Genomic DNA, 57,671 nt, shown 5'->3' with positions numbered 1-57,671 from the left:
TGTCTTATGATATAAGCTAGCCATTTGCCATCACTGAGAACCTCTTCTACTTTTAAATCGATATTAAATCCAATTCCTTTTTGAATACACCATGGTTGAAGTGTTTTAATTTCATTAAAAATTAAAGGCTTTAAATCGACTTTCTCTATATATAAATCGTTTTTAATAAATAAAATCCGTTTCTGATGGAGCTGTTGATCGAGTAGAAAATGAATTCGTAGCCATTCACGTCTCAATTGTTTTTTTAGTAGTTCATCTTCTATGCGGTCTATGATTAAATGCATAGCGGTTAAAGGTGTTTTTACTTCATGTATCCAGGACAATAGTTCATCTTTCTCTCGTTCTAAAAATGTGAAATTCTGTGAAACTTCCCTTTTCAACTGTTTGGTTTGTTTAATGATGCGGTCTTCGATGATTTTTTCAAATGGACTGTTCGCATCTGAAATACTTGTTAGATCAAGGTCGGTGTCCCATTCTTCTATGCTTTTATAAAATTTTGTTTCTTTTTGATAGCGGGCAATTAAGAAAATCATAAAGGCAATGGTAGAAAGGAAAACAATATAAAGGATAGATTTAAGCGGGATCGCTGAATCCACATAAGAAATAAAGACGAATAACAATTGCAGGGAAATATAAAAGGAAATCCAGCTACCTCTTTCTTTTACAAATTTCCATACCATACTAATAGTCCTCTTCCACAGCCATATAACCCTGGCCCACTTTTGTCTCGATATACCGACCTAATCCAATCTCTTCTAGCTTTTTTCGTAAGCGATTTACATTGACAGTTAACGTATTATCACTTACAAAGCGCTCATCGTCCCATAAACTTTTGATTAGCTTTTCACGGCTGACGATTTTATCTTTCTGTTCAATGAGTTTTTTTAAGATAAATATTTCATTTTTCGTTAGTTCAATGACACCTAATTCATTGGAAACTGTATTATTCTCATAATCTACTGTAGCACCACACCATGTTTTCAGTGTAATTTGCTCTGTATTATAATTATAGACGCGACGAAGAATGGCTTGAATTTTTGCAATAAGCACATCAAAATGGAAAGGTTTTTGAACAAAATCATCTGCTCCCAGTTGCATCGACATCACCATATCGGTAGGGTGATCGCGCGATGATAAGAAAATGATGGGTACATTCGAATGAGATCGAATCATACGACACCAATGGAATCCATCAAACATAGGTAACTGAATATCAATAATGACTAAATCAGGTTTAATCTTCACAAACTGTTGAATCACTTTATCAAAATCTGAAATTCCATACACCTCATAAGACCATTGAAATAACCGATCCCTCATCTCCTGAAACAACGTCACATCATCTTCAATCAACAAAATCTTAAACAAAAGAATCACCCACACTTTTTCACTTTAAATGTATTGTATAGGAAATAGATGCCAGGTGCCAGGCACCATCCATAATTTGGTTGTTAATTTTGAATTTTAAAAAAACTATTGACCATGTTTTTTGTTTTTGCTAAGATACCATTATATTAAAAAATCAATGACGAGAAAAAGTAAGATAGTTTCCGTGTTCTAAAGAGAGTCGGCGTTTGGTGAAAGTCGATGTGCAGGTCTATCTGAAGATCATCTCTGAGATGCAAAGCTGAAGGGAGTAAGCTTTGACGGGTTGTCCGCCGTTACAATGGAACACGTATGATGGTACGTTGACTGAGAGCTGTATGTTTTTATTTCATACGGAATAAGGGTGGTAACGCGAGCACAAACTCGTCCCTATTTTTAGGGGCGGGTTTTTTTGTTTTTTTAGGAAACTATAAAATTTAGAACTGTGGACTACCTCGCTCTCGTTTCCTTTATCTCAGTCGAAAACTACGAAATCCGTACGCCGATGGGCAAGGCGCTTACGCATTTGTTCTTTTTTTAAAATAACAATAAAGGGAGAGATTACGTTGAGAAGATTAGACACCTTATTTATTGGATTTATGTTATTTTCTATGTTTTTCGGGGCTGGAAACTTGATCTTTCCACCTGTCCTTGGTGCAGGTTCTGGGACATCTTTTTGGCTAGCGATCCTTGGATTTGTCGTAACGGGAGTTGGTCTTCCGTTTGCGGTCTTGCTTGCTGTTTCACTTGCAAAAGGTGGAATGCAAAGTATTGGGAATCGTGTTCATCCTGTTTTCAGTACTGTTTTTATGGTGGCGGTTTATTTATGCATTGGTCCATTCTTGGCAATCCCAAGAAATGCAAATGTCGCATTTGAAATGGGAGTGACACCTTTTCTTCATCACTCAGTAAATAGTAAGTTGTTTTTGTTATTATTTACGATTTTATTTTTTATCCTCGTATATGTTGTAAGCTTAAACCCTACTAAGATGGAAAAGTATATGGGAAAATGGATTACTCCTACTCTATTAATTGCCATGGTTGTGTTATGTACAGTTGGCTTTGGAAAACTAGATGCACCATTTCAATCACCTTCTTCTACATATCAATCTGGAGCATTCTTTACCGGATTCCTAGAAGGGTATAACACAATGGATGCTCTTGCTTCAGTTGCATTTGGAATTGTAATCCTTACGGCTATTCAAAAAAGAGGAATTCGTGATGGAAAGCAATTAAGAAACTACACATTGAAAGCAAGTGTCATTGCGGGATTATTATTATCTGCCGTTTATGTTAGTTTAGCGTTAATTGGTGCGAAAATGGTAGGAAATGGATCATTTGAAAATGGAACCGATATCCTTTCAGCCGCTGCAACCCTTTTGCTTGGGAAAAACGGAACTGTCTTGCTTGGTTTAATCTTTACTCTTGCTTGCTTTACGACAGTAGTAGGATTAACAACAGCCTGTGGTCATTATTTTTCAAACTTAATTCCAAAGGTTGGGTATAAAACAGTCGTTTTAATGGTTACCATTGTTGGCTTTACGTTATCAAACCTTGGTCTTAATCATATCTTAAAGTTTTCAGTGCCATTTCTAGTCACAGCCTATCCACTAACGATTGTATTAATCACATTAACCTTTTTTAATCATTTGTTTACACAACCTAAAAAAGTATATGGAAGCGCGATTTTATTTACAGGGTTTTTCGCTTTAATCGGGGGACTCAATGCATTTGGTTTAGACTTAGGGCCACTTCAAACAATGAAAGACAAACTCCCCCTTTCCGACGTAGGCCTAGAATGGATCCTACCAGCCCTTGTCGGAACATGTATTGGATTATACCTAAGCAAATTCCATCATAAAGTCGTAGTGAAGGAAATGGAAATAAAAGCATAGTGCTAAAAGCATAGTGCCAGGCACCATCCAGAAAATGGGTGGTGTTTGTTTCACTTTGCAGTATTGTCACGTTATAATTGGGGTTAAGGTAAGTAGTTTTCGATTAAGTTGTTAAAGGAGTTGGAGTCAAAATGTCTAGTCAATGGCAATTGGCAACATTTGCGGGTGGTTGTTTCTGGTGTATGGTTTCGCCTTTTGATGAGCAGCCGGGCATTAAAGAAGTAATCTCTGGTTATACGGGAGGACATACGGAAAACCCTACATATGAGGAAGTATGTACGGGTACAACGGGGCATTATGAAGCAGTACAAATTACGTTTGATCCCAAAATTTTTCCGTATGAAAAATTATTAGAAATCTATTGGCAGCAAATTGATCCAACTGATGAGGGAGGACAATTTAATGATAGGGGATCATCCTATCAAACGGCTATTTTTTACCATAATGAAGAACAACGGAAACTTGCCGAAGACTCAAAGGCAAATCTTGAAGCGAGTGGCCGTTTCCAAAAGCCGATCGTCACGAAGATTCTTCCTGCTGCACATTTTTACAAAGGAGAGGAAAGACACCAGCATTATTATAAAAAGAATGCCTTTCATTATAATTTATACAAAGAAGGTTCGGGAAGAGCGTCATTTATTCGAGAACATTGGAAAAATCGCAAAAGTGATGAACAATTAAGGGAAGAACTTACGCCTATTCAATACGAAGTAACAAGAAATAATGCGACAGAGCCGCCATTTCATAATGAATACTGGAATCATAAGGAAGACGGGATTTATGTCGATATTATTTCAGGTGAGCCGCTCTTTAGTTCAAGGGATAAATATGATGCCGGCTGCGGATGGCCTAGCTTTACGAAACCACTTCGACGGTCGGAAATTGCCGAGAAATTAGATACTTCCCATGGGATGAGACGGATTGAAGTTCGCTCGAAAACATCCGACTCCCATCTTGGACATGTCTTCGATGATGGACCCGGACCAGACCATGCTAGATACTGCATCAATTCAGCCTCTTTGCGTTTCATACCAAAAGAAAAATTACTAGAAGAAGGATATGGCCAGTTTTTAAGTTTATTTGAGTGAATAAATAAAAAGGTGCCAGGTAACATCCAAAAACTGGATGGTGCCTGGCACCTTCCTTCATTTTCCCTAATTTAAATGATGTACCTATCATAAAGGTTGTTAATTTGGATAGTAATATATAACTATTTTGGTAATTTATGAGAAAATATGGTAGCGGATAGTATAAAATTATAGTGGGAAAAGAACCGGGATATTGGGTTACATATTGGACATGTATTTTTCGGGAGGGATTCGCACATGGGGAAAAAGGGTTATTTTTTTGTATTTTTATTGGGGATGATGATGGTTTTATCAGCTTGTTCTGGAAAGACAGAAAAAGCATCTAGTGTGAAAAGTAAACAAATTGAGGCGACGATAGAAAATGCATCTTACATCATTCCAAGTGCTTTAGAGGATAAAAATCAAGATGTGATGGCTGTTAATTTAAGTGTAAAAAATGTATCAAAAAAACCAATCATGTTATTAGACAAGGTTAAGTTATATGACGAAGAAGGCGTGGAAATCAGTAGTAAACTTGAGTATTACGATGATGCTGTGGGGTTAGAAAATAACCATAGCGGTAATATTGGAGCCGGAAAAATTAAAAAAATATTATGTATTTTTGAAGCGGAGAAGGATAAAGAGTATGAAATGGGATTACTTCCGATGTCTGCTGATTATGAGGGAGAACAGGAGGAAGTACTGTTAAAATTTGATACGAAAAAGTACGCAAAAACCCATTCTACATTAAAAGATCCTGAAAAGGCATTCCAGGCATACATTGACCAAATTTATTTGGATAAGGAAAATAAAAATTACGAAAAGCTTGTAAATGCGGATAAACCGGCTTTAAAAGAATCATTCAAAAAGACATTTAATGAAAGCATCAAAAAATTATTCACTGAAGAAATTCCTGATGAGGAGTTAGAAGAGTTATTCGTTACTTATCATAAAGTATTAGTAGAGAAAGCAAAGGTTACCGCGGAAACACATGCTCACGCAAATGATAAAGCGATCGTTACCTTTGATGTGACGACCGTTCCGATTAACTATGAATTGTATGATGTTATAAGAAAATATGAAAATGAATTTCGAGAAAATACAGGTAGCTTTGATCGAAAGGAAAGACAAAAATATGCCCTATCAAAATTTGAAACCATTATTAATTCTCAGGAATTAAAGTCAAATGATAGGAAAATACAGGTGTCATTAACGAAAAAGGATGGGAAATGGATCATAGAAAATGTAAATAAATATGGTGATAGTTTGGATGATGTTATTATTAAAGGAGATTTTTAATAGTAAGTTATGAGGATTGAAAATAAAAAATGGTTATTTGTTTTTTTATTAATGGTCGTAATATCCAGTGTTATGATCCTGTGGATTCAGCCATCTAAACAACCCAAAGAGATCCTAAGGGATTTTGAACAAGCTGTGAAACAAGAGGATTCTGAAATATTGAAAAAGTGGGTCATTGTCGACGACCATCAAGCGGAAATCAATGAGGCATCCCTAAACGCCATGATTACGTATTTAAAAGAAAATAAGAGTAGTTATGAAGCGATAAAAGAAAGTTTGGAAGATCAAGTGAATGAGAAAGAATTCACTCCAACTAATCAACAAATCAGCTTGATTGAGGACGGAAAGATGGCGGGTATATGGCCGAAATATAAACTATTTGTTAAAACTGCCAGTATAAAAGTAATCGGACAGGAAGTTGATGACAAAATTAGCCTTTCTTTTCACAATACCGGTAAGTCCATGAAGAAGAAGGATGGCTATCTTTTTGGTGCTGTTTTACCAGGTACTTATCAACTCGATTTGCGGATGCAAAATAAACTAGGAGTTTTTTTAGAAAAAAAGAAAGTGGACATTTGGAGTGGGAGTAAGCAAGTCAGTCTAATCATGGATCCGCATAAGCTCATTCAGAAAGATAAGAGTGTAAGGGAAAAAATCATCTCTGCCATCCATGTCTTTAATCAAGACTTGGCCGCCTATTATTCAAGCGGTTTTAACCAAAGACATTTAACAAATTTGACAGAAGAGTTAAAAAAGGACAGCTTACTGCCCAAAGAAAGTCTTGAAATCGTAAATAAGCATGTAGACGAATTTCAATTGCAGTATTTAAGTGCAATCGTGAATATTGAGGATGTAGATATTCAAAAACTTCAAAAGGGGTGGACGGCTGAGACTAAAGCATTCGTTTCCTATAAGAATAGGCTTAAAATTCGTGGAGATGAATTATATGAGCATACAACTTTTAAAAAAATGAGGACATTTACATTAATATACGATGAAAAGAGGAAGCAATGGCTCGTGGATGATGTGTTCGAAGTAGACTCAAATGGATTCGAAGTAGACAGCTGGAAAAAACCCGTGAAACTAAAGGGAGAAAATTTACCAGCTTCCAAGTGGAAACCAAATGGCGTGGGAGAAACGTTATAATCATAGAATAAATTTTCAATTAGTGGGGGCTCCTTGCAACCCCCACTTTTAGATTTCCAGAAAAATGGATGGTGCCTGGCACCTGTATATTTTTTTAAAACTCGTAATTTTTGGACTTTTCCTGAATTGCTTCATTTTGGTGGAGTTATTCCGATATTGTAGGCAGAAGGGAGAAGGTATAAGGTGGCTGTTATAAAAGAACGTAAAGGTAGTATAAAGGGATTATCGATCCGGACAAAAGGGATATTATTTTTGTCTGCTTCGGTACTACTTGCTGTTGCTATTACTGTCATATTTAATTACATAACAATTAGCGATATCTTAAAAAAAGATGATATGAAACATGGAGTATATAATGCCAAAAATGCCGCTGCATTTGTAGAAAAAGATCTTGGTAAATATGACTCTTCCATTAAACAAATGGCTAGTCTTCTATCTCTACAAATGAATGAAGAGGGTTTCATTGGGCAAATGGAAAAGGAAATCAAGTCTATTCGTAAAGAAGATCCAATGTTAACTTCGGTTTACTTTATGGATTTTACTACAGGAAAGTTACATATTTCCCCATATGCAAAAGTGGATAAGGATGTCAGAGAGACGAAGTCATATCGATTATTAAAAGAACATCCAGAAACAACATGGGTCGGAGTGTATAAAGATATTGTGACAAGTAAAATGATGACATCTGTTATTACCCCCGTTTTTTCCAAAGGTAATATGGTGGGGGCATTAGGATATGACATCGATTTATCTAATATTGCTTTATTAAGAGAAAAGATTGAAAAGGAATCCAACAGTAAACTAATTATTTTAGATGATCAAGGTTTTATCATTAGCTCTTTTATAGAGAATGCAGATGGTAAAAATATGAATCCGGAAAAGAGCGGAACAGTAGAAGGTGTAGAAGACTTAATTGAAGACTCGAAGAAATTTCATTCGGCATTTAGTTGGGTGAATGAGATGAATCAAAAGTCTCCCAATACTTCTCATGATTTCTCTTGGAATGGAGAAAAATACAAGAGACATAGTGCAACTATTTTTGGGCTAAATTGGAATGTTATCTCCTTGACACCAGAAGCTATTTTTTTCGACAAAATCAGTAAGTTTCAAAAAGTTAGTGGGTTGTCTATTCTAGTCGGATTAGCTATCGGAGTGATTTTCGCAATTATTATTGCTTGGAGGCTTAATAAGTTAATTCGTTATTTCCAAACAGTCATAGGAAAGACAGCAGAAGGGGATTTAGTGTCAGAATTAGAGATTCATTCTAAAGATGAGCTCGGACAACTTGCAGTTAGCTATAATGAAATGCTCTATAAAATGAGACAATTAATATTTAAAATTACAACTAATGTTAGTTCAGTAAATCATGCAGCAGAGGGTTTAACCACCATAGCCAATGAAAACAATCAATCTATAGAAGAAATTACTCAAGCGGTTGAAGAAATTGCGGTTGGAACAGGAAATCAAACTGGAGAGATTGACAAGGGAACAAAAGCGATTCATGATTTAAGTGGACAGATTGGAAACTTGTTAAATCAATCAAATCAAATTGAATTCACAATGAAAGACGCAGCAAATGAAATCGATAGTGGAAATCGTCAAGTAGGGAACTTAGAGAAATCCTATTGTAAATTAGAACAGTCCTTTGAGAAAGTGACTGAAATGATCTCAAAGTTTGACGAAAGGTCACATTCAATTACTCGTGTCACAAAGGCTATTGAACAAATTGCAGAACAAACTAATTTACTTTCCCTAAATGCTTCTATTGAAGCTGCAAGAGCTGGTGAGCATGGAAAGGGATTTGCCGTGGTAGCTAATGAGGTTCGTAATTTAGCAGAAGAATCAAAAAGAGCTGCAAATGATATTCATGATATGGCCAAAGATATGGTGGTGAACACGAAAGAACTAGTAGAAGTAATGAATGAGACAAATACAATCAGTATTGACCAGAAAGATGCTGTGAGAATGGCGAGTGCGGCGATGGATAAATTAACTGAATCCTTACAGAGTATGATGGGGTCCATAGAAGAAGAAATGCATAGCATTCATTCAATCCAAGAGGAGAAGGAAATGGTCGTGAAGATGATCGAGGAAATTTCAGCTGTTTCACAACAGACGACAGCTTCCACTGAGGAAATCAGCTCCGCTATGGAAGAACAAGCAGCATCTACAAACGAGGTTACCCGCCATGCCATACAGCTTAACCAACTAATAGAAGAATTAAATGGGGCTCTTAGACAATTTCAAATAAAGTAAACTAAAGGTGTTAGGTATTATTCAAAAAATGGATGATAGCTAGCTTTTCTAGACTTCGTTATGAGGACAGAAAACGATGGGGCTAGAAAGGTAAAAACGAAAATAGCGCTTGAAACTAGGCATATTTCATAGGAGGACGAAATGAAAAAAAATATCTATGTCGTTGGAGCTGTCATTATTGAAAAAGGGAAAATTTTATGTGCACAAAGGGGGCCAGATAAGAGTTTATCTCTAAAATGGGAGTTTCCAGGAGGAAAGATAGAGAAAGGCGAAACACCTCAAGAGGCGTTGCGCCGCGAAATTGAAGAAGAAATGCTTTGCAAAGTCGAAATTGGGGAACAAGTTGAACATACGGCCTATGAATATGATTTTGGAATTGTTCATTTAACTACCTTCCGTTGTAAGCTAGTGGAAGGCCAACCGGAATTAACTGAGCATGTAGCCATTAAGTGGCTGGAACCCAGTGAACTCCTAAATTTAGACTGGGCCCCTGCAGATATTCCCGCGATTGAAAAATTGGTGAACGTCACTTCATGATGATTAGGTAAAATGATTTTTTGCTATTCACAATTTGTGAATAGTTTTTTTGTTGTTTCTTTCAATCATTGTGAAAAGTGAAAGTAGCGCAAATATAATCGGGAAATACGCAAATACGAAGGGAAATAATCAAATCCTTTTGGGAAATAAACATAAATCTTAGGAAATAATCATATCGCCTCGGGAAATACGCAAATACCCCAAGGAAATACGCAAATCCTGCAAATCTTAAATCTACTCCCCATAACTGTGCTCCCCCTTCTAAAAAATACCTTGAAACCCAAAGATTTAAATTATGATTGCTCTACTAAAACAGGAGGATTACAATAAATATATTAATTTGGTAATGTATGGTGATCATATGGAAAATTTTATAGGAAAATTGGAAGCTTCTTTACATAAGGGGTTTATCGATCATAAGTATACTCAATCGGGAAACTATAAACCTAGATTATTAATTAATCATTCGCAAAAAAATGAAAATGTCTTAACTTCATTGCTGGAGGAACTGGAAAGTTGTGAGTCTTTTCTTTTTTCTGTTGCTTTTATTACAGAGAGCGGATTGGCTACTTTAAAATCACATTTTCTTGACCTTAAAAGAAAAGGAATTAAAGGGCGAATCTTAACTTCTACCTTTTTGAACTTTAACCAGCCAAAAATGTTTAAAGAATTAATGAAAATCAAAAATGTTGAAGTAAGGTTGACGGATTTGCAAGGGTTTCATTCAAAGGGGTATATTTTTCAGAATAAAACCCATTATTCTTTAATTGTAGGGAGTTCCAATCTAACGGCTCATGCTTTAAAAGTCAACTATGAATGGAATGTAAAATTAACTTCTCATGAAAATGGGGAAATCGTTCACCATTTTAAAAATCAATTTGAAGAAGTATGGAAAGAAGCAGAGCCTTTATCAGAGAGATGGATTGAGAACTATAAAAAAACATATAAGCAAATAACCGAACCAAAATTAATCGACCGAGTAGTGGAATTACCAATCAAGTATGAAACAAATTCCATCAAAGAGGCTCTCGAAATTGTACCAAATAAAATGCAACAGGCTGCCTTAAAAGAAATTCAAGCAGTTCGTGATGCTGGGGAACAAAAAGGTTTAGTCATTTCAGCTACTGGAACAGGGAAAACCTATCTTTCTGCTTTTGATGTACGCCGCTTTGCTCCAAGACGAATGCTCTTTATCGTTCACCGCGAACAGATTCTTAAAAAGGCTCAAGCGGATTATAAAAAGGTTCTTGGTGGGTATGATAAAGATTTTGGAATTTTATCGGGGTCAAATAGGCAGACGGATGCTAAGTATTTATTTGCGACCATCCAGACGATTTCAAAAGAGGAAAATTTACAACAATTTCATCGTGAAGAATTTGATTATATTCTGATCGATGAAGTTCATAAAGCAGGTGCCTCGTCTTACCAAAAAGTTATGGAATATTTCCAACCGAAATTTTTATTAGGAATGACAGCGACACCAGAGCGTACAGATGATTTTAATATTTATGAACTCTTTGATTACAATATTGCTTACGAAATTCGTCTGCAAGAAGCACTTGAAGAAGATATGCTATGTCCTTTTCATTATTTTGGTGTAACTGATTGGGAATGGAACGGGGAAATGATGGATGAGACCACTCTTTTATCCAAGCTTGTGACCGAAGAACGTGTCCAGCATATTTTAGAAAAGGTGGAGTATTACGGCTTTTCTGGTGAAGAGGTAAAAGGGTTAATATTTTGTAGTCGTAAAGAAGAAGCAAAACAATTATCACAATTATTCAATCAAAAGGGTTTCCGCACAGTGGCGTTAACAGGGGAAGATTCTCAAGAAGTAAGGGAATCTAATATTTCTAAATTAGAAAATGGTGAACTTGATTATATTCTAACCGTTGATATTTTTAATGAGGGGATTGATATTCCGAGTATTAATCAAGTAGTTATGTTGAGACAAACCCAATCCAGTATTATTTTCATCCAACAGCTTGGGCGGGGACTGCGTAAACATTCTACAAAAGATTATGTAACCATTATTGATTTTATTGGAAATTATAAAAAGAATTATTTAATTCCGATTGCACTTTCAGGGGATCGTTCCCAAAACAAAGATCGTATTCGTCGAAAGACAAATGATACAAGTTTTATTAAAGGTGTATCTACGATTAATTTTGAGGAAATAGCGAAAAAACGAATTTTTTCAGCAATCGATCAAAGTAATTTGACGACGTTAAAGATCTTAAAAGAGGCTTATGTGGAACTAAAAAATCGATTAGGGAGAATCCCCTATCTATACGATTTTCTAGATAATCACTCACTAGATCCGGTTGTGGTTGCGACTAAGTATCATAACTATTATCAATTTTTATTAAAAATGAAAGAAGATCTTCCATTATTAAGTTCATATGAAAATAAAGTGTTAACGATGCTATCATTGGAAATTTTAAATGGGAAGAGAAAACACGAAATTATCTTATTGGAATTGTTGCTGGAAAAAGGAGAAATTCAACAGGATGAATATATCCGTCAGCTAGTCAAATTTCGTTGCCGCATTGATTCAGCTACTTTAGAATCGGTCAAACGGGTTCTGGATCTTTCTTTTTTTACCCAAAGTGATCGAAAAAAATATGGAGAAAAGCCGCTTGTTACTTTGAATTCCCATAATATCTACGCTTTTTGTCAGAATCTGCAAGAACGTCTAAAGGCTAATGACTATTTCCGGCATTTAATAGAGGACATTGTGCGCAGTGCTAAAGAGAAGAGCAAGTTGTATAAATGCGAGGAATCGTTGACATTATATGAAAAGTATTCTAGGAAAGATGTTTGTAAATTATTAAATTGGCCTAAAGATGAAAGTTCTACTGTCTATGGTTACAAAACGAAAGATCAAACATGTCCGATCTTTATTACTTATCATAAACAAAGTGATGTTGAAGCCAGTGTGAATTATGAGGACGAATTCTTAAGTCAAGATGTATTGAAATGGTATACAAGAAGCAATAGAACCCTAAAGTCTGAAGAAGTAAAAAAAATCATTTACGCAGAGGATCATCATATCGATATCCATATCTTTGTGAAAAAAGACGATGACGAAGGAAAAGATTTTTATTACTTAGGAAAAGCAAAACCTGATCAACAAAGCGTACAACAAGATATAATGAAAGACGAAAATAAAAAACCCGTCGTACATATGAACATGATAATGGAAAAAGCACTCGACCCTAAGTTATATCAATATATTAAGAGTAGCTAGATTTACCCAATTTCTGGATGGTGCCTGGCACCATCCAGATTTTCCACTTGTAAATGTCGTTGGGTTTTCTTTATGATGGGTATATAAGGATTATTTTAGAAAGGACATTCGTATGAAAATGGAATCGATTGAATCGGTAAGTAGGGGGAAATTGTTGTGGCAATTGACACGTCCACATACGTTGACTGCTTCGATTGTCCCGGTGTTAATTGGCACGGTTCTTGCTATGTTCTATGCGGATCATCACGCAGGTTTATTTATTGCGATGCTTCTTGCCTGTTTATTGCTCCAAATTGCTACTAATTTATTTAATGAATATTATGATTTTAAGCGTGGTTTAGATACTGAGGATTCTGTTGGGATTGGTGGTGCGATCGTTCGCCATGGAATGAGTCCGAAGACGGTATTAAATATGGCTTTAGGATCATATGGAATTGCTCTTTTATTAGGTTTGTATATTTGTATGAATACGAGCTGGTGGCTGGCTCTTATTGGGATTTTAGGAATGATGGTCGGGTATTTTTATACAGGAGGACCACTGCCAATTGCCTATACGCCTTTTGGTGAATTATTTTCTGGGTTATGTATGGGTTCTGTCTTTATATTAATTGCTTTTTATATTCAAACAGGTTCGGTTACGACTGAGAGTATTCTTCTATCTGTCCCCATCGGAATTTTAGTAGGGGCGATTAATTTATCCAATAATATTCGTGATATTGAGGAGGATACATTAGGTGGTCGAAATACATTGGCGATTCTTGTAGGGAGAAAAGGGGCTATTTATATATTAGGCGCTATGTTTGCCGTCTCTTATATTTGGATGATTGGGCTTGTAGTGACAGGAGTCGTGAGCCCGTGGCTGCTACTCGTTCTCCTTAGCTTTCCAAAACCCGTACAAGCTTTAAAAGGCTTCTTTAATGAGGTGCAGTCCCCTTTACAAGTAATCCTAGCGATGAAAGCGACAGCCCAAACCAATACAATCTTTGGTATTCTTTTGTCCATCGGCCTATGCATTAGTTATATCATTCAATAAAATAGTGCTAGGTATCACCCAAAAAATGGATGGTGCCTGGCACCTTGTCAAATTCATGGAATTCTGGAAAAATAGAGTTTGACTATACTAACCAAAATCTATGAGAAAAAGAGGGAGTTGGACCATGAGCAAAACACTGATTTTTGGACATAAAAATCCTGATACTGATTCTATTTGTTCTGTTATTGCCTATGAAAAATTGAAAAGTGAATTAGGAATTGAAGTAGAAGCGGTTCGCCTAGGTGAAGTAAACCAAGAAACCCAATATGCATTGGACTATTTCAAAGTGGACGCACCTCGACTTGTTCAAACCGTTGCGAATGAAGTTGACCAAGTCATTCTGATTGACCATAATGAATTCCAACAAAGTGCAGATGACATCGAAAAAGTTCGAATTTTGGAAGTAATTGATCATCACCGTATTGCGAATTTCCAAACAGGCGATCCTTTATATTACCGTGCAGAACCAGTTGGCTGTTCGGCAACCATTTTAAATAAAATTTATAAGGAAAAAAATGTACAAGTGAAAAAAGAGATTGCTGGATTAATGCTATCAGCGATTATTTCTGACACTCTTTTATTCAAATCTCCAACATGTACAGATGAAGATGTAGCAGCTGCAAAAGAATTAGCAGCCATTGCTGGAGTAGATGCCGAAAAATATGGCCTTGATATGTTAAAAGCAGGAGCAGATTTGAAAGATAAGACAGCGAAAGAATTAATCGGCCTAGATGCAAAGGAGTTCCAAATGGGTGATTCCAAAGTAGAAATTGCACAAGTTAATGCTGTCGATGTTAATGAAATTTTAGCCCGTCAAGAGGAGCTAGAAACAACATTGACAGAAGTGATTTCTGAAAAACAACTAGATTTATTCCTGCTTGTTGTAACCGATATTTTAAATAGTAATTCAACGGCCTTAGCTCTTGGTGAAAAAGCATCAGCTGTAGAAAAGGCATATAATGTATCCCTGGATCAAAATAAAGCATTATTAGAGGGCGTTGTTTCACGTAAAAAACAAATTGTTCCCGTATTAACAGATGTCCTTTCCAACATGTAATATAAAATAGTTCTAAAAAACGCCTGACTCCTTTTCACATATTTGAAAGGGACGGGCATTTTTTGTCTCTAAAATTGGAAAATAATCCCTCATTATAAAATTATTTTTATTCCTTTTTATCCCCCATAAAATACATCCATTCAAATTCTTATCTATAGGTTGCGAAAATATCGAAATTACTGTATCCTTTATATTACTTTATAAATGAGAATATGGATAATCTTCTTATCAAGAGAGATGGAGGGACTGGCCCGATGAAATCTCGGCAGCGGACTCAAGTTTAGAGTGCTGTGCCAAATCCAGCGAGCAGAAATGCTTGGTAGATAAGAGGAGTGTTTTATAAAAAATTATAAGACCTCTTCTTGAAACATTGGCAAGAAGTGGTCTTTTTTGTATAGAGAAAAGACTAAGTCCATTTCTTCATTATGAAAAAAATTTGTGAGGTGATCATCTTGAGTGTGGACAAAAAGGGAAATCCGTGGGCTTTATTTCCGTTTCTCGTTTTTTTAACCCTATTTATCGGGTCCGGAATCATTACGGGTGATTTTTACAGTTTTCCAGTAATCGTGGCCATTGCTATTTCGGCTGCAGTGGCATTAGCGATGAATCATAAAGAGTCCTTTTATAAGAAGGTGGATGTTTTCTGCCGTGGGGCAGGGAATACAAATATTATGTTAATGGTGATGATCTTCCTTTTGGCTGGGGCTTTTTCTGAAGTCGCCAAAGGGATGGGAGCGGTCGATTCCACTGTGAATCTAGCATTATCTGTTGTCCCGCAAAACTTGTTAATGGTCGGAATGTTCATTATCGCTTGCTTTATTTCCTTATCCATGGGAACATCGATGGGAACGATTGTGGCGTTAGCTCCTATTGGGGTTGGAATTAGTGAGCAAACCGATATTTCACTAGCACTCTCAATGGCAACGGTCATTGGTGGGTCAATGTTTGGCGATAATCTTTCATTTATTTCTGATACAACGATTGCTGCTGTTCGTACTCAAAATACGAAAATGAAAGATAAATTTAAGGTAAACTTTTGGATTGTCTTGCCCGCAGCGATCGTCACTTGTGTGATACTTGGACTCTTAACGATGGGTCAACATGCGGAAATTACACAGCATTCTTATGACTGGGTGAAAATTTTACCTTATTTATGTGTACTGATCACCGCTTTAATTGGGATCAACGTCCTTCTCGTCCTATCGATTGGGATCATATTTGCAGGGGTTGTAGGCTTAGTAGATGGAAGTTATCAAGTCATGAGTGTCATTCAGCAAGTTGGGGAAGGGATGGCCGGAATGTATGAAATCGCCTTCCTAGCTATTCTGATTGCTGGGATGGTGGAAGTGATCCGGCATAATGGCGGAATTGACTTCATCCTTTATGCGGTGACGAAAAATATTAAATCGAAAAAAGGGGCAGAATTTAGCATAGCAAGTTTAATTGGATTGACTGATTTATCAACGGCTAATAACACAATTTCAATTATTATTGCGGGTCCACTTGTTAAAAATATTGCAGATCAATATGATATTGACCCACGAAAATCGGCTAGTTTATTAGACATTTTTTCATGCAGTATCCAAGGATTAATCCCGTACGGAGCACAATTACTTGTAGCGGCGGAAATCGCCAAAATTTCACCTGTTAGCCTATTGCCATATTCCTACTATCCAATTTTAATTGGGATTTGTGGGGTCATCGCGATCCTGATCGGATATCCGAAATTTTCAACACAAGGAAACAAGTAAAAGCAGCGGATTTTATTTCCCGCTGCTTGCTTTACTTTCTGTTAGTTTAATGATTTCAACGACGACATTTGTAGCCTTGATCATATTATCGACAGAAATATATTCAAATCGACCGTGGAAGTTTTCCCCACCTGTAAAAATATTCGGTGTCGGCAGTCCCATATAAGAAAGCTGGGAACCGTCCGTACCACCGCGAATAGGAGATATCTTCGGTTCAATGTTTAAATTTTTCATTGCTTCATAGGCAATATCGACAATTTCCTTTACGGGTTCAATTTTTTCCCCCATATTGTAATATTGATCGTTCATCTCTAAAATGATTCGTTCTTCTCCATATTGTTCTTGTAACTGAGCAACTATTTTTTTAATGGTTGCCTTTCTGTCATTGAATTTTTCACGGTCAAAGTCTCGAATAATATAATGCAATCTAGTCTCTTCTACATCTCCATTGAATGAAAGAAGATGGTAGAAGCCTTCATATCCTTCTGTAAATTCAGGAGCATCCTTAGATGGAAGTTGTTGATGAAATTCCATGGCCATTTTAGCGGAATGGATCATTTTCCCTTTCGCTGTACCTGGATGGACGTTCTTCCCTTTGAACGTGATCTTCGCTGCCGCCGCATTAAAGCTTTCGTACTCTAATTCGCCTAATGGTCCACCGTCGACCGTGTAAGCATATTGTGCATTAAAAGCTTCTACATCAAATTTATGAGGTCCTCTTCCAATTTCTTCATCTGGTGTGAATGCTACGCGAACTTTCCCATGCTTGATCTCTGGATGTTGAATGAGATAGGCCATCGCTGTCATAATTTCGGTGACCCCTGATTTGTTGTCAGCGCCAAGAAGAGTGGTTCCATCTGTTGTAACCAGCGTATGACCTTGATAATTTGCGAGTTCTGGAAAATCCTTCGGTGATAAAACAATATTTAAATCTTTATTTAATATAATGTCTTTTCCATCGTAGTTTTCAACGATTTGTGGCCGGACATTTTTCCCTGTAAAGTCTGTAGCTGTATCGACATGAGCAAGAAAGCCGATGGTTGGAACCACTTTTTCCGTGTTCGCAGGGAGTGTTGCCATAACGTAGCCATTTTCATCGATAGTCACTTCCTTCATCCCTATGGACTTTAACTCCTCTACTAGCATATTGGCAAGGGTTAACTGACCCGGAGTGGAAGGACATGTATCGCTATTTTCATTTGATTGCGTGTCCACTTTTACATAGGTCGTAAATCTCTCAATGATTTCATTTTTCATGATTGTCATCTCCTTAAATCATTCCATTTTTTATCTTACCATATCGTTAACAGGGTATACACTTTGTTGAAGGGGAAATATAATAAAGTCCCTTTTTTTGACATCCTTTTACCATTAAAAAAACAAAACCCCTGTTTCTTGTGTTTTACATCATAATCCAGCCTGTTTTTCTATTTTGCTATAATAAATTTTATTGTATATAAAGGATTTTGAGCATAGATGTCGAATTTTTTATACAATCTAGTTTGACACTATAGTAGTAGTGATAACAGACCTCAAATAGCCATTTTAAAATACGAAATTTTCAGATAAATGATAAAAATTTTGGTCATCACTATAAGGGGGGTATTCGATGGAAATAAAAACAGACATCCTTCATAGATATAAATAATTTTACGATAAATCTTCAGTGCCCTATTTAGTAAAAGATCAAGAAAAGTGGTTATTGGCTAATCAAGCTGCATTAAATCTTTTAGCATTAGATTCAGAGGAGCAGATTATTGGAACAAACGTGAATCAGTGGATTTTATGTAATAACTTCTCTGTCTACAAGATGGATCAACCCTTTCCTAGGCATTTAAATCAAACATGGTTCATCAATTCGGGTGAATATGTGAAAATGGAGGTGACATTGCTCCCACTACCTTTTGACGAAGAAGCACAATTAACCCAAGTATTTATTAAGGAAAGTGATCAAATTAAATTACAATTGGATAAATACAAATTGATAGCCGATCATACAACAGATATGGTGAGCATACTAGATTTGCAAGGGAGAATTGTCTATTCGTCTCCCACTTATGACAAGGTAACCGGTTATTCCTCCACAGACCATATTGGATATTCCCCTTTTGATTTTGTTCATCCTGAAGAGCGGGATGAAATTCACACCAAATTTATAGAATTAATACAGAATCAGGAAACAACTACTGTTGAATTTCGCTATAAGAAATCTGAAGGGGATTATATTTGGCTTGAGACCTATGGAATTCCTGTAGTAGATGAAGGAACCGTATTAAATGTAATTGTCGTTTCACGTGATGTAACAGTGAGAAGAGAGGCAGAAGAAAGGCTAAAAAGAAACGAATATAAACAAAGAATGATTTTGGATCATATAAGTGATCTCATTAGTGTTGTCAATTCAGAGGGAATATATGAATATGTGTCTCCATCGTATAAAAAAATATTAGGGTATGAACCGAACAGTATTCTCGGGAAAAGCATATACACTTGCATTAACTCAGAAGATCAACAACTCATGAAGGAGACGATCGAAGTTCTGAAAAAAAATAAGAAGTCTCCACCTGTTCGCTATAGAAAAATGGATGTGAAAGGACGAATTATTTTACTAGAAGGAATAGGAATGCCTATATTGAATGATAAGGGTGAAATGGATCAATTCGTTATTATTTCAAGAGATATGACAGAAAAGGTGAAAGCTGAACAAGCCAAGATTAATGAAGAAAAATTATTTGTATTAGGGGAATTAGTTGCAGGAATTGCTCATGAGGTGCGAAACCCCTTAACGACAATAAAGGGATTTCTCCAATTAATTACTCCCCATGATGATGGAGAATTTCTGGAATATGCCAAAATAACGATGGAAGAAATTAATCGAATTGAACAAGTCGTGAGTAGATTCATGATTTTGGCTAAACCATTTTCAGAGTTTAGGGAAAATATAAATATAAAACGATTAATTGAGGAATCTATTCAATTATTAAAACGTCAAGGCATTCTTAATAAAAATCGAACAAAGGTCATAGTTGAGATGGATCAACCCGCTTATCTTGCATGTGATCCTATTCTAATAAAAGAGGCGCTAGTGAATATTTTGGAGAATGCAATTGAAGCTGAAGCAACAAAGATTACGATTTCTGTGAAGGAAGAGAACCAACAGTTGAAAATGATTGTCACGGATAATGGTCTCGGTGTTGAAGAGGCGAGACTCAAAACATTAGGTGAACCTTTTTATAGTAATAAAGAACGAGGGATCGGTTTGGGGTTAACGATATCCAACCGAATTATTACAAACCACTATGGAAAAATGGATTTTCACAGCAAAGTAGGAGAAGGAACAGCTGTATCAATCGCTTTACCTTTGAAGATTGAAATATAAATTTTTTTGGGCTATCCGTAGTGCAAGGAACCTATTCTTAAAACACTATATATGGTTGATATTTTTTTAATATATAGTGTAAATGTACCGGGTTCTCTGCATTGGGACGGCCCTTTTTTCGCTATTACGAATCTAAAAATGAATGAAACCTACCGAAAAACCTACAAATTAAGAAATTCTTCATAATTTCCCTTACTGGATGTTAAGATTTACTCTTTATACTGTTTATAAATCAAGGAAAATACTTGTAATATATTTTGGAAAGGAGTGTGAAATGAAATGGAATCTTTTTTTGTTTTAGTTGTAGATGATGAAGAAGAAATACGAGATGCGATTGAAATTTATTTAAAAAATGAAGGCATCACCGTTATAAAAGCAAAAGACGGAATTGAAGCCATTGAAAAACTAGATGAACATACAATTCATCTGATTATTTTAGATGTGATGATGCCTAGATTAGATGGAATTGCGACGACATTTAAAATCCGGGAAGAAAAGAATATCCCCATTATTATGTTAAGTGCCAAAAGCGAGGACACAGACAAAGTATTAGGTCTACAAGTGGGAGCCGATGATTATGTCACCAAACCATTTAATCCGTTAGAGCTAATCGCCCGTGTAAAATCACAACTAAGAAGATATATGATGTTAGGAACATACGAAGGAATCCAACAAGTGATTGATGTCCATGGTCTGACATTAGACCAATCCGCCAAAGAAGTGGCAGTGAATGGAGAACCGGTAAAATTAACACCGATTGAATATAAAATAATGGAGTTATTAATGATTCATGCAGGGCGAGTATTTTCTATTGGAGAGATTTATGAACGAGTGTGGAAAGAACCATCATTCAATGCAGAAAATACAGTAGCTGTCCATATACGTAAAATTAGGGAAAAAATTGAAATAGATCCTAAAAATCCGAGGTACTTAAAGGTGGTATGGGGAATTGGATATAAAATTGAAAAATAAAATTCTGCTTGTTTTGTGGATCGTGATGCTAAGTCTGGGATTGAGTGGGTTCATTTACGGCCTTTTTAATATAGATAAATTTGGTAGTAAATCTTATTTTCAGTCAGATGAATTTAGCAGTGATTTAAAGCAATTTACCGATTACTTAAGTATGTATGAATTTAATAAGATGACAGAAAAAGAAGCTGTGAAAAAGATTACTGTAACAGCAGATGAAATTGAAACATATCGTCATGTATATGGTACATTACCAGAACAAATTGAAAGTATCAAAAGTCAATACGATGATAAAATTCAATTTGCCCGAGAGGAAAACAATCAAGAAGTAGCAGATGCTTATATGGCGGAGCGGGATCAAAAGATAGCAGAAATCAAGAAAAACTTTTCAGAAACGGAGTACGTAAAGTCTAAAATTATTGCAGCAAAGAAAAAGGCGATCCATCAATATTTTCAGGAAAAGGAAAGCTCTCGTTGGAACTATGAAAACTATAAGACAGCTTTTAAATACTATTTGCAAGATACGAAAACAAAGGAGATTTATACCAATGTAAAAATCCCAAAAGGTGAATCAGTTGAGAACTATTTAGATGATAAAAATAGTTTATACATTATTACGTATCCGTCAAAAGAGCAAGGTTACTTCTTTAATGCACAGAACGGTCTGGCGATTGACTTAATGGATGAACTTGGTCGTAACCTTTATGAAGAATATTCTGGAAAGGTAGATTCAGAGCAATCTATAATGGCCCCTATTGGAAAGGAAGGGACCTTCACCGGGAAAATTGCGGTGTATAAATCAGCGCCCTCCACCCATCCAGTTATGAAAAGTTATCTTAACTACCAAAAGAATACAAAGGTCATTTATATCGTTTCCTTTATTGGAGTTCTCTTCTTACTTATTAGTGTTTTCTTATATAAAAAAACAACAGTAAGTCGAACTGCTTTAAGTGAAAGATGGCTTCCGTATTATCATAAAATCCCAATTGACCTTGCTGTATTCATCTTTGTGCTCTCCATCATCTTGACGTTGATCCTATTAGATAAAGGGATTTATGATTACTGGGGCTCCTACTTAAGGGAAACGATCATGCTCCTGATGCTACAAGTATTATTTCTAGCGGCTGTCATCATTCAGGGACATCTCTTATATATACGAGTAAAGAGGGGGAGTTTTATAGAGGATTTAAGAAAAAGCCTTATATATCATTTATTTTGTTGGATGAAAGAGGCTTTCCTTATACGAAGTGTTGGTGTGCAGGCCCTTATTATACTTATGATTATCTTCGGACTTGGTGCTGGGGCAGGAATGGTACTTATCCAATATGAATTAATTATTCTCTATGCCTTATTTTTTCTTGTCATTGGGCTTCCGACCCTGTTATTACTTGTGAGATCTATAGGTAATTTTAACCAAATTATACTTTTTACAGAATCCTTAGTAAATGGAGATACAACCCAAAAGATATTAATAAAAGGGAAATCTATTTTTGCAAAGGAAGCAAATTATTTAAATTGCTTAAAACAAGAAGTGAAACAATCACGAAAGGCTCAAGCGAAAAGCGAAAGATTGAAAACGGAACTTATTACTAATGTTAGTCATGATTTGCGTACTCCTTTAACGTCTATTATTACGTATACTGAATTATTAAAATCACCAGAAATAGCGGAGGAAGATCGTAATACTTATATTCAAATTATCGATCGAAAGTCACAAAGATTAAAAATCCTGATCGATGATTTATTTGAAGCGTCTAAAATGGCGAGCGGCAATATGGAAATTGAAAAGGAAAAGGTTGATATCAATCAACTTTTACAGCAATCTTTAGCAGAATATAATGAGATGATTGGAAATTCAACATTACAATTTCGGGTTTCGACTCCTGAAACACCAGTATATGCGATGGTTGATGGGCAAAAGCTGTGGAGAGTATTTGATAATTTAATAGGAAATATTATAAAGTATTCCTTAAATCATACAAGGGTCTATATTAACGTCAAAACAACAGAAGAATTGGCGATCATCACGTTTAAAAATGTGACAAAATATGAGCTTGGAGAAAATGTCGATGAATTATTTGAGCGCTTTAAACGTGGAGATACATCCCGTCATACGGATGGATCAGGCCTAGGTCTTGCTATTGCCAAATCGATAGTAGACCTTCATGGCGGAAGCTTGGAGATCGACCTAGATGGAGATTTATTTAAAGTAACAGTGCAAATCGATAGAATTGATAGATAAGGATTTGAGATTGTCATATTAAGGAAATTTACATTGAAAGATATTAAGATTTATTTTTTGCTAAAAAGAAGCAGTCAACAAATGGCCGATTGTCTCACTGTCATTTATTTCACTCCAAGACAGAATGGTTATTAGATATAAAGTTTGCGAGGACAAAGCTCCACGGGGAACAGGCTTGGGAAGTGGATTTGAGTATTTCCCACATAGATTTGCACGTTTCCCATGAACAATTGCGCAACTCCTGACCGGATTTGCGCTTGTTCTCTGTCCTTTTGCATATTTCCCGTATTTAATGAGTATTCCCCGTATTTATTTGCACATCGATCCCTGTTACTCTCCCTTTGTATCCTATTTAACTGTACAGGTAGGCTTTAGTTTAAAATGTGTTGAAATCATGATAGGATAAAAAAGAAATCAACATTTGGAAGGCATAAGGAGGAATTATTAATGAGTAATGAACATGAAAACAATGCATTACCACCGAAAACATGTACGATTGAACGCCTTGTTACGATAGAGGATGATGTGAAAAAGGTCATTGCAGGAGAAAAAACTGCTACTCGCCGTAATGGTAGATATGCAGATGTTGGCGAAATCATGGAACTGGAAGGCCATAAATTTGTTATTGATCGTGTCTATTCCCAATCTTTAGGGGAATTAACGGACGAAAATGCTCGTCAGGAAGGTTATAAAAGCGTTGAGGATTATAAACAAACGATTCTTTCTATGCACCCAGGAATGCCTTGGCTTCCACAAATGAGAGTTTGGGTTCATGAATTTAGCCCTGTTCAAGACTAACGAAGATGAGAAACTAGTATGTACCGTGTACTTCTTTACATTCATATCGTTAGTGCCATTCTTTCTATAGGACCATTTTTTGTTTTACTCCCTTTAATTAGAAAACTACGCATTGGGAAAGGGAATGTGCAGCAAGCCTATTTGGATTCCTTTCGCTTTGTAGTTAGACTAAGTAAACATGCCGGTCATGTACTAGTAGTATCTGGGGTTTTATTAGTTTTCATGAGTTCGTGGACTTGGAAAACCTCTTGGATTTTGATGACTGTTGCGATTATGGTAAGTTCCCTCTATTTTTTAGCGAGGGCTTTCTCACCTACTATTCGCAAGTTTGCTGATCCAAAACATGATCAAGAGTTATTAATAAGGAAACTGAAGCGTTCTTTAATCATGTATATCGGTCTATTATTAGTTATGCTCTGGTTTATGGTTACAAAGCCGGTATTTTGGTAGCGATAAAAAAACGAGGTAATCCTGACCAAGTTTAGGATCCCTCGTTTTTATTTTCGCTTAGGAATTATAAAATTTAGAATGGTGTATCACTCTTTAAAAATGATGTCCACTTCCAACTTCAACTCGTGAACGACCTCGCTGTGTTCCCTTTATCTCAGTCTAAACTTGCGAAATCCGTACGCCGATGATCGAGGCACTTTCGCATTTCTAGTTAATGTTCTATTAGTTGGTTAAGTGAGACACTTTGTTCATTTTCTGGTTGGTCTAATGGATAAATTCTTGCTGTTTGGTTTTGTTCATCAACATTTTGGATGTATATAGAAGTGCCATTATAAGTGACGTTTGCCATTACTGGAGAGGAAGCAATTTCCTTCGCACGTTGTATATTCAATGTTTCAACCTCCCTTCATGAAAGATAACTATATTATTTCCTTTAAGAAAAAAGGTATTCCCGCCTTATCGAATAAAGTGAAACTCCCTATTAGATATCCTACTTGAACCGATTAGTTATTGCCTTCCATCCTAAAATCCCCCGCTGTCTTCCATATCTAGAATCGTTATAAACGGTTCAAATGCCGCAGTTTAACAAATGTGAAACAGGAAAATTCTCAGGCAAATGAATTTGAATTGAATAGGAGAATATAAGGAAAACAACGAAGTAAACAATTTTGTATACTTGTATACAAAAAGTAAACAAAATGTATACAAAAATGTTTACGTGTATACAAAGTTGTACGCATGTTGATTTAAAAGGATGTGTACAATTTTGTGCACATGTATTCAATAGTGTACACTTGTTTACAAGAATGAATACAACTATTGGACGATTGACGGTTATGGTGGTTTTTTATACCCTTAAGGTAATGGCTTTTGTTGCCAGGTGAAAATAACTTATTCAGGGAAAGGGTGGATGTTGTTGAATAATTCAAGAATTGCTGCCATTGATGTAGGAAATGATTCAGTAAAGGCTTTATTTGGAAAATTAGATTATGAGTTATACATACCAAATGTCATCGCAAGAGATATAGAAGATCGTCCTGTAATTGGCATAGAGGAATTGGATGAGAAAGACCCGCTAGAAGGAATTCATATCCGTGTACACTCCCCTGCACTGAAAGATAATAATGTTATATATAGAGTGGGTGATCTTGCGACAAAGAGTGATAACCCTTCAGAGTTAGATCCCGGAAGTACAAAGTCAGAAGAAGATCAGACATTAATTATGCTTTTCGCCTCCCTAGCGTTAGATGCTGCAAGAGAGGAAAATGCTCAGCATTTCAAAAAGTCAGGAAATGTGATAGATGCTAGCTATACCCTTGGGACAGGTTTACCACTTCGTGAAGTAAAAGAAGGAAAAGATGTAGGATATCGCTCACAATTACTGGGATCTGTTCACCAAGTGGAATTCTTAGTAACCCCAAAATATCAAGGGATGAAGGTGAATCTAAAATTTGACGAAGTGAAAGTTTATCCTGAAGGGTTTGCTGCTTATATCAACTTAGTAATGGATAATCAATTAAATATTATTAACAAAGACTTAATTGATAAAAGAATTTTAATTCAAGATATCGGTGGTTTATCAACCGATATAGCCGTGATCAAAAATAGAAAAGTAGATGATGATAAGGCGCAAGGTTTTAACCTTGGGGTATCAGAGTCATTAGAAGCGATTCGCGAAGAAATTAGAAAAAAACATGGAGTAGAATTAGATAGTCGTAGAGATGTAGTTGAAATTATTACGAAGAAAAACGATCGTAACCATATTATGGTAAAGGGAAGTCGTACAAGCGTTCACGATATTACAGACCGCATCCTTCTCGAATTAGCGAAAAAACAATATCGTCATTTGCGAAATGTTTGGCAAAAAAATTCCCAAACAGAAATATGCTATTTTGTAGGTGGCGGTTCTATTGTATTAAAAGAATATCTTAAAACAATAAATAATAAACTAGATGGTTATAATATTGACTTTTTTGAAGATGAAAAAGAGAGTATTTGGATGATGGCAAATGCCTATTATAAATTGATTTCCGATTTCATTAGAAAACAAAATAAATCAGCGAAAAGGGAAGCAGAGAAGAAAGTCATTCAAAAATCTTAAGGTGAATATTCATGAAAAGAAACATGTCAGCAGGGATTAAACGAGGGCAGGCGATTACTTTTCGCCTCCCTTCCGATACCCCTGATCATATTATAAGACAGCTCCAGCATTTAAAAGAGACAGAAAAGAGAAATTTCTCAAGTAAAATAGCGCAGTTTGTGCTGGAAGGTGTTGGCCAGTCTCTTACTCGCGAGCGTGAGACGATTACCATTCCATTGCCAAAGCCATTAAGCAAAGAACAGCGGAATTGGCTTAAGCATGCTCATTCAGAGGCGCTTTTGGGGAATATTATTTATCAACTATTACGAGACCCTATAAGAGCAACGACTGTTTTGGCCTCACTTAATAGCAATGCTCTTGATATCGATGAAGCGCTTTACTTACAAGAGGAAAATATAACCCCTATTGATAAGAATGAAACAGATTTGTTGAAGGAAAAAGAAGTTGAGATTAAAGCAGATCATGATTTTGAAGATGAATTAATGAACTTGGATTGGGAAGAAATCAGAGAAGAGCAAGCCTCCTCTATAGAAGTAGAGAACCTAGAAGAAGAGGAAGATTTATTAGATGATTTCCTATCACAAATGAACAAATAGATGTATAATACTGGTGCTAAAATTTCGCTTTATTTAGATGTTTATTACATGATATTATAGACTTAACCTTACGTAGAGAGGACAGGACGAATGAATCTAATTTATACAGGTAAAACAAAAAATGTGTATGAGCTTGAAGATGGGAATTACTTACTTAAATTCAAAGATGATGTAACAGGGGAAAATGGTGTATTTGACCCAGGTGCGAACACGGTTGGATTAACAATGGAAGGTGCAGGTCAAGCTGGTCTTCGATTAACAAAGTTTTTCTTTGAGGCATTAAAAGAAAAAGGAATCCCAACACATTATATTGATGCGAATATTGAGGAAGCGACCATGACGGTAAAACCGGCAACTGTATTTGGAAAAGGTCTTGAAGTCATTTGCCGTTATCGAGCAGTGGGAAGCTTTTTGCGTCGCTATGGCCTATATGCAGAAGAAGGACAAGCATTGGATGCATTTGTTGAAGTAACCTTGAAAGATGATGACCGTCAAGATCCACCAATTAGTGAGGATGCCCTTGATATGTTAGGTATTCTTTCTAAAGATGAATATCAAGTGTTAAAAGACTTAACAAAACAGATTGGAAATGTCGTAAAAGAAGAACTAGCGAAAAAAGACATCGAGCTATACGATATTAAATTTGAATTTGGACGTACTGGAGAGAACAAACAAATCGTTCTTATCGATGAAATCTCTGGTGGAAATATGAGAGCTTATAAAAATGGTGAATATATTGAACCATTAAAACTAGAAAAATTAATGCTTGAATCTAAATAATAATGAAAAGGACCTGACTGAAATCCAGAAGGTCCTTTTTCGTTTTTTAAGAAGTAGAAAGCTCCGAAACCCATACGCCAGACCTACTGCGCTTCCGCATTTGTTTTTTACAAGCAGGTTTCAGGTTCAAAGTCAATTGTTTGCCAATTGCTTAAATTGCCCTATTTGAACATCCGTGTCGTTTATTAATGTAGCAAACTAAATTAAATAATCATTCCCATCTGTTCCTAAGAAAAAGATATTTTTAATAGGTTCCCGTATTTGTGGAGGATATATTTTTTGAATCATTTTGCACCATTCCCCATATTTGATGGCTACTACGCTTTCTCCATCATGATTCCAACCATGGTAAGCTGCACATAGAAAGTCTTCCCCAGTCCATTGCAGAGATGGTGTTTCCAGTTGAATTTAATAAAGTATACTAATGGTTAGGCTTATATTAAAATACATCAATTTAAATAAGCAGGGGATTTGAATAAAAAGGCAGAAATGATAATAAATAAAAAATATAGCTTTTAGCTCAAAAAACTTCGGGAAATATGCATAAATCTTGGGAAATACGCAAATATCCGGAGTATTAGCGCAAATCTCATCAGAAGCAGCGCAATAATCTTTGGGAAATAATCAAAAACAAGTGGGAAATAGGCAAAAGATAGTGGGCACTTAAATTGAACAGATGATGTACGACAAAATTCTACATTGGTGACAAGGATTCAAGTTCAACATGGACTTGCGAAAACAGTCTGAATTAAAATGGGAGGGAGATCACAAATGAAACCGGCATTATTAGATGGAAAAGTGGCAATGATTACAGGAGCAGCGGGAGGAATTGGGTTTGAACTTGCACGCACATTCGCAAGTGAGGGGGCAAAGGTGATCATTTCTGATTTGCGCCAAGAGATGAGTGAGCAAGCTGCGAAGCAACTGCAAAATGAAGGGTTTCAAGCGTTTGCAGTTGCCTGTGATGTGACAGATGAGGAACAGATTATCCAAAGCATTCAGACGACATGTGAAAAATGGGGATCCTTACATATTTTAGTCAACAATGCAGGGCTCCAATATGTATCTATGATAGAGGAATTTCCAACGGAGAAATTTGAACTTTTGTTGAAGGTGATGTTGACTGCTCCATTTATGGCGATAAAACATGCATTCCCAATTATGAAAAAACAAGGATATGGGCGAATTCTGAATATGGCTTCTATTAATGGGTTAATTGGTTTCGCAGGAAAAGCTGCTTATAATAGTGCCAAGCATGGAATCATCGGTTTAACAAAAGTGGCAGCACTAGAAGGAGCGGAAAATGGAATTACCGTCAATGCTCTATGCCCTGGCTATGTGGATACACCACTAGTTCGTAATCAATTGCAAGATTTAGCGAAAACGAGAAATGTTCCATTAGAAAAGGTGTTAGAAGAAGTGATTTACCCTTTAGTCCCACAGAAACGGCTATTATCTGTTCAAGAAATTGCCGATTATGCTACTTTTTTAGTTAGTGAAAAATCAAAGGGGATCACAGGTCAAGCAGCTGTTCTAGATGGGGGCTATACGGTCCAATAAAGGCCTTTTTCAAAAAATAAGTGAGCCATGTGCTTTTTTCATGGCTCTATTTTCTTTTCCCTTTCACAATCGAATAAAAAAGCGTTAAAATGAGAGGATACATAGATATTTATAATTGGTTATGATATAACTACAGTAAATTAGTATCTAATGGAATTTTGCTGGCGAAAGAAAGGTTGGGATGTAATGGATAATAAAGAGGCTTCATCAAACTTTATTAAAAATATAATCAACGAAGATTTAAGTTCTGGAAAGGTTCAGGAGATCGTTACACGTTTTCCTCCTGAGCCAAACGGTTATTTACATATTGGGCATGCAAAGTCAATCGTCATTAACTTTGGACTAGCTGATGATTTCAAAGGAAAAACAAATTTGCGTTTTGATGATACAAATCCTCTTAAAGAAGATGTGGAATATGTTGACTCCATTAAAGAAGATGTTAGCTGGCTTGGTTTTGAGTGGGAGGGGTTACATTATGCCTCCAATTATTTTGAGGAAATGTATGACCGTGCTGTGCTTCTCATTAAAAAAGGTTTAGCTTATGTAGAGGATCTCTCAGCGGATGAAATTAGAGAGTATCGTGGCACATTAACGGAACCAGGCAAGGAAAGCCCCTCTAGAAACCGCAGTATTGAAGAAAACCTTGATTTATTTGAACGGATGAAACACGGGGAATTTAAAGACGGTGAAAAGGTTTTACGTGCAAAAATTGATATGTCTTCTCCTAATATTAATATGAGGGATCCTGTTTTATATCGGATTGCCCATGCAACTCATCATAATACAGGAGATAAATGGTGTATTTACCCTATGTACGCATTTGCCCATCCTATTGAAGACGCTATTGAAGGGGTGACACATTCCCTTTGTACGACAGAATTTGAAGATCAACGGCCACTATATAATTGGGTTGTAGAGAAATGTGAAATGGAAGCAAAACCACAGCAAATAGAGTTCGCACGATTGAACTTAACGAATACGGTCATGAGTAAACGTAAATTAAAACAACTAGTGGATGAAAATTATGTCGATGGATGGGATGATCCACGATTACCGACCATCTCTGGCTTAAGGAGAAGAGGATTTACTCCAGAATCGATTGTGGCTTTTTGTCAAGAAATCGGCGTGTCAAAAGGAAACAGCATCGTTGATGTACAAATGCTTGAGCATTTTATCCGTGAAGATTTAAAATTAAAAGCACCTCGAACGATGGCTATTTTGCGACCTTTGAAAGTAGTGATTACAAACTATCCAGAAGGCCAAGTAGAAATGTTGGATGCGGAAAATAACCCAGAAAATCCGGAAATGGGTATACGCCAAATCCCATTTTCAAGAGAAATTTATATTGAACAAGAGGATTTCATGGAAAATCCTCCAAAGAAATATTTCCGACTATTCCCGGGAAATGAAGTTCGATTAAAGCATGCCTATTTCATTAAATGTGAAGAAGTCATAAAAGATGAAGAAGGGAATGTCGTTGAGCTTCATTGCACATATGATCCGGAAACGAAAAGTGGCACAGGCTTCACAGGACGTAAAGTGAAGGGAACGATTCATTGGGTCGATGCTTCACAAGCAAAACGAGCAGAGTTTCGTTTATATGATTCCTTGATATTAGATGATGAAGAACAGGAAGGAAAGTCCTTCTTGGAGAATGTAAATCCTCATTCACTAGAAATTCTCAATGGTTTTGTGGAACCAAATATGGAGGATGCGAAGGCTAACGATAAATTTCAATTTTTCCGACATGGATATTTCAATGTCGATCCAAAACATACAACAGAGGATCATCTTGTCTTCAATCGAATCGTTTCATTGAAAAGTTCCTTTAAGTTAAAAAAATAAAGAGAAGCACCAAGTTAGCGTGAATTGCTATCTTGGTGTTTTTTTATAGTTCATCGCTGGCAAGGGATCTTGCAGTGTTTCCTTTATCTCAGTCAAAGACTCAAAATCCGTACGCAGACCTGAGGGGCTTGCGCTTTTGAATGTCTAGACGTTCTTCATCGAACGATATATCCGGTATCCTAACTTTTCGCCTAATAGATGATTCAATGTTTGATGTTGGTTTAAAATTTCATCTGCTTTTGGGTGTATATAGGTGGAAGGTTGATATTCGGGTAGTTCCTCGTGATTTAATGAGACTTTTTCCATTTGTGCCGATACTGAACTGGAAAAAAGGGTGTCAGTTGATGAAAACTGAGCAGATTGAAAAGATTGTGTCCACTCCTCTTCGGATAGCACCTTTTGGATTCCATATACTTCCTGTACCCGTTTTTGTTCATCTACACTTAAATTTTGTTCTTTCGTCATATCAATCGTAATTAAAACCCCTTTTTGTTTCAGTACGCGAAAGTATTCTTTTAAAGAAATAGGGATATTTGTAAAGGCTGTAACGGATTCTGCGATCACTTTGTCGAAGGTTTGGTCAGGAAATGGGATTTTCTCAACAGATCCTTGAACAAGGTGGATGGATAGCTTTTCTCTTTTGAATCTTTCCTTTGCTTTTTTGATCATTATTGGGTGGAGATCCAAAGCGATTACATGGCAGTTGTAGTTCTTGGCTATATAGGACGCTGTTTGACCTGTCCCACAACCTGCATCTAACACTCTTGTTTCCCTTTTAAATGCTTCATTTTCTAATATCTCCTTCGTCATTTTTAGTCCACCAGGATGGGCACCACCAATTCCGTACATGGCTAAAGCATCATGATAATTCAGTTCCATATCTCTCGCCTCTCCCTATTTTATATGATGATGTATCTTATGATTTCAATTGGATAAGAGCTACCCACAAAAACTAAAATGACTAATGTGGAATATATTTGGACCACAGGTGATGTGATGGCTCATTCAGAACAAGTAACGATTGCGATGGGGAAGGTTCACAGGCTACGATTTGGATTCATAAAAGTTTAAGGGGATGAAGCTTTCTCCAAAAGGGGAACAAAGGTTGACGAGGACTAGTTAATGATAATAGAATATAAATTATAAATATTCAGAACAGGTACGATAGAGAGGAGAAAGTTAAGATGAGCGAAGTGAAGATAGCTGAGGGTTATTTTGGACAATTTGGTGGAAGTTTTGTGCCACCAGAACTGAAACTAGTATTAGATGAATTAGCAAAACAATTTCATCAATATAAGGATGATCCTGAATTTAATGAGGAATTTAAATTTTATTTACGGGAGTATGTGGGTCGGGAAAACCCATTAACATATGCTAAACAATTAACGGAAAATCTTGGAGGAGCTAAAATTTACTTGAAACGGGAAGATCTGAATCATACAGGCTCCCATAAAATCAATAATGTAATCGGTCAAATTTTGCTAGCAAAGCGGATGGGTGCTAAGCGAGTGATTGCCGAAACTGGAGCGGGACAACATGGAGTAGCAACAGCAACTGCTTGTGCCATGTTTGGAATGGAATGTGTTATTTATATGGGGGAAGAAGATACGCGCAGGCAGGCACTTAATGTCTTCCGAATGGAGCTTCTTGGTGCAAAGGTAGTTGCCGTTTCAAAAGGTCAAGGACGATTAAAGGATGCAGTTGATGAAGCATTAAATGATTTAGTTCAAAATTATGAGAATACATTTTATTTGCTCGGGTCTGCCGTTGGACCACATCCTTATCCATCGATGGTGAAACATTTCCACTCTATTATAAGTGAAGAATCGAAAAGACAAATTCTTGAAAAAGAAGGCCGTTTACCTGATGCCGTCATTGCATGTGTCGGTGGCGGAAGCAATGCGATTGGTTCCTTTGCCCATTATATAGATGAACCTTCTGTACGATTAATTGGAGTAGAACCAGATCAAGCCGCTACTTTAACAAATGGTGTTCCTGCTGTACTACATGGATTTAAATGCTTAGTGTTAGTTGACGAAGAGGGAAATCCAATGCCAACTTACTCCATTGCAGCAGGATTAGATTATCCAGGTGTAGGACCTGAGCATAGTTATTTAAAAGAATCTGGAAGAGCGGAATACTATGCAGTTACAAATGAGGAAGTATTGGAAGCATTTCAAGTGCTATCTAAAACAGAAGGTATCATCCCAGCACTGGAAAGCTCACATGCTGTTGCTTATGCATTGAAATTAGCTCCAACTATGGCTAAAGATCAAATTATCATCGTGAATATTTCTGGACGTGGAGATAAAGATGTGGAGCAAGTATTTCAGATGTTGAAGTAAAAGGGCCAGGCAGCCATTAACGGTTGCCTGACCTTTTTCTTCGTCTTTTCCCTCCGATAAGTCAAAGACTACGAAATCCGTACGCCGATGATCAAGGCGCTTCCGCTTTTGTTTAATGGATTAACTCACTTTCTTTTGCCTTTTTGATTAATTTGGCTGCGGTACGATTGATTGGGTTTTTTAAGGCTAGTCCTAAAAGAAGGGCAAGGGCTGTAAAGATGATTAGGTAGAATACATCTTTATGGACAATATCCCATAGAATTCCCCCGACAGCTTCCCGCATCATGCTAATTGCATACGTAAAGGGCAAATACGGGTTAATTGCTTGGAAAAAAGCCGGAGTGACTTGAATGGGGAAGGTACCGCCAGACCCAGCTAATTGAAGGACGAGAAATACGATCGCAAGTGCTTTCCCAACATTTCCAAAAACAGAGACAAATGTGTAAACAATAATCATAAACACGGCACTAATGAAGAGTCCAAAAAGGACAAACCAAAGGCGGTCGACAACGTATGCTTTTAAAAGATAAATATCCCCAACTGTCACAATGAGAGATTGAATAAGCGCAATCGTCAAAAAGGTCAGAAGTCGCCCCAAATAGATTTGATAACTTTTGAATTCTCCTTCTTTTCCGTGTACTTCCACCGTTAATAGTGAAATAAGCAAAAGAGCCCCAACCCAAAGTGCAAGGGTAGTGAAAAAGGGGGACATGGCTGATCCGTAATTTGGGATAGGAAAAAATTTATGCTCTTTCAAGATGACAGGTTCGGCAAAAAAATTACTTTCCTTTTGTACATCATTTTTTAGAAGTTCAATAATTTGGCCAATATCAGCCTCATCTTCAAATTGTCGAATATCGTTGGCGATTTGGGTAATTTTCTTTTCTAAATAGGGAAGTCGGGTCTGAATGGCTTTGATTTCCCCTTTTCCCATTTGCACTCCTTTAGCCGCATCCTCAAGGATTTTCTCCACATGTGGGATCGCTTGGTTGGCTTCATTTAAAATGACAGTCGCTTTGTTTAAAGAGGTTTTGGCATGTTGAATGCTTTGATTGATTTTAGGCTTAATATTGGAATCAAATCGATTCACCATATTGGTTGAGATCGTTGCAAGGCTATAAGCTGTATCATTGAAATCACAAATTAGCTGATCTACAGTGACGTCGTGGCTGAGCACTTTATCATGGATATTCTTTGCAGTATGATCTAATGTCAGCAAATGATGTCTTACTTGATTAAGTTGATTTATTTCATTTTCAAATATTTTTTTAGATGAAAAATCTTGTAATCGCGTTAATACGCTGATTAATCCTTCTGTGATCTGTCTATTCGTTTCTAATCGTTGATGAAATTGAGTGAAGTCTTTAGATGATTGACCTATATCAGAAAAGTTAATGGAACCGATGAATTGGCGTCCTGAATGAGCCATTTCCTGTAAGGCAAGAAAGTCCTGTTTAATCGCAGGCGATAATTCATCATATATTTTTTCGCTTTTTGCCATAAAGTCATTTAAATCATTGGAATATCGTTGTCCCTCTTTTACCATTTTTGTGACAGTCGGAAATGCGACTTGCGATTTTTTAACGATTTTTTCCGCCTCATTTATGTCATCTAGAGAGACATTCAATATTCTTTTAATTTCTGGAAAAGATCGCTCTAGTTGAAAAATATAATTTTTAACGGTCTCAATTGTAGGCAATTCTTTTTCTAATTCGATCCCTAATTCATTAAAAATTTTAAAAATCGTTCCATTTGCAGTTTTAATAAAATTGGAACTTACTGCTTCAATGATTCCGGATGCACCTTTAGAAGAGATCTTCGGAGCAATGGCATTAATTTTCTCATTGACATGATAAACAATTTCTGCTTTAGTAGGTTCATCAGTAACGACTGTCGCAATTTTTTTGGAAAAATCTTTCGGAATCGTAATGCTTGCATAATAATCGCCATGTTGGACACCGTGAAGGGCGTTGTCTTCAGAAACAAATGTCCATCCTAGTTTTTTATTACTTTTAAGCGAATCAACAATCTGATCTCCAATATTAATTTGTTGATCGAGAATCGTTGCACCTTCATCTAAATTACTAACGGCAATCGCAACCCCTTCTGTATTTCCATAAGGGTCCCATGAAGCTTTTATGTTAAACCATGCATATAAAGAGGGTAAAATAGCAAGTCCAGAGATAATAACGAGCGCTACCCAATTTGTTACGATTCTTTTTATATCTTGACTGTAAATAGAAAAAATCGGTATCATAGACATTCCCCTAAGTATTTTCTACTTAGTATGGGTCAGGTAGTTCGGAAAAATGCTATGGAGATCTTTCCATTAATATGAAACTATCCAAAAAATAACTGCATTTCAAAACAAATGCCTTTTCAATCTATCAAAAAATGTTTTATAATATCTGTTGTAGCTTTTCGAAGGAGATGAGTAAGTTTGAATAGATTGCTAAACAGAGGGTTCCTTAATAAAAAACTCTCCTTTTTCTTTTTAGCTGTCATTTTGTTTTGGATCAAAACGTATGTAGCCTATAATGTGGAGTTTAGCTTAGGAATCACCAATGGGATGCAAAAGTTTTTGCTTTTTATTAATCCGATAAGTTCAGCGCTATTCTTTTTTTCATTTGCCTTAATTTTTAGTGGGCGAGCACGAAATAGAGCGCTTATTATCATTAACTTCTTGCTCTCATTTGTGTTGTATGCAAATGTTGTTTATTATAGATTCTTCAATGATTTTATTACAGTGCCAGTATTGATGCAGGCGAAGACAAACGGGAATTTAGGCGGTAGTGCACTTGCCTTAATGAGTCCCCTTGATCTTTTATACTTTACAGATACAATCATTCTATTATTATTGGTTGTTTTGAAAAAAGTGAATCTTCACCCAAAACTTGGATTTAAACCACTATTTGGTATGTTTATGTCAGCGATCCTTGTGTTTCTACTGAACTTAGGATTTGCTGAAGCCGATCGTCCACAATTGTTAACACGGACATTTGATCGTAACTATCTTGTGAAATATCTTGGAATGTACAATTATCAAATTTATGATGTGGTACAAAATGCAAGATCATCTGCACAGAGAGCTATGGCAAGCAGTGATGATATTGTTGAAGTAGAAAACTATGTAAAGGCAAATTACGCTAAGCCAAATCCGCAATATTTTGGAACAGCTAAAGGGAAAAATGTCATTTATATTTCATTGGAGTCGCTGCAAAACTTTGTGATTAATTATAAAATTAATGGTCAAGAAGTTACGCCATTTTTAAATTCATTAGTAAACGATCCGAATACATTTTATTTTGATAATTTTTTCCACCAAACAGGTCAAGGTAAAACATCGGATGCTGAATTTACGATGGATAATTCATTATTTCCGCTACCACAGGGATCTGTATTTACAAATAAATCACAAAACACTTATCAGGCAAATCCAGCTATTTTGAAAGGACATGGATACACGTCTGCGTCCCTTCATGGGAACTATAAATCGTTCTGGAATCGTGAAGAAATGTATAAAGCTTTTGGATTTGATCATTTCTATGATGCCACCTATTATAATATGGAAGATAAAGATGTTTTAAACTATGGATTAAAGGACAAACCGTTTTTTGACCAATCCATTCCTTTATTAAAAGGATTAAATCAACCATTTTATGCAAAAATGATTACTTTATCCAACCACTTCCCATTCCCACTTGATGAAGGGGATACAGAGTTTCCTGCAGGGGATTTTGGAGATAAAGTAGTCAACCAGTACTTCCAAACAGCGCATTATATGGATGAGGCATTAAAACAATTCTTTCATGACTTGAAACAATCAGGCTTATATAAAGATACGGTAATCGTCATGTATGGAGATCACTATGGTATTTCTGAGAACCACAATGAAGCCATGTCTAAAGTAATGGGAAAAGAGATTACACCATTTGAAAATGCACAATTACAACGTGTACCATTATTTATTCATACACCGGGTATTAAGGGTGGAACGATTCATAAATATGGTGGCGATGTAGATGTTCGTCCAACCATTCTACATTTACTGGGTGTGGATACGAAGAATTATATAGAATTTGGATCTGATTTATTATCTGATCAGCATAGAGAGATTGTACCATTCCGTAATGGTGATTTCGTTACTCCAGAATTCACTGAAGTAAAAGGAAAATGTTATAGAACAAACACAGGGGAAGTCGTAACGGACGATAGTTGTAATGCTATTAGCGATGATGTAAAGCAACAACTAGATCTATCTGACAAAGTCGTCTACGGTGATTTACTCCGATTCCATAAACCTGAAGGATTCAAACCGGTAAAAAGAGAAGAACTAAATTATACGAAAGACGCAACTAGCGAAGAATAAGTAAGAATAGGGGCTATCTCACTTGAAGCAAAGGATTCAAGCTTCAAGTGAGATAACCCCTTCTTTATATTCTCATAAAAGCGAAGCACAAAGAAACTGTGCAAAAAAGTGGAGAACAAGCGCAAATAATTACGGGAAATAGTCAAATACATGGAGAAATAATCATACCCTCAGATAACGAGTGCAAATCCTCCTAAAAGCAGTGGGAAATGATCAAAAGACATGGAAATTGCCCAAAATTACATGGTTGTCGTCTTCGAAAGAAAAATGAGCATATACAAATTAACGGTATATGATTCCTATGGGGGTCAGATTATAAATAGAATCGAAAATGGAGTTGACCCCCCTAATGGTCAACTCCATCTTTATACTTTGGAAACAATATCTAAAAAATTATATTGTGACTGTTTCTTTTTCTTTTTGAAGCATTGTACCTGTTGAGGCATAATTTGTATGCCATGATAGAGCTTTTTCTAATACATGAGGTGTTTGTCCCCCGCGCATTAAGGCTTCTTCAAAGTAGTCAGTTAATTGTTCTTTATATAATGGATGTGCACAGTTTTCAATGATGACTCTTGCACGTTCTCTAGGTGCTAATCCACGTAAATCAGCATATCCTTGTTCTGTTACAATGATATCTACATCATGTTCTGTATGATCGATATGTGATGCAAATGGGACAATACTTGAGATTTTCCCGTCTTTTGCAAGTGATTTTGTTACGAAAATAGCTGTGCGACAATTTCGGGCAAAATCTCCAGATCCACCAATACCATTCATCATTTTCGTTCCTGATACATGTGTAGAGTTTACGTTTCCGTATATGTCAACTTCTAATGCTGTATTAATAGAAATTAATCCTAAACGGCGAATAACTTCCGGTAAGTTTGAGATTTCTTGTGGACGTAACACAATTTTATCTTTATACTTTTCTATATTTGGATAAACGTGGTCCATTTTTTCTTTAGATAAAGTCATGGAACATCCTGAAGCAAATCGAACTTTTCCACTATCTATTAAATCAAATACGGCATCTTGTAACACTTCGGAATACACTTCTAGATCTTCAAATTCTGATTCTAACAGACCGTGTAGAACCGCATTTGCAACCGAACCAACACCTGATTGAAGTGGGGCTAATTTATTCGTTAAACGACCAGCTTTAATTTCTTCACGAAGGAAATTAATTAAATGATTTGCCATAATAGCTGTTTCTTCATCCGGTGGAACAATAGTTGAAGGAGAATCTGGGAAATTCGTGATCACAATCCCTTTTAGTTTGTCTTTATCTAAACGTATTCCAATTTCACCAATGCGTTGGTCTACACTTGTTAAAGGCACTGGTTGTCTTTCTCCTTGTTTACCAAGTTCATAAATATCATGCATATTTTCCAAACCAGCTGGTTGAGATAAATTTAGTTCAACGATGACAGCCTTTGCTTTATCAACAAAGATTGAGGAGTTACCTACGGAAGTAGTTGGGATAATATATCCATCCTCTGTGATAGCTGTTGCTTCTACAATCGCATAGTCGATAGGATTGTGAACATCTCCACGAACCCATTCTGCAACATGTGATAAATGTTGATCAATGAAGTTAATTTCTCCTACATTGATTTTCTTTCTCATAGTGGGATCAGCTTGGAAAGGTAAACGTTTATTAACAATTCCAGCCTCTGCCATCTTTTTATCTATATCGAACCCTAAGGATGCTCCTGTAAATACATTCACTTTAAAGCTTTCATTTTTAGAGCGGTCTACTAATGCCATTGGAACTGCTTTAGCATCACCTGCACGTGTGAATCCACTTAAACCTAAAGTCATTCCATCTTGAATCCAAGAGGCCGCTTCTTCTGCTGTCACAATACGATCTAATAAGCTATTATCTCGTAAACGCTCAGCGATTTCTTTCTTCATTTTTAATCCCCCTATCCCTTTTGAAATATTCTATCAATTTTTAGCCGGTTTAACATTCGTTTTTGTATGAAAAGCCTTAAATATGCTCTAAGCCAGAAATTTAGTAACATGAATAAGAATATTTTGATCACTCGCTTATGATAAAGTGAAACTTCATTCAGTGGGGGTTTTCTTCATCCCCCACTAAAATGTTAGTTGAACTTATCGGACCTTCAGGGGCAGTGATCCTCCACCTATCTTCTTTGTTTCCAAATCATTTTGAGGTGGAGGTTTTACTGCCCGTTAAGGCGGGATAAAAATGTCTCTTCTTACTTTTTGTTAAAAAACAAAAAAGCAACCAGTAAAAAAATGGTTGCTTCAATGGGCCTTTTATTAATAATAAAGTGCTTTTCTAAAAAAACTGGAGTAAGTTTGACTTACAGGAATTCTCATATCATTTTTCATAATTAATAAAAAAGTGGAATGTGAATCAGGTTGAATCTCTCGAATATAATTCACATTCACGATATAGGATCGGTGTACGCGAATAAACAAATGATTTGGTAAAATAATTTCAAGTTCACTTAAATTTAATTTATGGTATCCATTTCCCCTTGTAGCCTGTACCTTCGTTTTTCGACTTTCTGCTTCCAAGTACAAAATATCTTCGTAAAGAATAGGATACCAACGATCTTGAGCTCTAATGGTTATGAAATTAGTTGCAATCGGGGATGGCTTTGCTGGTAAAATAGTAGTAACAGCTCCGGCAGGGCGTTCATCTTCAAAAACGGGGACGCTCATACCGAAATAAGGAACCCCATATATATCACTATCAACGTATTCTGTCACCTTTTGGCGATTAGAAAGTGCTTTGAAAGTAGCTGAACCCTCTTTAATATGATCGCCAGGCTGAATTTTTAAATCGACAATTTTACTTGGTTTGTAATAAATGTATTTATCTGGATCAGAAACAGCAATGGAAGTATTATTAGGAAAAAAACCCTTGATCACTTCCATAATAGATGAAACAGTAAACGTATCCAACGTTTTCCACCTCTTAATACAGGTAATTTGTACAGATTTTATTATATCAACGAAAGGCCCTTCACTCAACGAGAATTAATAAAAAAACCATGCAATATGAAGGGATTTTTCCATAAGCTTATGTTATGACATAATGGGGATAATTATGAAAAAAAACAGGGGGAATAACCGATGGCTAAAGGGAAAACAAATGCCATGCGTCTACTTGATGGAAAGAAAATATCGTATCGTATGATTCAGTATGATGTAGAGGATGGGAAAATTGACGGAATTTCTGTTGCGAAAAAGGTCAATCAAAATCCCGAAATGGTATTTAAAACATTAGTAACTAGTGGAACAAGCAAAAATTTATTTGTTTTTGTCATTCCTGTACAAGATGAACTGGATTTGAAAAAAGCGGCAAAAGCAGCTGGTGAAAAGAAGCTGGATTTAATTGCTGTGAAGGATATTCAAAAATATACAGGCTATATTCGAGGTGGCTGTTCGCCTATCGGGATGAAAAAGTTATATCCGACCTTTATTGATCGTCAAGCTGAACAACTTGAAATAATTACAATAAGTGGCGGAAAGATTGGGACCCAGATAGAAATGAAAGTAAGTGATTTACAAATGATGACGAATGGAAAACTATATGATGTAGTGAAATCAGATCGTGGATTGGATTAAAGGAAGGATACAGTAAAATATTTCATATTTTTTACAAGGAATATGCATAAATTCCAATAAGTGATCAATAATAACATCCTAGAAAAGCTTTTGAACAATGTATGACAAGTATATTAACGTTCCGTGTATATTTTTTTAAGAGATTGTGAAAAGCAACTATTTTCTACGGAAATTTATTACAATATACTTGCAAACACCATTATGAAAAAAGGACGTGTTAGTAAGATGGTTGTTGAAAACTTATTGGAAACAAAAAATTATTTTGTTGGTGAGACGAAAGACAATTACTTAGTCATTTATGAGAAGCTTCAATGCAGTGACGCTGTATTTAATGGAAACCAATTTGAAGAGTATGAAGGGGAAACAGCAGAGTATGTAAAAGTACTTGAAGACCCTGGTGCGGAATGTAGCTTGAAAAGTATTAAAAGCTATGCGGTCGGTAAAGATTTCCCTTGTTTAGAAGAAATTTTAGCAAGTATCAAAGAATCTCACCAAGAAATTTTTAAATAAAATACATTCGAACCTGTTGGGTATCCCAAAATGAAACTAAAAAATTGGGGATACCCTTTTCTCATGATCTAGATGTTCACCTAATCGAAATCATATGCATATAATAAGTAGAAAGCGTCGTGAAACGTTAGTGAACAGGAGGATGTGTTATTTTGACAAAAAACATACTTCATTATTTTGCAGGTGGGAATACAGCGCACGGGTTTCACAATTTGTTCGAGTCGAATTTACAAGGGCTGGATCGTCTCTTTATATTAAAAGGGGGGCCGGGAACAGGGAAGTCGACATTAATGAAAAAAGTAGCGACAAAGTGGAGTGAAAAGGGCTTTCATATTGAAATGGTACATTGTTCATCTGATCCTGATTCGCTCGATGCTGTTGTGATTAAAGAATTAAAGGTAGGTATTGTCGATGGAACATCTCCTCATGTAGTTGAACCGAAGGCGCCGGGAGCAATTGAAGAGTATGTAAATCTAGGGGTAGCATGGGATTCGAAACAATTGTCAGAACAAAAGGAACTTATTTTAACACTGACACACCAAATCAGCACCTCCTTTCAAAACGCCTATAATACATTTGAAAAAGCATTAATCGTGCACGATCAATGGGAGAAGATTTACATTGGAAATATGGATTTTACAAAGGCAAATCAATTAACAGAAAAATTAATGAAGAAGCTATTCGATAACCGTAAAGTGGATCGCAAGGCCGATATCAAACATCGCTTTTTAGGTGCTGCAACTCCAAAAGGAGCGGTTGATTTTCTCCCGAATATTACAGAAGGATTAACAAAGCGGTATTTTATTAAAGGGAGAGCGGGTTCTGGAAAGTCCACTATGTTGAAAAAAATTGCTGCTATGGGGGAGGAAAAAGGATTCGATTTAGAAATGTATCACTGTGGATTTGACCCACATAGTATTGACATGGTAGTCGTACGAGAATTAGGATTCGCTATTTTTGACAGTACAGCCCCACATGAATATTTCCCAGAAAAAGAAACAGATGAAATGATCGATATGTATGCACAAACAATCGTTCCTGGAACAGATGAAAAATACGCTGATGAGATTCAAATAGTGTCTTCCAAATATAAATCCTATATGAAAGAAGGAACAGCTTATTTAGCAAAAGCCAAAAGTGTTCATGACGAGTTGGAAGCCATTTATATGAAAGCGATGGACTTTTCAATCATCGAACAAATTCGTAAAGATATTGAGGATAAGATTGCAGAATTAGAACATTAAGTTCTGAATGGTTAATAAGCAAGGAAAGGGAATGTCCCATTATTGCTTGGTTCTTTGCTTTCGGGACATTCTCATTATTGGTTCCAAAGAAAATCTCCTATTAGTTGATCGACCTCTTGGCTTTCATGTAGACCGCTATGATGAATGGCTAGATCCTCAATCACTACTTCTTTATATTTCTTTTTTGGAGCAAGTTTCTTTAAGGCTAATGCGCTTCTTACAGAAACGACTTGATCCCCTTTTCCGGCTATAGAAAGTACATGAATGGAAGAAGGAAGCTTTTGTTGATGAATCGCTTTAAGAGCTTTTGATTGTGGTCTTAAATCACGAACGGATGCACCGCTATTTACTTTATAATAAGATTCTCGTGAAATTCCTAGAAAAGGACTTCCAATGGTCACAAATTTTTCCACTTTGGGGTAATGTTTATTTTTATAGGTTTGAATATATTGTGTTGAAACAATTCCACCCATTGAATGGCCTACGATATTCACTTTATTGATCCCGTAATGCTCCTTTAATGTTCGCATTATTTTTGAAAGCCATAAGCTTGTATCTTTAAAAGTTGCACGATTATTTTCAAATACGACCTGAATGAAAAGACGATCCCCATCTTTAGGGAACTCCCCAGTGATCATAACCTTTCCTTTTTTAGTGACTTTGCAAATTAACCCCCTTTTTCCCCATTTATATTGGTTCTCAAATCGATCTAATAAGGAATTGAAGGAATTAAAAGTCCCTTTATATCCATGAACAAATACGGTTGGTGTTTCATCTATTGGATAATTCTGTGAACGTACTAGATCGTTTTTATAGAGTAAGTGATAACAATAATAAATAAGCCCAGCCATCATGAGCAAAACCAACGATTTTTTAATCCAAAACGTCATATTAAGTTCCCCCTACATTAAAAATAATAAAGAAAGATGAGGAATAATAGAAGGATTATTTCGATTTTAAAGGGAATTTCTATAGATAAGATAATATTTTTCCCTAATTCATGGTGTTATTTATTTTCCCCATTTGTCGTTCATTTTAGTTTTGGTAAATATCTCGTAAGGAGGAGATTTATTGAGGGAACTTGTCGGAAATTGTGATCATTGTCATAAGGAAATTTATTGTTTAGATGGGTTTTTGAACGGAGTTAAAGAAAATGGAAAATTACTTTGTTTTGAATGTGATGAGAAGGAGCATTCTGAATAAGTAGTTTATATACAAAAAACGTGGAAAATAAGCATAAAGTGAAACTTCATTCGGTGGGGGTTTCTTCATCCCCCTGAATTTATCGGACCTTTAGGGGCAGTTATCCTCTACCTATCTTCTTTGTTTCCAAATCATTTTGAGGTGGAGGTTTTACTGCCCGTTAAGTCGGGATAAACTCAGGAAAATGTGTAATTACTATAATTCCGAATCGGAAACAGTGCGAAAGTACATAGGAAATAGTCATATCCCCCTAGAAATAACCAAAAGCTAAAAAACAAAGCAGTGGATGTCTCGAAAGCACTTCGAAACATCCTCCTGCATCCTCTAAAAATTATACTTCCTTCACGGCAGCTTCCTTTATTTTGTTTCTTAGCTTATATATATTAATTATGACGGTTTTGGCTACGGCATATGTAGGAATAGCCAAAATAATTCCCCAGATTCCGGCGATATTTCCCGCAGCTAAAATTAAGGAAATTACGGTAAGCGGGTGAATATTCAAAGCTTTTCCCATCACATTTGGCGAGATTAAATTACTTTCAATTTGCTGAGCCACGAGCATCACAATCGCAACGTATAGAACCATTTGTGGTTCCTGAATCCATGCAACGAATATGGCGGGGGTTACGGCGAGATATGGGCCTAGAAAAGGGATGACGTTTGTTAACATCCCGAAAAAGGCAAGGATAAGGGAATAATCTAAATCAATGATTAAATACCCAATATATAACATGACCCCGACACAAAAACTAACAAATAATTGCCCCTGTATATAGGCTGTTAATGTATAGTCGATATCCTTTAATGTATTCTTAACCCAAGGTCGATTCTTTTCTGAGAAGAATTTCGCAATAAAGGGAACGAATTTTTCACGATCCTTTAACATATAGAAAAGGAAAAATGGAACAAGAATGAGGATAAAGACTACCCCAAATAGACTCTGCACGAATGAGAAGGCCCAGCTTCCAAGGGAAACAGCAATATTTTCAAAATTGCTAGCGAAGTTCTGAATGGATTCCATAGCAAAATCAGGTAATCTTTCCCGATTAGCTATGATGTAATTAACCCCACTTTCAATCGTTTCTGCCATAGCAGGGATATTTTTCACCAATCGCAAAAACTGTTTCTCCAATACCGGACCAATGATCGTAATCAAAATCCATAAGAAGGAAATCAAAAGCAAGAATACAAGTAAAATCGCTGGGGATCTTGGAATTTTCCATGATTCTAACTTTTTAACAATCGGCCGGCATATGTAAAATAAAACACCTGAAACGAGTAACGGTAAAAATATTGTTTGAATTAAAACAAGCAGTGGGTGTAGCAAATCATTAATCTCTCTAAAAAGTTTAATAATAATCAATAGGAAGATGATTGCTACACCTAATTGAAACCATCTTTTTTTCGTCATAAGTACAGAATGCCTCCATTTAATAGTCCTCTTCACATTATACAAACATTTCCTTGTAATGAAAAATCATGTGTGCCGATTAATTCAAAAATTTCTAACAGAAAGAATAAAACTCGGGTCTATTTTGGTCATGAATAATCGCCATTTTGTGAGCCATTTGTCGTCTTAAAAAACTAATTTTTTTGGGGGAATAAAAAAGATGTCCTCCACATATAAACATTTAGGACCTATTGTGGTATAATCTTATTAAGTAATGCACAAATGGAATTATTTGTGTCTTTGTAGTAAGGACATTTGTCAACATATAGGAGGTAGGGATATGTCTAGTAAAACATTAGTTCAGTTTTTAACAAAAAACTTAAATGAATTACGAAATCAAGGATTATATAACGAAATTGATCCGGTACAAGGTCCCAATGGTCCAATCATTCAAATAGATGGAAAACGATTAATCAACTTATCTTCAAACAACTATCTAGGCCTTGCAACTGATGAACGGATGAAGCAAGCCGCTATTATGGCAATTGAAAAGTATGGAGTCGGTGCGGGAGCCGTTCGTACCATCAATGGTACATTAGACATTCATGTTCAATTGGAGGAAAAATTAGCGGAATTTAAAGGGACAGAAGCGGCCATTGCTTATCAATCTGGTTTTAACTGTAATATGGCCGCCATTTCAGCTGTAATGGATCAACATGATGCGATCCTTTCCGATGAGTTAAACCATGCCTCTATTATTGATGGCTGCCGATTATCAAAAGCGAAAATTATTCGTTACAATCACTCTGATATGGATGATTTGCGGATGAAAGCTAAAGAAGCGACAGAATCTGGTCAATATAACAAAGTCATGGTGATTACAGACGGAGTCTTTTCTATGGATGGCGATATTGCGAAACTTCCAGAGATCATAGAAATTGCCGAACAATATGATTTGATCACATATGTGGATGATGCCCATGGTTCAGGTGTTCTTGGAAAAGGGGCTGGAACGGTCAAACATTTTGGCCTGTCTGATAAAATTGATTTCCAAATTGGAACATTGTCTAAAGCCATTGGTGTGGTTGGAGGATATGTGGCAGGGCGTAAAAAATTAATTGATTGGTTAAAAGTGCGTTCACGTCCATTTTTATTTTCAACAGCCTTAACGCCTGGGGATACTGGGGCGATTATTTGTGCCCTTCAACTACTAATGGAAAGCACAGAACTTCATGATCAACTTTGGAAAAACGGTGATTATTTAAAACGAGGATTGAAAAAATTAGGATTTGACATCGGAAATAGCGAGACTCCCATTACTCCATGCATTATTGGGGAAGAGAAGAAGACACAATTATTTAGTAAGCGATTATACGAAGAAGGTGTCTATGCCAAGTCGATTGTATTTCCTACCGTTCCAGCAGGTAAAGGGCGAGTTCGTAATATGCCGACTGCAGCTCATACGAAGGAAATGCTGGATGAGGCATTAGCGGCTTATGGAAAAGTAGGGAAGGAAATGGGGATTATTTAATCCTTTTTGAGAAGTGGTGCAAAAAAGTGCGGGAAATATGCATATATAATGGAAAATGTTCAAATACACAGTGAATAAGCGCAAAAAAGCCGATAAGTAGTTCAAAACCTCTTGGGAAATGATCAAAAGAGCGTGGGAAATAGTCAAATCAAGAAAAGCCTAAAAAGAGGAAGCTATTTTTTGCGAAAGACATCGACAGAACAGATGCTATGTGGGAGATGAACAACAAACAGCAACATCTCATTTTAAAAAAATACACAGTCTTTTTTCATTGACATCAAGAATGAAAGATATGGGGGAATTTTAAATGAAAAAGATTTTGGTAACCGGTGCTTTAGGTCAAATTGGTTCCGAACTTGTGATGAAGTTAAGAAATGAATATGGTCGTGACCAAGTGATTGCAACGGATATTCGTAAGCTTGATAATCATGTGACAAATTGCGGTCCATTTGAAACTTTAGATGTGACAGATAGTCAAAAAATGTTTGAATTAGCAAAGAAATATGAAGTGGACACGATTATGCACTTAGCGGCTTTGCTTTCCGCAACAGCTGAGAAAAAGCCGTTATTAGCTTGGAATTTGAATATGGGTGGGCTTATCAATGCATTGGAAGTTGCTCGTGAACTACAATGTCAATTTTTTACACCGAGTTCCATTGGTGCATTTGGCCCTTCAACACCCAAAGATCAAACACCACAAGATACGATTCAACGTCCTATCACGATGTATGGTGTAAATAAAGTATCAGGTGAGTTACTTTGTGATTATTACTTCCACAAATTTGGGGTCGATACTCGTGGCGTACGTTTTCCTGGATTAATTTCCTATGTAACCCCACCAGGTGGAGGAACGACTGATTATGCTGTTGAAATCTATTATGATGCCGTGAAGAAGGGGCAATATACATCTTTCATTGGTCAGGGTACTTATATGGATATGATGTATATGCCAGATGCGTTACAAGCAATTATTCAGTTAATGGAAGCTGATGGAAGTCAACTTCAACATCGAAATGCGTTTAATATTACTGCCATGAGTGTGGCACCTGAAACGATTGCAACGGAAATTCGAAAACATATTCCACACTTCAAACTACAGTATGATGTCGATCCTGTTAGACAAAGTATCGCCGAAAGTTGGCCAAACTCGATTGATTGTGCAGTAGCTCAAAAAGAGTGGGGGTTTCAACCTCAATATGATTTAGCAAAAATGACCAAAGATATGTTGCAAAAACTACAAGAGGGAACGCGAGAAGCGGTTTAATAGAAAAAAGCCTAACGGAGAAGATTAGCTTCCGTTAGGCTTTTCTTTTGGTTGGAAAACTTAAAATTTAGAACTGTGGATCACCCTTTAAAACGTCTAGCGAATTCCCCCATTTTCTCCCTCCGATAAGTCAACATCAGCTCGTGGACTACCTCGCTTTTGTTTCCTTTATCTCAGTCTAAACTTGCGAAATCCGTACGTCGATGGTCAAGGTGCATCCGCTTTTGTTCTAAAAAATCCAATGGGCAATTAGGACAATAATTGGCAAAGTAATCACCGTTCTAATTAAAAAGATGAAAAATAAATCTTTCATATTGACTGGGATTTTTGATCCTAATAACAACCCACCAACTTCGGACATATAAATCAATTGTGAAACAGAGAGACAAGCAATGACGAATCTTGTTAATTCACTTTCTATTCCAGATCCGATGATAGCAGGTAGAAACATATCTGCGAACCCAACAATAATCGTTTGGGATGCTTGTTGAGCTTCAGGAACTTGCATAAGTTCTAACACTGGTACAAATGGAGCGCCAAGCCATTGAAATATCGGCGTTTGTTCTGCGATGATTAAAGCTAAAGTTCCCATCGCCATGACGATAGGGGCTACTCCCATCCACATATCTAACACATTTTTTACTCCATCTTGAATAACAGCTGTAATATGTTTGTTTTTTTCCGCTTGTTCCAGTGCTTTTTTGAATCCATAGCCTACCGATGTGTATCCAGCAGGAATTTCATCTGGGTTTTTGCTAGCTTCTTTTCCATTAAAATACGAATTCTCTTTTCTTGATAGCGGAGGGATTCTAGGTGTGATGATTGCTGCCACAATCCCTGCAAAAGTAACAGTTAAATAAAATGGAACAAAATAATCTGCTAATCCAACTTCAGAAATGACAACTAAACTAAAGGTAATGGACACAACAGAAAAAGTAGTACCTACAATCGCTGCTTCTTTTTTAGTGTAAAATCCTTGTTCATATTGTTTACTTGTAAGTAAAACCCCGATCGTCCCATCCCCAATCCAAGAAGCTAAACAGTCAATCGAAGAACGACCGGGTAATTTAAATAACGGTCGCATCACTTTTGTTAACAGAGCACCGAAAAATTCAAGTAGTCCAAAGTTTAACAGTAGCGGTAAAAACATTCCCGCAAATAAAAACACAGAAAACAGTATAGGGAGCAAGTCAAATAACAAAGTACCACCTGTAGAATCTGCATAAACCCATTCAGGCCCAATTTTATAAAACGTCATAATGGCAAAAATCGCTCCAAGGAGACGAATCAGAAACCAAATAGGGGAAACATCGAATAATGCAATGAGAAAAGGATACTTCATTAGAAAGTTTGGTTTAAATACTTTGATGACAATTGACCCGAATATCGTTAACAAAATGATAAACGTCATGATTGCTGGGATCGAATCACCTAAAACCTTCTGCAAAAATCCTGAAAAGATCGCAATGGGAATGGTTACTCCATCCTTTAAAGGAATCGGAATCATAAAAAGGGTAATCCCAATAAGAGATGGAATAATAAATAATAATATATTTTTAAATGATACTTTTGTTTCGCTATGATTCATTTTATATCACCTCGATAAACAATACATAATAACCGAATAATTATTAATGATTATTAATTTTAATACAAATATATATAAAAATCTATTGTTTTTTCAATTTAAAATAATACAAAATATTCCGTAAACTATATTGTTCTTTATTTGAAAAATAGATGAATTGCGACATGGTGATTTTCCACTATATAATAATGGGAATACACAACTTTAGGGGGAAATAGGGAGGCGACTTGATATTTTTAATTAAAATTATTTCCATATAAAGGGGGATACACACCCATTGCATAGCTCCCTTTTTCTTTTTTTATAATGTAATCGTTATCATTGATTTTAACTATTTGAACATCATCTGTAGTATGATAAAATTATTCTCAAAATTCAAAAAAGTTAGGGGCGTAAAAATGAGTAAAGCACTCGCAAAGGTAAAAGTTGAAGACATCGTTGTAGCTAATCAAGCATTAAAAGATGTAGTAGTGAAAACACCTTTACAGAAAAATGAACTTTTATCACAAAGATATGGTTGTAATGTGTATATAAAACGGGAGGACTTACAAATTGTAAGATCATTTAAATTAAGAGGAGCCTATCATTTTATTCATAGTTTATCAGAAGAAGAAAGAGAAAAAGGGGTAGTATGTGCAAGTGCCGGCAATCATGCACAAGGGGTTGCCTATTCCTGTCAACATCTTGGGATCCAAGGAAAAATTTTCATGCCATCGACGACTCCAAGACAGAAGGTTTCACAAGTGAAGTTATTTGGCGGAGCAAATGTGGAAGTGATTTTAACAGGCGATACATTTGATGATTCTTATGCGAAGGCGTGCGAGTGTTGCAAAAATGAGGATATGGTATTTATTCATCCTTTTGATGATTATCGAACGATTGCTGGTCAGGGAACGGTAGGAATTGAAATTATGAATGACAGTCAGGAGCCGATTGACTATGTTTTCCTCGCTATCGGTGGCGGTGGCTTGGCTTCTGGAGTCAGTTCATATGTAAAGAGCATTAGTCCGGACACAAAGATAATTGGGGTAGAGCCAGAGGGCGCCTCAGGAATGAAAACATCTATTGAACAAGATCGAGTAGTGGCCTTAGATAAAATTGATCCTTTTGTAGACGGGGCAGCGGTGAAACAAGTAGGTGATATTACATTAGATATTTGTAAAGATTTATTAGACGATATCGTCATTGTCCCAGAAGGTAAGGTTTGTACAACGATTTTAAAGCTATACAATGAAAATGCGATTGTGGCAGAACCAGCAGGAGCTCTTCCAATTGCAGCTCTTGATTTTTATAAAGATCAAATTAAAGGAAAAAATATTGTCTGCGTATTAAGCGGAGGAAATAATGATATCGGTCGGATGCAAGAAATTAAGGAACGGTCTTTAATTTATGAAGGGTTAATGCATTATTTTATTGTCAGCTTCCCGCAACGCGCTGGGGCATTACGTGAATTCATGCATGAAGTTTTAGGAAAAGATGATGATGTGACAAGATTTGATTATACGAAGAAAAATAATCGCGATAAAGGTCCTGTTCTCGTTGGAATTGAGTTGAAACATCGAGAGGATTACTATCCATTGATTGAACGGATGAATCTGAAAGGTTTTCCTTATATTGAAATTAATCATGACCCGTTTTTATTTAATTTATTAATCTAATTGTTTAGGGGGTAAGAAAGGGTGGAGCTAATAATTATAGCTCTGCTCTATTGCCACTACCTCTTTTTTGTTTCTGATAAAGTGAAACTTCATTTAGTAGGGATTTTCTTCATCCCCCACTGAAAGTTAGTTGAACTTATCGGACCTTTAGGGGCAGTGATCGTCCACTTATCTTCTTTATTTCCAAATCATTTTGAGGTGGAGGTTTTATTGCCCGTTAAGGCGGGATAAATTTACAAGATGTACAAAATCGTTCTAACTACCATTTTCTCCTCATAAGCTAATGGTGTCTTTATATTTCTACTAGAAAGGGGAGAAAAATGTGAATCGTTTTTTGAACTTTGACACTATGATTACCCCGACATTGATTAAGCTATTGTTTTGGATTGGGGTTATTTTTTCTGTTATTTCTGGGTTGGCAATTATTTTTGCAGGGATAGCTGCTCCATTTGGTGGTGGAATGGCGGTTTTATCCGGTTTAGTGACAATGGTTGCAGGTCCTTTGCTTACACGAGTCTATTGTGAGCTATTAATTGTTTTCTTTAAAATGCATGACACATTAAAAAATATTGAGGGAAGTTGGAGTGGCTACCGAAAAGTCGATGAATGAACAATTTGATAGGAATGATGGAGAGGGAGCGCCAAAATATTTGGCGCTCCCTATTGTTTTTACTTTTGAATTGTCATGTTCTTTGTGGATGTGGGAATTCTTCTTGTGATTTACGTATTTCCCATGCACTTTCACATTCCCCATGAATATTTGCACTATTTCCTCGATTTTATGCAGATCTTGAATGACTTATCCTGTTATTGAACAGCATCCCTTTCCCATTGATAGCTCCAAAACCGTTCAAAGAAAATTCTTTGGATGATGGCGGGATCTTGTTGTTTGAGCCCCTGCTCCCATTCTTTTAGCAACCAGGCAGTTTGGGAAATATGAGCTTTCATGGCGCCCAATTTCTGCTCTTTAAAAGCGGAAATATCATAGATGAAATTAGGTTCTCCTAGTTCTTGTTCGCAATTATTGGAAAAGGCGACACAATGTAATTTTGGACGTTGGCTTTCTTTTAGTTGTCTCACCGCTCTAACGACGGCACGTCCTGTTGCTTCATGATCTGGATGGACAGAATAACCTGGATAAAAGGTAATGATGAGCGATGGATGAAGCTCTTGTATTAAGTCTGAGACTAACTTTGTCATCTTCTCATCGCTTTCAAATTCAATCGTTTTATCACGTAAACCCATCATTCTTAAATCTTTAATTCCCATTGCTTTTGCTGCTGCTAGTAACTCTTTTTTTCGAATGAGTGGCAGAGATTCACGAGTGGCGAAAGGGGGATTCCCAAGATTTCTTCCCATCTCCCCTAGTGTTAAACAAGCATATGTGACAGGTGTCCCGTTCGCTATATGGCTGGCAATGGTGCCTGAGACACCGAAAGCTTCATCATCAGGGTGTGGAAAAATAACGAGGACTTGTCGTTCTTTTTCAATCTTCATCTTTCATTCTCCCTTCAATTCTTTGCGATTTCTTGGGGGGTATTATTCAAATGGTGTCCGGCTTATTTGCAAGGCAACAGCTAACTTTCCATCATAGTCATGACCAGCCATTAAAAATCGACCTAAATCATCTATTTCAAAATGGGTTAATCCTTCCGCATAGACCCAGCCAATTTCTAATTTTAAACCGACACGGAAAGGACCTTCTCCAACAATTTTTCCATGCTCATATTGGATTTTTGCATTTCGGATATAGGCCCCTGCTGAGAAAAATTGTTCATTGAAATGAGCAGCATAGGCTCCATTTGTTGTTTCTAAATGAATAAATACATCTTCTTTAGCAAATTGATTTAAATAAGATTGAACCTTTTCCTTCACAATTGGCTCCATAAAAAATGTCCTCCTCAGAGTACTACAAGTGTTTTCTGTTTTTATTTTACTAAAATTATAAAATGAATGCGAAGTCCATGCTTTATTGAGGGAATAGCGGGAGAGGTGAATGTCGTAAATTTTGGGATCCTTTTAAAAAGGGGTCTCCTTCGCAAATGAGACCCCCTTTGATGAATGATTTTTTATTCGTTTTCTGTATGGAATATATTATAGGCACCATGCATGACCGGGCCAACTAATGAATTTAATGGAAACGCATGGCGGATTGCGGCATGGACAAAGGTTTTAGCATTTTCTGCAGCTTCTTTCGCCGTTTGCCCATTAGCTAAATTGGCTGTAATGGCAGCAGCAAACGTACAACCAGCACCATGATTATAGTTTGTATCAATTTTTTCCGCATCCAATATCGTAAAATCTTTTCCATCGTAAAATAGATCGATGGCTCTTTCATGTTGTAATCGGGTTCCACCTTTAATGACAACGTTTTGAACACCAAAGTCATATATTTTCTTTGCTGCTTCTTGCATATCTTCAATGGTGCGAAGTGGGGCCACTTGTGCCAAATGGCGTGCTTCAATTAAGTTTGGTGTTACAATGGTTGCTTGTGGCAATAATAAATCTCTCATTGCATCTACGGTTTCTGGATGAAGAACTTCTGCTTCCCCTTTACATACCATGACAGGGTCAATTACCACTTTATTTAATTTGTAATTTTTAATCGCTTTTGCAGCAAGTTCAATAATTTCTACTGATCCGAGCATTCCCGTTTTCACTGCATCAATTTCAGTGGAGAAAGCTGTTGCTAATTGTGCTTCAAGAGTAGAAAGTGGAATGGGATGGACACTATGTGACCAATTATTCGGATCCATTGTCACAATCGTTGTTAACGCCACCATTCCATATACTTGATGCTCTTGAAATGTTTTTAAATCTGCTTGCATACCTGCTCCGCCACTAGTGTCAGAGCCGGCAATTGTTAAAGCTTTTTTCATAGACATAAATGAAATTTCCCCCTTTAGTTTACTACAGTAACTTTTTTCTTTGTTATAAGAATATAACAATATACTCATAAAAACAAATAGGGAAAATCCGATTTGAAAATCCCAATGACAGTGGCATTTTTGAGTTCTATGCATCCGCTTTCCTAACAACAAGTAACTTGTTTGTATATGAGGAAAGGATAAGATATATTCAAAAGTAAGGATTAAATAAAGCAAGGAGAATTTATGGAATGAATGCGTCAGTCTTTATTTTAGCTGGTGGGCAATCGAGACGAATGGGGAGAAATAAAGCCTTATTGCCATTAGGGAATGAGACCGTAATGGAGCGATTAATATCGGAGTTTCGCCCCACTGCCTTGGAAATAGCCTTGTTAATAAATGAAAATGGGTATACTGAATGGGATGTTACTCAATTTAAGGATGAACCGCCTTATCAAGGTTGTGGTCCACTTGCAGGCATTTATACCGCATTGAAACATACGACATCAGATTATAATTTATTTATCGCATGCGATATGCCGTTTGTTACGAGGGAAGTTGGCGAATGGATGATCAAGCAATTACATAATTCGCAAGCGGATGCCATCATCCCATATGAGGATGAAAAGCCGCATCCATTATTCGCTACCTATCATCGCCGCTGTATAGACCAGGTGAAAGCACAACTTGAAGATGGAAACTTTCGAATAAAGAGCTTTTTAGAAAAAATAAAGATTATGCGATTTGATAGATGTGATCTGCCTTTTTGTTTGCAACAAAACTTTGAGCAAATTTTTTGGAATATGAATGATAAAGAAGCGTATGAAAAAGCAAAAGAAATGATGAATAGAAGTTGAGGGGGACGAGAAATGTATAAAATTACAGATGAACCGATTCAAACAAATGATGTAGTGAATGCCGTTATTCGTCCAGAAGCGGGTGCAATTGTTACTTTTTTTGGAACTGTGAGGGAGTTAACAGCAGGGAAGCGAACTCTTTATTTACAATATGAAGCATATCAATCTATGGCGGAGAAGAAGCTGCATCAAATCGGAGAAGAAATATCGCAAAAATGGCCAGATGCTCGCACGGCTATTATTCATCGAATTGGAAGACTTGAAATATCTGATCTAGCGGTGGCGATCGCTGTTTCCACTCCTCATAGAAATGATGCATATGAAGCAAACCGCTATGCGATCGAAAGAATTAAAGAGATGGTACCAATTTGGAAGAAGGAACATTGGGAAGATGGTCAAGAATGGATTGGAAATCAACAAGGGACAAAGGAATATCGATCAGGGAAGCCTGAGAAAGGGGATTTAACTTGAATAAGGTATTATTTTTTGCCCATTTAAAAGAAGAGGTTGGAAAAGAGAAAATAGAGATAGATGGAAATGGAAAAAGCATAGCCGATTTAAAAGTAAGGGTTGAAGAAGAGTATGGACTCACTAATTTGAACTCTGTGATGACGGCGGTTAATGAAGAATTTGTATCACATGATTATGTGATTCAAGAGGGTGATGTGATTGCTTTCATTCCGCCAGTTAGTGGTGGATAATGGTAAATATTGTTTTTTTTAAAAAATTAAAAAGTACAAAAGGGTGTTACGATGGAACGTTATTCAAGACAAATCCTATTTCCGCCAATTGGTGAGGAAGGTCAATTACAATTAGCCAGGAAGCACGTCTTAATCGTTGGGGCAGGTGCTTTAGGATCTAGTATTGCCGAGATGCTCGTTCGATCGGGTGTTGGGAAATTAACGATGATTGACCGTGATTATGTAGAAGCAAGCAACTTACAGCGGCAGCATTTATTTAGTGAGGAAGATGCAGAGATGAGGTGGCCCAAAGCAGTGGCCGCAGAAAAAAGACTTAGTGAAATCAATTCCTCTGTTGAAATAGAAGCAATAGTGGGGGATGCAGATGCTGTGAAGTTAGAGCAGTTAGCTCCCACCATCGATCTGATCATGGACGGAACAGATAATTTTGAAACAAGATTTGTCATTAATGATATTTCTCAAAAATATAAGATTCCTTGGGTGTATGGGGGATGTGTCGGTAGTTATGGGATGAGTTACACGATTATACCTGGGAAAACTCCTTGTTTACAATGCTTATTAAAAAATATTCCTATGCAAGGGATGACATGTGATACGGTTGGGGTGATTAGTCCTGCTGTGCAAATGGTGACCTCCTACCAAACAGCAGAAGCATTAAAAATCTTAACAGGCCATACGGAGGAGGTTCGCCCAACGTTTGTAAGTTTTGATTTATGGCGAAATGAGCATATTGCGATAAAAGCGGGGGGATTAAAAAGCGAAGATTGCTTATCCTGCGGTTCTCATCCCCAGTATCCCTTTTTATCTTATGAAACCAAAACAAAGACAGCTGTTTTATGTGGAAGAAATACAGTGCAAATTAGACCCCCAAAAGGAACAACTTATTCCTTACAGCAGCTCGCATTACGTTGGAAAAAGGCAGGGTTTGAGGTAAATGGAAACCCTTATTTACTATCGGTGAAAACTGATGATGGCCATATGATTCTCTTTCAAGATGGACGTGCCCTAATTCATGGAACAAACGATGAAATAAAGGCCAAAAAAATATATCAAAGTTTGATCGGGTAAATATAAAAGCGGAGGCGACTGCCCAGCTGCGACAAGCAAAAGCCGAGCCCTGAAAGAAGGCGTCCTTTGCCTTCTGTAAGGGATTGTCTTTTGACCT

The 57,671-nt window shown here is 36.5% G+C and carries 48 protein-coding genes, 1 pseudogene, 1 riboswitch and 1 other annotated feature (1 of these 51 running past the window's edge); of the genes and pseudogenes, 35 read left to right on the top strand and 14 right to left on the bottom strand.

Annotation, left to right across the window (positions count from 1 at the left end):
• Both J2S13_RS08730 and J2S13_RS08725 read right to left on the bottom strand, forming a co-directional pair.
• On the bottom strand, nucleotides 1–680 hold the 5' portion of the coding sequence (locus J2S13_RS08730) for a sensor histidine kinase (protein ID WP_307257350.1). 325 nt of this gene lie to the left of the window's left edge; the window shows 680 of its 1,005 coding nt (coding positions 1–680); it begins with the start codon at nucleotides 678–680; its stop codon lies off the left edge, out of view.
• A 1-nt stretch (nucleotide 681) separates the two neighbouring features.
• The gene (locus tag J2S13_RS08725) at nucleotides 682–1,368 is read right to left on the bottom strand and encodes a response regulator transcription factor (protein WP_307257349.1); all 687 of its coding nucleotides are present in this window, start codon (nucleotides 1,366–1,368) and stop codon (nucleotides 682–684) included.
• Between the two features lie 148 nt (nucleotides 1,369–1,516).
• Nucleotides 1,517–1,760, top strand: a binding site (T-box leader).
• A gap of 171 nt (nucleotides 1,761–1,931) precedes the next feature.
• Here J2S13_RS08725 and brnQ point away from each other — a divergent pair.
• From brnQ to J2S13_RS08675, 10 genes are all read left to right on the top strand, one after another.
• On the top strand, nucleotides 1,932–3,260 hold the full coding sequence (gene brnQ, locus J2S13_RS08720) for a branched-chain amino acid transport system II carrier protein (protein ID WP_307257348.1): 1,329 nt from the start codon (nucleotides 1,932–1,934) through the stop codon (nucleotides 3,258–3,260).
• Nucleotides 3,261–3,391: 131 nt separating this feature from the next.
• Nucleotides 3,392–4,348, top strand: a complete 957-nt coding sequence (msrA, locus tag J2S13_RS08715; protein ID WP_307257347.1) for a peptide-methionine (S)-S-oxide reductase MsrA — start codon at nucleotides 3,392–3,394, stop codon at nucleotides 4,346–4,348.
• A gap of 237 nt (nucleotides 4,349–4,585) precedes the next feature.
• Nucleotides 4,586–5,626, top strand: a complete 1,041-nt coding sequence (locus tag J2S13_RS08710; RefSeq protein WP_307257346.1) for a DUF5105 domain-containing protein — start codon at nucleotides 4,586–4,588, stop codon at nucleotides 5,624–5,626.
• 9 nt (nucleotides 5,627–5,635) lie between these two features.
• Nucleotides 5,636–6,772, top strand: coding sequence for a YvbJ-related protein (locus J2S13_RS08705; protein WP_307257345.1), 1,137 nt, complete (start codon nucleotides 5,636–5,638; stop codon nucleotides 6,770–6,772).
• Between the two features lie 183 nt (nucleotides 6,773–6,955).
• Complete coding sequence (locus J2S13_RS08700) at nucleotides 6,956–9,028, top strand: methyl-accepting chemotaxis protein (RefSeq protein ID WP_307257344.1); 2,073 nt, start codon at nucleotides 6,956–6,958, stop codon at nucleotides 9,026–9,028.
• A gap of 141 nt (nucleotides 9,029–9,169) precedes the next feature.
• Nucleotides 9,170–9,565 (top strand): (deoxy)nucleoside triphosphate pyrophosphohydrolase, encoded by a 396-nt coding sequence (locus tag J2S13_RS08695; RefSeq protein ID WP_307257343.1) that lies wholly within the window; start codon nucleotides 9,170–9,172, stop codon nucleotides 9,563–9,565.
• A 361-nt stretch (nucleotides 9,566–9,926) separates the two neighbouring features.
• Nucleotides 9,927–12,815, top strand: a complete 2,889-nt coding sequence (locus J2S13_RS08690; protein ID WP_307257342.1) for a DEAD/DEAH box helicase — start codon at nucleotides 9,927–9,929, stop codon at nucleotides 12,813–12,815.
• 112 nt (nucleotides 12,816–12,927) lie between these two features.
• Nucleotides 12,928–13,848: a 1,4-dihydroxy-2-naphthoate polyprenyltransferase gene (locus tag J2S13_RS08685; RefSeq protein WP_370874000.1), complete on the top strand. Its 921-nt coding sequence runs from the start codon at nucleotides 12,928–12,930 to the stop codon at nucleotides 13,846–13,848.
• 124 nt (nucleotides 13,849–13,972) lie between these two features.
• Nucleotides 13,973–14,905 carry a manganese-dependent inorganic pyrophosphatase gene (locus J2S13_RS08680; RefSeq protein ID WP_307257341.1) on the top strand — a complete coding sequence of 311 codons (933 nt, stop codon included), beginning with the start codon at nucleotides 13,973–13,975 and terminating at the stop codon, nucleotides 14,903–14,905.
• Nucleotides 14,906–15,127: 222 nt separating this feature from the next.
• A riboswitch (SAM riboswitch) is annotated at nucleotides 15,128–15,235 on the top strand.
• Between the two features lie 128 nt (nucleotides 15,236–15,363).
• Nucleotides 15,364–16,656 (top strand): Na+/H+ antiporter NhaC family protein, encoded by a 1,293-nt coding sequence (locus J2S13_RS08675; RefSeq protein ID WP_307257357.1) that lies wholly within the window; start codon nucleotides 15,364–15,366, stop codon nucleotides 16,654–16,656.
• A gap of 12 nt (nucleotides 16,657–16,668) precedes the next feature.
• On the opposite strand, the gene pepT is transcribed toward J2S13_RS08675, so the two are convergent.
• Nucleotides 16,669–17,913: a peptidase T gene (pepT, locus tag J2S13_RS08670; RefSeq protein ID WP_307257340.1), complete on the bottom strand. Its 1,245-nt coding sequence runs from the start codon at nucleotides 17,911–17,913 to the stop codon at nucleotides 16,669–16,671.
• A 445-nt stretch (nucleotides 17,914–18,358) separates the two neighbouring features.
• Between pepT and J2S13_RS08665 the strand changes: the two genes are divergently transcribed.
• The 5 genes from J2S13_RS08665 to J2S13_RS08645 all read left to right on the top strand — a co-directional run bounded on the left by J2S13_RS08665 (nucleotide 18,359) and on the right by J2S13_RS08645 (nucleotide 24,491).
• The gene (locus J2S13_RS08665) at nucleotides 18,359–20,032 is read left to right on the top strand and encodes a PAS domain S-box protein (protein ID WP_307257339.1); all 1,674 of its coding nucleotides are present in this window, start codon (nucleotides 18,359–18,361) and stop codon (nucleotides 20,030–20,032) included.
• Between the two features lie 279 nt (nucleotides 20,033–20,311).
• Entirely contained in the window at nucleotides 20,312–21,004 is a 693-nt protein-coding gene (locus J2S13_RS08660) for a response regulator transcription factor (protein ID WP_307257338.1), read from the top strand.
• Nucleotides 20,982–23,243 carry a sensor histidine kinase gene (locus J2S13_RS08655; RefSeq protein ID WP_307257337.1) on the top strand — a complete coding sequence of 754 codons (2,262 nt, stop codon included), beginning with the start codon at nucleotides 20,982–20,984 and terminating at the stop codon, nucleotides 23,241–23,243. Before J2S13_RS08660 ends, J2S13_RS08655 begins: the two co-directional genes overlap by 23 nt.
• A 447-nt stretch (nucleotides 23,244–23,690) precedes the next feature.
• The gene (locus J2S13_RS08650; RefSeq protein WP_307257336.1) at nucleotides 23,691–24,041 is read left to right on the top strand and encodes an ASCH domain-containing protein; all 351 of its coding nucleotides are present in this window, start codon (nucleotides 23,691–23,693) and stop codon (nucleotides 24,039–24,041) included.
• 18 nt (nucleotides 24,042–24,059) lie between these two features.
• On the top strand, nucleotides 24,060–24,491 hold the full coding sequence (locus J2S13_RS08645; RefSeq protein ID WP_307257335.1) for a DUF2269 family protein: 432 nt from the start codon (nucleotides 24,060–24,062) through the stop codon (nucleotides 24,489–24,491).
• A 211-nt stretch (nucleotides 24,492–24,702) separates the two neighbouring features.
• Here the strand turns inward: J2S13_RS08645 and J2S13_RS08640 are convergent, their stop codons facing one another.
• Nucleotides 24,703–24,882: a small acid-soluble spore protein H gene (locus tag J2S13_RS08640; protein ID WP_307257334.1), complete on the bottom strand. Its 180-nt coding sequence runs from the start codon at nucleotides 24,880–24,882 to the stop codon at nucleotides 24,703–24,705.
• A 525-nt stretch (nucleotides 24,883–25,407) separates the two neighbouring features.
• Between J2S13_RS08640 and J2S13_RS08635 the strand changes: the two genes are divergently transcribed.
• From J2S13_RS08635 to J2S13_RS08615, 5 genes are all read left to right on the top strand, one after another.
• Nucleotides 25,408–26,592, top strand: a complete 1,185-nt coding sequence (locus tag J2S13_RS08635) for a ParM/StbA family protein (RefSeq protein WP_307257333.1) — start codon at nucleotides 25,408–25,410, stop codon at nucleotides 26,590–26,592.
• A gap of 11 nt (nucleotides 26,593–26,603) precedes the next feature.
• Complete coding sequence (locus tag J2S13_RS08630; RefSeq protein WP_307257332.1) at nucleotides 26,604–27,188, top strand: hypothetical protein; 585 nt, start codon at nucleotides 26,604–26,606, stop codon at nucleotides 27,186–27,188.
• Nucleotides 27,189–27,278: 90 nt separating this feature from the next.
• Nucleotides 27,279–27,968: a phosphoribosylaminoimidazolesuccinocarboxamide synthase gene (locus J2S13_RS08625; RefSeq protein WP_307257331.1), complete on the top strand. Its 690-nt coding sequence runs from the start codon at nucleotides 27,279–27,281 to the stop codon at nucleotides 27,966–27,968.
• A gap of 771 nt (nucleotides 27,969–28,739) precedes the next feature.
• Nucleotides 28,740–29,528, top strand: a complete 789-nt coding sequence (locus tag J2S13_RS08620) for a 3-hydroxybutyrate dehydrogenase (protein ID WP_307257330.1) — start codon at nucleotides 28,740–28,742, stop codon at nucleotides 29,526–29,528.
• 186 nt (nucleotides 29,529–29,714) lie between these two features.
• The gene (locus tag J2S13_RS08615) at nucleotides 29,715–31,373 is read left to right on the top strand and encodes a glutamine--tRNA ligase/YqeY domain fusion protein (RefSeq protein ID WP_307257329.1); all 1,659 of its coding nucleotides are present in this window, start codon (nucleotides 29,715–29,717) and stop codon (nucleotides 31,371–31,373) included.
• A gap of 144 nt (nucleotides 31,374–31,517) precedes the next feature.
• Here J2S13_RS08615 and J2S13_RS08610 read toward each other — a convergent pair whose 3' ends face one another.
• Nucleotides 31,518–32,252: a class I SAM-dependent methyltransferase gene (locus tag J2S13_RS08610; protein ID WP_307257328.1), complete on the bottom strand. Its 735-nt coding sequence runs from the start codon at nucleotides 32,250–32,252 to the stop codon at nucleotides 31,518–31,520.
• 69 nt (nucleotides 32,253–32,321) lie between these two features.
• On the opposite strand from J2S13_RS08610, the pseudogene J2S13_RS08605 reads away from it, so the two are divergent.
• Together J2S13_RS08605 and trpB are read left to right on the top strand one after the other, a co-directional pair.
• Nucleotides 32,322–32,452 (top strand): annotated as a pseudogene (locus tag J2S13_RS08605) (pyridine nucleotide-disulfide oxidoreductase); the annotation flags it as partial.
• 105 nt (nucleotides 32,453–32,557) lie between these two features.
• A complete protein-coding gene (gene trpB, locus J2S13_RS08600; RefSeq protein WP_307257327.1) occupies nucleotides 32,558–33,718 on the top strand; it encodes a tryptophan synthase subunit beta in 1,161 nt (386 codons plus the stop codon).
• A 112-nt stretch (nucleotides 33,719–33,830) separates the two neighbouring features.
• Here the strand turns inward: trpB and J2S13_RS08595 are convergent, their stop codons facing one another.
• Complete coding sequence (locus tag J2S13_RS08595) at nucleotides 33,831–35,975, bottom strand: YhgE/Pip domain-containing protein (protein ID WP_307257326.1); 2,145 nt, start codon at nucleotides 35,973–35,975, stop codon at nucleotides 33,831–33,833.
• Nucleotides 35,976–36,158: 183 nt separating this feature from the next.
• Here J2S13_RS08595 and ltaS point away from each other — a divergent pair, with 183 nt between their 5' ends.
• On the top strand, nucleotides 36,159–38,087 hold the full coding sequence (ltaS, locus tag J2S13_RS08590) for a lipoteichoic acid synthase (protein ID WP_307257325.1): 1,929 nt from the start codon (nucleotides 36,159–36,161) through the stop codon (nucleotides 38,085–38,087).
• Between the two features lie 393 nt (nucleotides 38,088–38,480).
• Here ltaS and scpC read toward each other — a convergent pair whose 3' ends face one another.
• Together scpC and J2S13_RS08580 are read right to left on the bottom strand one after the other, a co-directional pair.
• Nucleotides 38,481–40,004, bottom strand: coding sequence for a succinyl-CoA:acetate CoA-transferase ScpC (gene scpC, locus J2S13_RS08585; protein ID WP_307257324.1), 1,524 nt, complete (start codon nucleotides 40,002–40,004; stop codon nucleotides 38,481–38,483).
• 372 nt (nucleotides 40,005–40,376) lie between these two features.
• Nucleotides 40,377–41,027 (bottom strand): LytTR family DNA-binding domain-containing protein, encoded by a 651-nt coding sequence (locus J2S13_RS08580; protein ID WP_307257323.1) that lies wholly within the window; start codon nucleotides 41,025–41,027, stop codon nucleotides 40,377–40,379.
• A 171-nt stretch (nucleotides 41,028–41,198) separates the two neighbouring features.
• On the opposite strand from J2S13_RS08580, the gene ybaK reads away from it, so the two are divergent.
• The 3 genes from ybaK (at nucleotide 41,199) to J2S13_RS08565 (ending at nucleotide 43,447) form a co-directional block, all read left to right on the top strand.
• Nucleotides 41,199–41,693: a Cys-tRNA(Pro) deacylase gene (ybaK, locus tag J2S13_RS08575; RefSeq protein WP_307257322.1), complete on the top strand. Its 495-nt coding sequence runs from the start codon at nucleotides 41,199–41,201 to the stop codon at nucleotides 41,691–41,693.
• Nucleotides 41,694–41,918: 225 nt separating this feature from the next.
• Nucleotides 41,919–42,203 (top strand): hypothetical protein, encoded by a 285-nt coding sequence (locus J2S13_RS08570; protein ID WP_307257321.1) that lies wholly within the window; start codon nucleotides 41,919–41,921, stop codon nucleotides 42,201–42,203.
• A 152-nt stretch (nucleotides 42,204–42,355) separates the two neighbouring features.
• Nucleotides 42,356–43,447 (top strand): PRK06851 family protein, encoded by a 1,092-nt coding sequence (locus J2S13_RS08565; protein ID WP_307257320.1) that lies wholly within the window; start codon nucleotides 42,356–42,358, stop codon nucleotides 43,445–43,447.
• 74 nt (nucleotides 43,448–43,521) lie between these two features.
• Here J2S13_RS08565 and J2S13_RS08560 read toward each other — a convergent pair whose 3' ends face one another.
• The gene (locus tag J2S13_RS08560; protein ID WP_307257319.1) at nucleotides 43,522–44,337 is read right to left on the bottom strand and encodes an alpha/beta fold hydrolase; all 816 of its coding nucleotides are present in this window, start codon (nucleotides 44,335–44,337) and stop codon (nucleotides 43,522–43,524) included.
• Between the two features lie 181 nt (nucleotides 44,338–44,518).
• Here J2S13_RS08560 and J2S13_RS08555 point away from each other — a divergent pair, with 181 nt between their 5' ends.
• Nucleotides 44,519–44,650, top strand: coding sequence for a hypothetical protein (locus J2S13_RS08555; protein ID WP_307257318.1), 132 nt, complete (start codon nucleotides 44,519–44,521; stop codon nucleotides 44,648–44,650).
• 331 nt (nucleotides 44,651–44,981) lie between these two features.
• Here J2S13_RS08555 and J2S13_RS08550 read toward each other — a convergent pair whose 3' ends face one another.
• Nucleotides 44,982–46,061, bottom strand: a complete 1,080-nt coding sequence (locus J2S13_RS08550; RefSeq protein ID WP_307257317.1) for an AI-2E family transporter — start codon at nucleotides 46,059–46,061, stop codon at nucleotides 44,982–44,984.
• A 319-nt stretch (nucleotides 46,062–46,380) separates the two neighbouring features.
• On the opposite strand from J2S13_RS08550, the gene J2S13_RS08545 reads away from it, so the two are divergent.
• Together J2S13_RS08545 and J2S13_RS08540 are read left to right on the top strand one after the other, a co-directional pair.
• Complete coding sequence (locus tag J2S13_RS08545; protein ID WP_307257316.1) at nucleotides 46,381–47,571, top strand: glycine C-acetyltransferase; 1,191 nt, start codon at nucleotides 46,381–46,383, stop codon at nucleotides 47,569–47,571.
• A 307-nt stretch (nucleotides 47,572–47,878) separates the two neighbouring features.
• Nucleotides 47,879–48,835 carry an L-threonine 3-dehydrogenase gene (locus J2S13_RS08540; protein ID WP_307257315.1) on the top strand — a complete coding sequence of 319 codons (957 nt, stop codon included), beginning with the start codon at nucleotides 47,879–47,881 and terminating at the stop codon, nucleotides 48,833–48,835.
• 229 nt (nucleotides 48,836–49,064) lie between these two features.
• Here J2S13_RS08540 and J2S13_RS08535 read toward each other — a convergent pair whose 3' ends face one another.
• A complete protein-coding gene (locus J2S13_RS08535) occupies nucleotides 49,065–50,423 on the bottom strand; it encodes a YjiH family protein (RefSeq protein ID WP_307257314.1) in 1,359 nt (452 codons plus the stop codon).
• A 398-nt stretch (nucleotides 50,424–50,821) separates the two neighbouring features.
• On the opposite strand from J2S13_RS08535, the gene ilvA reads away from it, so the two are divergent.
• Nucleotides 50,822–52,081 carry a threonine ammonia-lyase IlvA gene (gene ilvA, locus J2S13_RS08530; protein ID WP_307257313.1) on the top strand — a complete coding sequence of 420 codons (1,260 nt, stop codon included), beginning with the start codon at nucleotides 50,822–50,824 and terminating at the stop codon, nucleotides 52,079–52,081.
• Between the two features lie 322 nt (nucleotides 52,082–52,403).
• A complete protein-coding gene (locus J2S13_RS08525) occupies nucleotides 52,404–52,691 on the top strand; it encodes a DUF4282 domain-containing protein (RefSeq protein ID WP_307257312.1) in 288 nt (95 codons plus the stop codon).
• 197 nt (nucleotides 52,692–52,888) lie between these two features.
• On the opposite strand, the gene bshB2 is transcribed toward J2S13_RS08525, so the two are convergent.
• The 3 genes from bshB2 to pdxK all read right to left on the bottom strand — a co-directional run bounded on the left by bshB2 (nucleotide 52,889) and on the right by pdxK (nucleotide 54,966).
• The gene (gene bshB2 / locus J2S13_RS08520) at nucleotides 52,889–53,572 is read right to left on the bottom strand and encodes a bacillithiol biosynthesis deacetylase BshB2 (protein WP_307257356.1); all 684 of its coding nucleotides are present in this window, start codon (nucleotides 53,570–53,572) and stop codon (nucleotides 52,889–52,891) included.
• 48 nt (nucleotides 53,573–53,620) lie between these two features.
• The gene (locus tag J2S13_RS08515) at nucleotides 53,621–53,968 is read right to left on the bottom strand and encodes a YojF family protein (RefSeq protein WP_307257311.1); all 348 of its coding nucleotides are present in this window, start codon (nucleotides 53,966–53,968) and stop codon (nucleotides 53,621–53,623) included.
• A 182-nt stretch (nucleotides 53,969–54,150) separates the two neighbouring features.
• The gene (gene pdxK / locus J2S13_RS08510; RefSeq protein ID WP_307257310.1) at nucleotides 54,151–54,966 is read right to left on the bottom strand and encodes a pyridoxine/pyridoxal/pyridoxamine kinase; all 816 of its coding nucleotides are present in this window, start codon (nucleotides 54,964–54,966) and stop codon (nucleotides 54,151–54,153) included.
• Between the two features lie 233 nt (nucleotides 54,967–55,199).
• Here pdxK and mobA point away from each other — a divergent pair, with 233 nt between their 5' ends.
• From mobA to J2S13_RS08490, 4 genes are read left to right on the top strand one after another with little or no spacing between them, the layout of a single operon-like run.
• A complete protein-coding gene (gene mobA, locus J2S13_RS08505; protein ID WP_307257309.1) occupies nucleotides 55,200–55,805 on the top strand; it encodes a molybdenum cofactor guanylyltransferase in 606 nt (201 codons plus the stop codon).
• A gap of 12 nt (nucleotides 55,806–55,817) precedes the next feature.
• Nucleotides 55,818–56,276 (top strand): molybdenum cofactor biosynthesis protein MoaE, encoded by a 459-nt coding sequence (locus J2S13_RS08500; protein ID WP_307257308.1) that lies wholly within the window; start codon nucleotides 55,818–55,820, stop codon nucleotides 56,274–56,276.
• A complete protein-coding gene (moaD, locus tag J2S13_RS08495; protein WP_307257307.1) occupies nucleotides 56,273–56,506 on the top strand; it encodes a molybdopterin converting factor subunit 1 in 234 nt (77 codons plus the stop codon). Before J2S13_RS08500 ends, moaD begins: the two co-directional genes overlap by 4 nt.
• Nucleotides 56,507–56,557: 51 nt before the next feature.
• On the top strand, nucleotides 56,558–57,574 hold the full coding sequence (locus J2S13_RS08490; RefSeq protein ID WP_307257306.1) for a thiazole biosynthesis adenylyltransferase ThiF: 1,017 nt from the start codon (nucleotides 56,558–56,560) through the stop codon (nucleotides 57,572–57,574).
• Nucleotides 57,575–57,671 lie beyond the last annotated feature (97 nt).

It is taken from the genome of Oikeobacillus pervagus (genome assembly GCF_030813365.1).
GTDB classification, from domain to species: domain Bacteria; phylum Bacillota; class Bacilli; order Bacillales; family DSM-23947; genus Oikeobacillus; species Oikeobacillus pervagus.
This window is presented reverse-complemented; position numbering and strand designations above follow the sequence as displayed.

Excerpts from the sequence above, each read along its gene's own strand:
- msrA (WP_307257347.1), top strand. The coding sequence starts at position 3,392 with ATGTCTAGTCAATGGCAATTGGCAACATTTGCGGGTGGTTGTTTCTGG.
- J2S13_RS08710 (WP_307257346.1), top strand. The coding sequence starts at position 4,586 with ATGGGGAAAAAGGGTTATTTTTTTGTATTTTTATTGGGGATGATGATG.
- J2S13_RS08705 (WP_307257345.1), top strand. The coding sequence starts at position 5,636 with ATGAGGATTGAAAATAAAAAATGGTTATTTGTTTTTTTATTAATGGTC.
- J2S13_RS08695 (WP_307257343.1), top strand. The coding sequence starts at position 9,170 with ATGAAAAAAAATATCTATGTCGTTGGAGCTGTCATTATTGAAAAAGGG.
- J2S13_RS08690 (WP_307257342.1), top strand. The coding sequence starts at position 9,927 with ATGGAAAATTTTATAGGAAAATTGGAAGCTTCTTTACATAAGGGGTTT.
- J2S13_RS08685 (WP_370874000.1), top strand. The coding sequence starts at position 12,928 with ATGAAAATGGAATCGATTGAATCGGTAAGTAGGGGGAAATTGTTGTGG.
- J2S13_RS08680 (WP_307257341.1), top strand. The coding sequence starts at position 13,973 with ATGAGCAAAACACTGATTTTTGGACATAAAAATCCTGATACTGATTCT.
- pepT (WP_307257340.1), bottom strand. The coding sequence starts at position 17,913 with ATGAAAAATGAAATCATTGAGAGATTTACGACCTATGTAAAAGTGGAC.
- J2S13_RS08660 (WP_307257338.1), top strand. The coding sequence starts at position 20,312 with ATGGAATCTTTTTTTGTTTTAGTTGTAGATGATGAAGAAGAAATACGA.
- J2S13_RS08650 (WP_307257336.1), top strand. The coding sequence starts at position 23,691 with ATGAGTAATGAACATGAAAACAATGCATTACCACCGAAAACATGTACG.
- J2S13_RS08645 (WP_307257335.1), top strand. The coding sequence starts at position 24,060 with ATGTACCGTGTACTTCTTTACATTCATATCGTTAGTGCCATTCTTTCT.
- J2S13_RS08630 (WP_307257332.1), top strand. The coding sequence starts at position 26,604 with ATGAAAAGAAACATGTCAGCAGGGATTAAACGAGGGCAGGCGATTACT.
- J2S13_RS08625 (WP_307257331.1), top strand. The coding sequence starts at position 27,279 with ATGAATCTAATTTATACAGGTAAAACAAAAAATGTGTATGAGCTTGAA.
- J2S13_RS08620 (WP_307257330.1), top strand. The coding sequence starts at position 28,740 with ATGAAACCGGCATTATTAGATGGAAAAGTGGCAATGATTACAGGAGCA.
- J2S13_RS08615 (WP_307257329.1), top strand. The coding sequence starts at position 29,715 with ATGGATAATAAAGAGGCTTCATCAAACTTTATTAAAAATATAATCAAC.
- J2S13_RS08610 (WP_307257328.1), bottom strand. The coding sequence starts at position 32,252 with ATGGAACTGAATTATCATGATGCTTTAGCCATGTACGGAATTGGTGGT.
- trpB (WP_307257327.1), top strand. The coding sequence starts at position 32,558 with ATGAGCGAAGTGAAGATAGCTGAGGGTTATTTTGGACAATTTGGTGGA.
- J2S13_RS08595 (WP_307257326.1), bottom strand. The coding sequence starts at position 35,975 with ATGATACCGATTTTTTCTATTTACAGTCAAGATATAAAAAGAATCGTA.
- scpC (WP_307257324.1), bottom strand. The coding sequence starts at position 40,004 with ATGAAGAAAGAAATCGCTGAGCGTTTACGAGATAATAGCTTATTAGAT.
- ybaK (WP_307257322.1), top strand. The coding sequence starts at position 41,199 with ATGGCTAAAGGGAAAACAAATGCCATGCGTCTACTTGATGGAAAGAAA.
- J2S13_RS08570 (WP_307257321.1), top strand. The coding sequence starts at position 41,919 with ATGGTTGTTGAAAACTTATTGGAAACAAAAAATTATTTTGTTGGTGAG.
- J2S13_RS08560 (WP_307257319.1), bottom strand. The coding sequence starts at position 44,337 with ATGACGTTTTGGATTAAAAAATCGTTGGTTTTGCTCATGATGGCTGGG.
- J2S13_RS08550 (WP_307257317.1), bottom strand. The coding sequence starts at position 46,061 with ATGACGAAAAAAAGATGGTTTCAATTAGGTGTAGCAATCATCTTCCTA.
- J2S13_RS08545 (WP_307257316.1), top strand. The coding sequence starts at position 46,381 with ATGTCTAGTAAAACATTAGTTCAGTTTTTAACAAAAAACTTAAATGAA.
- J2S13_RS08540 (WP_307257315.1), top strand. The coding sequence starts at position 47,879 with ATGAAAAAGATTTTGGTAACCGGTGCTTTAGGTCAAATTGGTTCCGAA.
- J2S13_RS08535 (WP_307257314.1), bottom strand. The coding sequence starts at position 50,423 with ATGAATCATAGCGAAACAAAAGTATCATTTAAAAATATATTATTATTT.
- ilvA (WP_307257313.1), top strand. The coding sequence starts at position 50,822 with ATGAGTAAAGCACTCGCAAAGGTAAAAGTTGAAGACATCGTTGTAGCT.
- J2S13_RS08515 (WP_307257311.1), bottom strand. The coding sequence starts at position 53,968 with ATGGAGCCAATTGTGAAGGAAAAGGTTCAATCTTATTTAAATCAATTT.
- pdxK (WP_307257310.1), bottom strand. The coding sequence starts at position 54,966 with ATGTCTATGAAAAAAGCTTTAACAATTGCCGGCTCTGACACTAGTGGC.
- mobA (WP_307257309.1), top strand. The coding sequence starts at position 55,200 with ATGAATGCGTCAGTCTTTATTTTAGCTGGTGGGCAATCGAGACGAATG.
- J2S13_RS08500 (WP_307257308.1), top strand. The coding sequence starts at position 55,818 with ATGTATAAAATTACAGATGAACCGATTCAAACAAATGATGTAGTGAAT.
- J2S13_RS08490 (WP_307257306.1), top strand. The coding sequence starts at position 56,558 with ATGGAACGTTATTCAAGACAAATCCTATTTCCGCCAATTGGTGAGGAA.